This is a genomic window from Rhizobium sp. KNZ2-6A, from assembly GCF_056755475.1.
Genome location: NZ_JBNDIC010000010.1, coordinates 1 through 54637, shown reverse-complemented (window position 1 = coordinate 54637; position 54637 = coordinate 1). Strand labels below are relative to the sequence as shown.

General features: G+C 60.1%; 57 protein-coding genes and 1 tRNA gene (1 of these 58 cut by a window edge). 29 read left to right on the top strand and 29 right to left on the bottom strand.

The features are described 5' to 3' along the window. Positions 1-718: the 3' portion of a molybdopterin molybdotransferase MoeA gene (locus tag ACPYOP_RS09365; protein ID WP_481410116.1), read on the top strand. The gene continues 509 nt to the left of window position 1, outside the view; only the last 718 of its 1227 coding nucleotides appear in the window; its start codon lies off the left edge, out of view; the stop codon is at positions 716-718. A gap of 60 nt (positions 719-778) precedes the next feature. Here ACPYOP_RS09365 and ACPYOP_RS09360 read toward each other — a convergent pair whose 3' ends face one another. Next, entirely contained in the window at positions 779-1315 is a 537-nt protein-coding gene (locus tag ACPYOP_RS09360) for a dihydrofolate reductase family protein (RefSeq protein WP_481410115.1), read from the bottom strand. A 51-nt stretch (positions 1316-1366) separates the two neighbouring features. Between ACPYOP_RS09360 and ACPYOP_RS09355 the strand changes: the two genes are divergently transcribed. Beyond that, positions 1367-1939, top strand: a complete 573-nt coding sequence (locus ACPYOP_RS09355) for a TetR/AcrR family transcriptional regulator (protein ID WP_481410114.1) — start codon at positions 1367-1369, stop codon at positions 1937-1939. Between the two features lie 95 nt (positions 1940-2034). On the opposite strand, the gene gnd is transcribed toward ACPYOP_RS09355, so the two are convergent. Continuing rightward, positions 2035-3060 carry a phosphogluconate dehydrogenase (NAD(+)-dependent, decarboxylating) gene (gene gnd / locus ACPYOP_RS09350; RefSeq protein ID WP_481410113.1) on the bottom strand — a complete coding sequence of 342 codons (1026 nt, stop codon included), beginning with the start codon at positions 3058-3060 and terminating at the stop codon, positions 2035-2037. 305 nt (positions 3061-3365) lie between these two features. Here gnd and tehA point away from each other — a divergent pair, with 305 nt between their 5' ends. After that, complete coding sequence (gene tehA, locus ACPYOP_RS09345; protein ID WP_481410112.1) at positions 3366-4367, top strand: dicarboxylate transporter/tellurite-resistance protein TehA; 1002 nt, start codon at positions 3366-3368, stop codon at positions 4365-4367. 31 nt (positions 4368-4398) lie between these two features. Beyond that, positions 4399-4770 (top strand): VOC family protein, encoded by a 372-nt coding sequence (locus ACPYOP_RS09340; RefSeq protein WP_481410111.1) that lies wholly within the window; start codon positions 4399-4401, stop codon positions 4768-4770. A gap of 25 nt (positions 4771-4795) precedes the next feature. Here ACPYOP_RS09340 and ACPYOP_RS09335 read toward each other — a convergent pair whose 3' ends face one another. Continuing rightward, positions 4796-5929 carry a citrate synthase gene (locus ACPYOP_RS09335; protein ID WP_481410110.1) on the bottom strand — a complete coding sequence of 378 codons (1134 nt, stop codon included), beginning with the start codon at positions 5927-5929 and terminating at the stop codon, positions 4796-4798. An 84-nt stretch (positions 5930-6013) separates the two neighbouring features. Between ACPYOP_RS09335 and ACPYOP_RS09330 the strand changes: the two genes are divergently transcribed. Further along, positions 6014-7102, top strand: coding sequence for a citrate synthase/methylcitrate synthase (locus ACPYOP_RS09330; protein ID WP_481410109.1), 1089 nt, complete (start codon positions 6014-6016; stop codon positions 7100-7102). A gap of 16 nt (positions 7103-7118) precedes the next feature. On the opposite strand, the gene ACPYOP_RS09325 is transcribed toward ACPYOP_RS09330, so the two are convergent. Further along, the gene (locus ACPYOP_RS09325; protein WP_481410108.1) at positions 7119-7994 is read right to left on the bottom strand and encodes a LysR family transcriptional regulator; all 876 of its coding nucleotides are present in this window, start codon (positions 7992-7994) and stop codon (positions 7119-7121) included. Between the two features lie 99 nt (positions 7995-8093). On the opposite strand from ACPYOP_RS09325, the gene ACPYOP_RS09320 reads away from it, so the two are divergent. Continuing rightward, positions 8094-8693, top strand: coding sequence for a LysE family translocator (locus ACPYOP_RS09320; RefSeq protein ID WP_481410107.1), 600 nt, complete (start codon positions 8094-8096; stop codon positions 8691-8693). A 21-nt stretch (positions 8694-8714) separates the two neighbouring features. Here the strand turns inward: ACPYOP_RS09320 and ACPYOP_RS09315 are convergent, their stop codons facing one another. From ACPYOP_RS09315 to ACPYOP_RS09300, 4 genes are all read right to left on the bottom strand, one after another. Further along, entirely contained in the window at positions 8715-10574 is a 1860-nt protein-coding gene (locus ACPYOP_RS09315; protein ID WP_481410106.1) for a CHASE2 domain-containing protein, read from the bottom strand. A 12-nt stretch (positions 10575-10586) separates the two neighbouring features. Beyond that, complete coding sequence (locus ACPYOP_RS09310; RefSeq protein WP_481410105.1) at positions 10587-11120, bottom strand: FecR domain-containing protein; 534 nt, start codon at positions 11118-11120, stop codon at positions 10587-10589. Positions 11121-11206: 86 nt separating this feature from the next. Next, positions 11207-12256 carry a HoxN/HupN/NixA family nickel/cobalt transporter gene (locus ACPYOP_RS09305; RefSeq protein WP_481410104.1) on the bottom strand — a complete coding sequence of 350 codons (1050 nt, stop codon included), beginning with the start codon at positions 12254-12256 and terminating at the stop codon, positions 11207-11209. Between the two features lie 141 nt (positions 12257-12397). Beyond that, positions 12398-12790 carry a rhodanese-like domain-containing protein gene (locus tag ACPYOP_RS09300; RefSeq protein WP_481410103.1) on the bottom strand — a complete coding sequence of 131 codons (393 nt, stop codon included), beginning with the start codon at positions 12788-12790 and terminating at the stop codon, positions 12398-12400. Between the two features lie 63 nt (positions 12791-12853). Between ACPYOP_RS09300 and ftrA the strand changes: the two genes are divergently transcribed. Then, the gene (gene ftrA, locus ACPYOP_RS09295; RefSeq protein ID WP_481410102.1) at positions 12854-13891 is read left to right on the top strand and encodes a transcriptional regulator FtrA; all 1038 of its coding nucleotides are present in this window, start codon (positions 12854-12856) and stop codon (positions 13889-13891) included. Here the strand turns inward: ftrA and ACPYOP_RS09290 are convergent. The 4 genes from ACPYOP_RS09290 to ACPYOP_RS09275 all read right to left on the bottom strand — a co-directional run bounded on the left by ACPYOP_RS09290 (position 13854) and on the right by ACPYOP_RS09275 (position 18073). Next, entirely contained in the window at positions 13854-15482 is a 1629-nt protein-coding gene (locus tag ACPYOP_RS09290) for a CTP synthase (RefSeq protein ID WP_481410101.1), read from the bottom strand. The genes ftrA and ACPYOP_RS09290 overlap by 38 nt on opposite strands. 143 nt (positions 15483-15625) lie before the next feature. Next, on the bottom strand, positions 15626-16153 hold the full coding sequence (gene secG / locus ACPYOP_RS09285) for a preprotein translocase subunit SecG (protein WP_481410100.1): 528 nt from the start codon (positions 16151-16153) through the stop codon (positions 15626-15628). A gap of 114 nt (positions 16154-16267) precedes the next feature. After that, entirely contained in the window at positions 16268-17038 is a 771-nt protein-coding gene (gene tpiA / locus ACPYOP_RS09280) for a triose-phosphate isomerase (RefSeq protein WP_481410099.1), read from the bottom strand. Positions 17039-17176: 138 nt separating this feature from the next. Then, positions 17177-18073: an alpha/beta hydrolase gene (locus ACPYOP_RS09275; protein WP_481410098.1), complete on the bottom strand. Its 897-nt coding sequence runs from the start codon at positions 18071-18073 to the stop codon at positions 17177-17179. A 203-nt stretch (positions 18074-18276) separates the two neighbouring features. Between ACPYOP_RS09275 and parE the strand changes: the two genes are divergently transcribed. From parE to ACPYOP_RS09260, 3 genes are all read left to right on the top strand, one after another. Beyond that, positions 18277-20340 carry a DNA topoisomerase IV subunit B gene (gene parE, locus ACPYOP_RS09270; RefSeq protein WP_481410097.1) on the top strand — a complete coding sequence of 688 codons (2064 nt, stop codon included), beginning with the start codon at positions 18277-18279 and terminating at the stop codon, positions 20338-20340. 152 nt (positions 20341-20492) lie between these two features. Further along, a complete protein-coding gene (locus ACPYOP_RS09265; protein ID WP_481410096.1) occupies positions 20493-21623 on the top strand; it encodes an esterase-like activity of phytase family protein in 1131 nt (376 codons plus the stop codon). A 150-nt stretch (positions 21624-21773) separates the two neighbouring features. Continuing rightward, complete coding sequence (locus ACPYOP_RS09260) at positions 21774-22952, top strand: AI-2E family transporter (protein WP_481410095.1); 1179 nt, start codon at positions 21774-21776, stop codon at positions 22950-22952. 336 nt (positions 22953-23288) lie between these two features. Here ACPYOP_RS09260 and ACPYOP_RS09255 read toward each other — a convergent pair whose 3' ends face one another. The 3 genes from ACPYOP_RS09255 to ACPYOP_RS09245 all read right to left on the bottom strand — a co-directional run bounded on the left by ACPYOP_RS09255 (position 23289) and on the right by ACPYOP_RS09245 (position 25745). Continuing rightward, on the bottom strand, positions 23289-24425 hold the full coding sequence (locus ACPYOP_RS09255) for a DUF2336 domain-containing protein (RefSeq protein ID WP_481410094.1): 1137 nt from the start codon (positions 24423-24425) through the stop codon (positions 23289-23291). A 127-nt stretch (positions 24426-24552) separates the two neighbouring features. Further along, entirely contained in the window at positions 24553-25158 is a 606-nt protein-coding gene (locus tag ACPYOP_RS09250) for a flavin reductase family protein (RefSeq protein ID WP_481410093.1), read from the bottom strand. Next, positions 25158-25745, bottom strand: a complete 588-nt coding sequence (locus ACPYOP_RS09245; protein WP_481410092.1) for a nitroreductase family protein — start codon at positions 25743-25745, stop codon at positions 25158-25160. Before ACPYOP_RS09245 ends, ACPYOP_RS09250 begins: the two co-directional genes overlap by 1 nt. A gap of 110 nt (positions 25746-25855) precedes the next feature. Here ACPYOP_RS09245 and ACPYOP_RS09240 point away from each other — a divergent pair, with 110 nt between their 5' ends. Continuing rightward, complete coding sequence (locus tag ACPYOP_RS09240; RefSeq protein WP_481410091.1) at positions 25856-26968, top strand: hypothetical protein; 1113 nt, start codon at positions 25856-25858, stop codon at positions 26966-26968. Positions 26969-27037: 69 nt separating this feature from the next. Here the strand turns inward: ACPYOP_RS09240 and ACPYOP_RS09235 are convergent, their stop codons facing one another. The 5 genes from ACPYOP_RS09235 to ACPYOP_RS09215 form a co-directional block, all read right to left on the bottom strand. Then, positions 27038-27877 (bottom strand): lysophospholipid acyltransferase family protein, encoded by an 840-nt coding sequence (locus tag ACPYOP_RS09235; protein ID WP_481410090.1) that lies wholly within the window; start codon positions 27875-27877, stop codon positions 27038-27040. A gap of 143 nt (positions 27878-28020) precedes the next feature. Then, positions 28021-30009 carry a threonine--tRNA ligase gene (gene thrS / locus ACPYOP_RS09230; protein ID WP_481410089.1) on the bottom strand — a complete coding sequence of 663 codons (1989 nt, stop codon included), beginning with the start codon at positions 30007-30009 and terminating at the stop codon, positions 28021-28023. Positions 30010-30137: 128 nt separating this feature from the next. Further along, complete coding sequence (locus ACPYOP_RS09225; RefSeq protein ID WP_481410088.1) at positions 30138-30665, bottom strand: DUF1697 domain-containing protein; 528 nt, start codon at positions 30663-30665, stop codon at positions 30138-30140. A 4-nt stretch (positions 30666-30669) separates the two neighbouring features. Next, positions 30670-31119, bottom strand: a complete 450-nt coding sequence (yidD, locus tag ACPYOP_RS09220) for a membrane protein insertion efficiency factor YidD (protein ID WP_481410087.1) — start codon at positions 31117-31119, stop codon at positions 30670-30672. Between the two features lie 134 nt (positions 31120-31253). Then, positions 31254-31706 (bottom strand): iron-sulfur cluster assembly scaffold protein, encoded by a 453-nt coding sequence (locus tag ACPYOP_RS09215; RefSeq protein ID WP_481410086.1) that lies wholly within the window; start codon positions 31704-31706, stop codon positions 31254-31256. A gap of 291 nt (positions 31707-31997) precedes the next feature. Between ACPYOP_RS09215 and folE the strand changes: the two genes are divergently transcribed. The 3 genes from folE (at position 31998) to ACPYOP_RS09200 (ending at position 34150) form a co-directional block, all read left to right on the top strand. Continuing rightward, positions 31998-32609, top strand: a complete 612-nt coding sequence (gene folE, locus ACPYOP_RS09210; protein ID WP_481410085.1) for a GTP cyclohydrolase I FolE — start codon at positions 31998-32000, stop codon at positions 32607-32609. Between the two features lie 25 nt (positions 32610-32634). Further along, entirely contained in the window at positions 32635-33084 is a 450-nt protein-coding gene (hisI, locus tag ACPYOP_RS09205; protein WP_481410084.1) for a phosphoribosyl-AMP cyclohydrolase, read from the top strand. A 106-nt stretch (positions 33085-33190) separates the two neighbouring features. After that, positions 33191-34150 carry a patatin-like phospholipase family protein gene (locus ACPYOP_RS09200; RefSeq protein ID WP_481410083.1) on the top strand — a complete coding sequence of 320 codons (960 nt, stop codon included), beginning with the start codon at positions 33191-33193 and terminating at the stop codon, positions 34148-34150. A gap of 106 nt (positions 34151-34256) precedes the next feature. Here the strand turns inward: ACPYOP_RS09200 and ACPYOP_RS09195 are convergent, their stop codons facing one another. Both ACPYOP_RS09195 and ACPYOP_RS09190 read right to left on the bottom strand, forming a co-directional pair. Then, complete coding sequence (locus ACPYOP_RS09195) at positions 34257-34691, bottom strand: CBS domain-containing protein (protein WP_481410082.1); 435 nt, start codon at positions 34689-34691, stop codon at positions 34257-34259. A gap of 164 nt (positions 34692-34855) precedes the next feature. Beyond that, positions 34856-35626 carry a rhomboid family intramembrane serine protease gene (locus ACPYOP_RS09190; protein WP_481410081.1) on the bottom strand — a complete coding sequence of 257 codons (771 nt, stop codon included), beginning with the start codon at positions 35624-35626 and terminating at the stop codon, positions 34856-34858. A gap of 314 nt (positions 35627-35940) precedes the next feature. Between ACPYOP_RS09190 and ACPYOP_RS09185 the strand changes: the two genes are divergently transcribed. The 7 genes from ACPYOP_RS09185 (at position 35941) to ACPYOP_RS09155 (ending at position 42449) form a co-directional block, all read left to right on the top strand. Beyond that, complete coding sequence (locus ACPYOP_RS09185) at positions 35941-36603, top strand: PAS domain-containing protein (RefSeq protein ID WP_481410080.1); 663 nt, start codon at positions 35941-35943, stop codon at positions 36601-36603. An 84-nt stretch (positions 36604-36687) separates the two neighbouring features. After that, positions 36688-37317, top strand: coding sequence for a PilZ domain-containing protein (locus ACPYOP_RS09180; protein WP_481410079.1), 630 nt, complete (start codon positions 36688-36690; stop codon positions 37315-37317). Between the two features lie 57 nt (positions 37318-37374). Further along, a complete protein-coding gene (gene pip, locus ACPYOP_RS09175; RefSeq protein WP_481410078.1) occupies positions 37375-38352 on the top strand; it encodes a prolyl aminopeptidase in 978 nt (325 codons plus the stop codon). Positions 38353-38740: 388 nt separating this feature from the next. Next, the gene (locus ACPYOP_RS09170; RefSeq protein WP_481410077.1) at positions 38741-39346 is read left to right on the top strand and encodes a transglutaminase-like cysteine peptidase; all 606 of its coding nucleotides are present in this window, start codon (positions 38741-38743) and stop codon (positions 39344-39346) included. Positions 39347-39696: 350 nt separating this feature from the next. Next, positions 39697-40440 (top strand): hypothetical protein, encoded by a 744-nt coding sequence (locus ACPYOP_RS09165; RefSeq protein WP_481410076.1) that lies wholly within the window; start codon positions 39697-39699, stop codon positions 40438-40440. Positions 40441-40557: 117 nt separating this feature from the next. Continuing rightward, positions 40558-42048 carry a serine hydrolase gene (locus ACPYOP_RS09160; protein WP_481410075.1) on the top strand — a complete coding sequence of 497 codons (1491 nt, stop codon included), beginning with the start codon at positions 40558-40560 and terminating at the stop codon, positions 42046-42048. Positions 42049-42173: 125 nt separating this feature from the next. Beyond that, positions 42174-42449, top strand: a complete 276-nt coding sequence (locus ACPYOP_RS09155; RefSeq protein ID WP_075856917.1) for a hypothetical protein — start codon at positions 42174-42176, stop codon at positions 42447-42449. Between the two features lie 13 nt (positions 42450-42462). On the opposite strand, the gene ACPYOP_RS09150 is transcribed toward ACPYOP_RS09155, so the two are convergent. Together ACPYOP_RS09150 and ACPYOP_RS09145 are read right to left on the bottom strand one after the other, a co-directional pair. Further along, positions 42463-42897, bottom strand: a complete 435-nt coding sequence (locus ACPYOP_RS09150) for a DUF1489 family protein (RefSeq protein ID WP_481410074.1) — start codon at positions 42895-42897, stop codon at positions 42463-42465. Positions 42898-42955: 58 nt separating this feature from the next. After that, complete coding sequence (locus ACPYOP_RS09145; RefSeq protein WP_481410073.1) at positions 42956-44365, bottom strand: L-serine ammonia-lyase; 1410 nt, start codon at positions 44363-44365, stop codon at positions 42956-42958. A 198-nt stretch (positions 44366-44563) separates the two neighbouring features. On the opposite strand from ACPYOP_RS09145, the gene ACPYOP_RS09140 reads away from it, so the two are divergent. The 3 genes from ACPYOP_RS09140 to ACPYOP_RS09130 all read left to right on the top strand — a co-directional run bounded on the left by ACPYOP_RS09140 (position 44564) and on the right by ACPYOP_RS09130 (position 46793). Beyond that, entirely contained in the window at positions 44564-45256 is a 693-nt protein-coding gene (locus tag ACPYOP_RS09140; RefSeq protein ID WP_481410072.1) for a DUF599 domain-containing protein, read from the top strand. Positions 45257-45317: 61 nt separating this feature from the next. After that, complete coding sequence (locus ACPYOP_RS09135) at positions 45318-46307, top strand: heparan-alpha-glucosaminide N-acetyltransferase (protein ID WP_481410071.1); 990 nt, start codon at positions 45318-45320, stop codon at positions 46305-46307. Positions 46308-46319: 12 nt separating this feature from the next. After that, the gene (locus ACPYOP_RS09130; RefSeq protein WP_481410070.1) at positions 46320-46793 is read left to right on the top strand and encodes a methyltransferase family protein; all 474 of its coding nucleotides are present in this window, start codon (positions 46320-46322) and stop codon (positions 46791-46793) included. Between the two features lie 22 nt (positions 46794-46815). Here ACPYOP_RS09130 and ACPYOP_RS09125 read toward each other — a convergent pair whose 3' ends face one another. Further along, positions 46816-47205, bottom strand: coding sequence for a MerR family transcriptional regulator (locus tag ACPYOP_RS09125; RefSeq protein WP_199094741.1), 390 nt, complete (start codon positions 47203-47205; stop codon positions 46816-46818). Between the two features lie 450 nt (positions 47206-47655). On the opposite strand from ACPYOP_RS09125, the gene ACPYOP_RS09120 reads away from it, so the two are divergent. Then, positions 47656-48150: a peptide deformylase gene (locus ACPYOP_RS09120; RefSeq protein WP_481410069.1), complete on the top strand. Its 495-nt coding sequence runs from the start codon at positions 47656-47658 to the stop codon at positions 48148-48150. A gap of 164 nt (positions 48151-48314) precedes the next feature. Here ACPYOP_RS09120 and ACPYOP_RS09115 read toward each other — a convergent pair whose 3' ends face one another. Both ACPYOP_RS09115 and lipB read right to left on the bottom strand, forming a co-directional pair. After that, positions 48315-48950 carry a hypothetical protein gene (locus ACPYOP_RS09115; protein WP_481410195.1) on the bottom strand — a complete coding sequence of 212 codons (636 nt, stop codon included), beginning with the start codon at positions 48948-48950 and terminating at the stop codon, positions 48315-48317. Positions 48951-49439: 489 nt separating this feature from the next. After that, positions 49440-50156: a lipoyl(octanoyl) transferase LipB gene (gene lipB, locus ACPYOP_RS09110; protein WP_481410068.1), complete on the bottom strand. Its 717-nt coding sequence runs from the start codon at positions 50154-50156 to the stop codon at positions 49440-49442. Between the two features lie 237 nt (positions 50157-50393). On the opposite strand from lipB, the gene ACPYOP_RS09105 reads away from it, so the two are divergent. Continuing rightward, a tRNA-Leu gene (locus ACPYOP_RS09105) sits at positions 50394-50478 on the top strand. 82 nt (positions 50479-50560) lie between these two features. Here ACPYOP_RS09105 and ACPYOP_RS09100 read toward each other — a convergent pair. Continuing rightward, positions 50561-50983, bottom strand: a complete 423-nt coding sequence (locus ACPYOP_RS09100) for a helix-turn-helix domain-containing protein (RefSeq protein WP_481410067.1) — start codon at positions 50981-50983, stop codon at positions 50561-50563. Continuing rightward, entirely contained in the window at positions 50943-51215 is a 273-nt protein-coding gene (locus ACPYOP_RS09095; protein ID WP_481410066.1) for a hypothetical protein, read from the bottom strand. The genes ACPYOP_RS09100 and ACPYOP_RS09095 overlap by 41 nt, the downstream gene beginning before the upstream one ends. On the opposite strand from ACPYOP_RS09095, the gene ACPYOP_RS09090 reads away from it, so the two are divergent. From ACPYOP_RS09090 to ACPYOP_RS09080, 3 genes are all read left to right on the top strand, one after another. Next, positions 51202-52137 (top strand): DMT family transporter, encoded by a 936-nt coding sequence (locus ACPYOP_RS09090; protein WP_481410065.1) that lies wholly within the window; start codon positions 51202-51204, stop codon positions 52135-52137. The two genes, ACPYOP_RS09095 and ACPYOP_RS09090, sit on opposite strands and share 14 nt — an antisense overlap. A gap of 80 nt (positions 52138-52217) precedes the next feature. Then, the gene (locus tag ACPYOP_RS09085) at positions 52218-54227 is read left to right on the top strand and encodes an acetyl-CoA carboxylase biotin carboxylase subunit (protein ID WP_481410064.1); all 2010 of its coding nucleotides are present in this window, start codon (positions 52218-52220) and stop codon (positions 54225-54227) included. Between the two features lie 159 nt (positions 54228-54386). Continuing rightward, a partial coding sequence (locus ACPYOP_RS09080) for an alcohol dehydrogenase catalytic domain-containing protein (RefSeq protein WP_481410063.1) occupies positions 54387-54637 on the top strand: 251 nt, incomplete at its 3' end.

Here is a 54637-nt window from a genome sequence, read left to right as displayed (position 1 = left end):
GGATGTCTACCGCCGGCCGCTGGTGGCGATTCTTGCGACCGGCGACGAGCTCGTGGCGCCCGGCAATGAACCGGGTCCCTCGCAGATCATCGCGTCGAACACCTTCGGCATCGCCGCGCTGGCGCGCAACGCCGGCGCCCATGTGCTCGATCTCGGCATCGTCGCCGACGACAGCGACGAGATCACCGCTGCCATCGGTCGGGCGCAGGTCGCCAAGGCCGATGTCATCGTTACGCTCGGCGGCGCCTCGGTCGGCGATCACGACCTGGTGCAGGCGACGATGATATCAGCCGGCATGAAACTGGATTTCTGGCGCATCGCCATGCGCCCCGGCAAGCCGCTGATGGTCGGCAGCCTCGGCGACATGCATGTCCTCGGCCTTCCCGGCAATCCCGTTTCCAGCCTCGTCTGCGGCCTGCTTTTTCTCGAGCCACTGATAAGAAAGCTCGCATCCCTTCCGCCGGTCAAGCGTGAGGGCGTAGCGCACACCGCCGTAACCTTCGCGGCAAACGATCAGCGCCAGGATTATATTCGCGCGACGTTGACGAAATCTGACGATGGCGGTTGGGTGGCCGAGCCCTTCTCGAAGCAGGATTCGTCGATGATGAAGGTCTTTTCGCGCGCCGACTGCCTGGTCGTCCGCCCGCCGCATGCATCGCAGCTTGAAGTGGGCTCGCCCACTCCGGTCATATTGCTGCGGCCGGATTTGCTCGGCTAAGGTTATTTTTGGAAACGCGCATGGCGATTTCCGTTCCGGAGTTTTGTGACGGACTTCATGTCAATCGGAACGATTGAGGCGATAATGAAGACGTACGCATCCTCTATCGAGCGCTTGCGCGCTGATCAGCTTTGGACTGGCGCGATGGCCCGTAGCGGGAAACAGCGGACGCCCGCCGCCCAGCAACTCCGGCATGAGATAGATTTCTAGCTCGTCAAGAGCGCCTTTTTGCAGGAATCTCATTTGCAGTTGCCCGCCTCCGAGCATCCATACGTCACCATCTTCCAGCGCACGCAACTCGGCGATGAGGGCATCGACGTCGCTGCGCACCTCAAGTTTCCCTTTCGGACTGTCGATGGGGCTTGAAGTGACAACCAGGACCCGTTGGTCTCCATAGCTCCATGGTGTCGGGTCGTTGGCGATAAAGTCGTATGTGCCGCGCCCCATGACAACCGTGCGGATACGCTTGATAAACAACTCGTAACCGTGTTCTCCCAAATTCATATCGTTGTATTTGAAAAGCCAATCCAGGTTGTCGTTTTCGTCGGCAATGAAGCCGTCGAGACTCGAGGCAATGTAGCCGAGAATCTTCGCCATCGTTTTCATCTCCTGTTGATTCATAAATGAACGTATGTTTATTAATTAGCCATGGCAAGACACAAGAGCATATCTGACGAGGCCATCCTCGACGCCGTGCTGGATCAAATGCTGGCAGTCGGCCCGTCGAACCTGACCCTCGCTCAAGCGGGTAAGGCCGCCGGACTCTCACCAGCGACGCTGGTGCAGCGCTACAGTGATAAGGACACCCTCATCGAGGCGGCTCTGCTGCATGCCTGGGATTTGTTGGATCAGGCGACGGCGCTTGCGGATTTGGAGGAGCCTTTGACGCCGGAAGGTGCGATCCGCTTATTGTTGCGGTTGGTTAGCCGCGAAAACGCTGAAAAGAATGAGACCGATGGGCTGCTCATGCTGCGCGAGGATATTCGCAATCCGATCCTTCGTGCACGAGGCGCTGCTTGGGGCGCGGCCCTTGCTGCCGCCTTGGGCAGGAGACTGACCCGCGACGCCTCCAAGGCAACTTCATTGGGATGGCAGATGGCGGCTGTATGGATCGGCGCGCGCATCTGGTGGGCATTCACCCGCACAGAAACATTCGACATCGCGATACGCCGCTCGCTGGAGGAGTGGTGCAGCGTCGCGACCCGCGTCACTCCGCAATAAAGTGCCGCTATATTGTCGGAAGCACGGAAATATTCGCCGCAGAAGTCACTCGCAAAGGTAGCTTGGCGAATGACTCCTGCAAATCGATAGAACAATTATTTCGCGGGCTTCTCGTGGTGGCCGCCGAAGCCGGCGCGCATGGCTGAGAGAACCTTGTTGGCGTAGTCGTCATTGCCGCGCGAGGCGAAGCGGCCGTAAAGTGCTGCGCTCAGCACCGGCGTCGGGACGCCTTCGTCGATCGCAGCCGAGATCGTCCAGCGGCCCTCGCCGGAGTCGGAAACGCGGCCGGCATACTGCGAGAGCGCTGCGTCGCCATGCAGGGCGTCGGCGGTCAAGTCGAGCAGCCAGGAGGTGATCACGCTGCCACGGCGCCAGACTTCGGAGATTTCAGCGATGTCGAGATCATACTGATAGTATTGCGGATGCGAGAGGGGCGCGGTTTCGGCGTCTTTTTCGGCGGTCACCTTGCCGATATTGGCATGATGCAGCACGTTCAGACCCTCGGCATAGGCAGCCATCAGGCCGTATTCGATGCCGTTGTGAACCATCTTGACGAAGTGGCCGGCGCCGGACGGGCCGCAATGCAGATAGCCCTGCTCAGCCGTGCTATTCTTGGCGGCTTCTTCGGAGCGCATCTTCGACGGGAGTACGTCGCCGACACCCGGAGCAAGCGTTGCGAAGATCGGCGAGAGATGCTCGACCGTTTCCTTCTCGCCACCGATCATCAGGCAGTAGCCGCGCTCGAGGCCGAAGACGCCGCCGCTGGTGCCGACGTCGACATAATGGATGCCCTTGGGCTTCAGCTCTTCGGCGCGGCGAATGTCGTCATGATAATAGGAGTTGCCGCCGTCGATGACGATGTCGCCCTCTTCAAGAAGCGGAACGATCGCTGCCAGTTCCTGATCGACGATCGCGGCCGGCAGCATCAGCCAGACGACACGCGGCTTCGCGAGCTTCGATACGAAATCTTCGAGTGACTTGCTGCCGGTGGCGCCGAGCTGCTCCAGCCCCGCGATGCTTTCCGGACGCGCATCGAAAACAACCGCGCTGTGACCGCCCCTCATCAGGCGCTGCACCATGTTGTTGCCCATGCGGCCGAGGCCAATCATACCGATTTGCATATTTCAGTCTCCTAGGACGGTTTCAATCGTTTTGAGTACTCAATAAAGACATTTCGCAGTCTTTTCCAATGAACAAATGACGGGCGAGCTATGCGCTGGCTCGGGAGCGCAGAAAAAATTGCACGCTCACGCATCTGTGATATCGCCGGGCGAAACCTCCCGCCTTTTGCCATGATCCCGCTTTCCCGGCCTTGAGGAAATCTGTATTTTGCACTTCCGTTCGAGTTGTTAAATTTAGCATCGGTTCCGGCTCCTCGCACATTCTCTCTTGGCCCACGCTCGCCATGGAGCGTCAAAGGAGGCATATGGCTGCGTCTCTGAAACTTCCGCTCATTCCCGCCGCGTTCTTCGGTATGGTTCTGGGGCTCTCCGGCCTCGCCAATGCCTGGCGGGTCGGTGCCCGCATCTGGCAATTGCCAGCTGTCGTTGGAGAAGCGCTGACCTTTGTCAGCCTCGCCGTCTGGCTGGCGTTGATCGTGCTTTATGCACTGAAATGGGTGATCGCGCGCGACGAAGCCCTCACGGAGGTGGCGCATCCCGTCCAGTGCTGCTTCGTCGGCCTGGTTGGTGTGGCGACCATGCTGGTTGCCGGAGGGCTGTTGCCTTATTCGCGAATTGGTGCCGAAACCATATTCCTGCTCGGCGCCGCCTATACGCTCGCATTCTCAGTCTGGCGTACCGGCGGCCTTTGGCAAGGCGAGCGTGACATCGCCACGACGACCGCCGTACTTTATCTGCCGAGCGTGGCGGGAAGCTTCGTCACCGCCATCGTCGGCGCAGCCCTCGGTTTTCCCGATTGGGCTCAGCTTTTCTTCGGCGCCGGCTTCTTCGCCTGGCTTGCCATCGAGTCGGCATTGCTGCACCGCCTGTTGACGGGACCGGCACTGGCTCCGCCATTGAGGCCGACCCTTGGAATTCAATTGGCGCCGCCGGCCGTCGGTGCGCTCGCCTATATCAGCGTCACGAAAGGCCCTCCCGACATGCTGGTGCATGCGATGATCGGCTACGGTTTGCTGCAGGCCTTGATCATGCTTCGCCTCCTGCCCTGGATCACCAAGGAAGGTTTCAGTCCCGCCTATTGGGCTTTCACCTTCGGTGCGACGGCGCTGGCAACTGCTCCGATGCGGCTGGTCGAGCGCGGCGATGTCGGGCCGGTCACGCAGCTCGCGCCAATCCTCTTCGCCATTGCCAATGTCGTCGTCGGTCTGATCGCACTGGCAACGATCTGGCTGATTGCCAACCGCAAGCTGGTGATCGGCTGGGTCGAACTTACCGACCGCGATGCCGGTGCCATCGGACAAGGTTAGGGAAGCGCAACGACGCGATCTGGAGGACAGCATGCTTGACCATGTGACGATCGGCGTTCGCGACTTGCAGCATTCGAAGACATTCTACGATAGGGTATTGCACCCACTCGGCATCGAACGCCTTTACGCGGAGGGCGAAACTTTTGCGGGCTATGGCGCCAGACTGAAGGCTTTCTTCTGGATCGGCCAGCGTGATGCGTCGCAGACAAGCGCGCATATAGCCTTCGCGGCCGGAAGCAGGGAAATCGTCGACGAATTTCACCGGGCAGCACTTGCGGCCGGCGGCATGGACAATGGCGCTCCCGGGCTTCGTCCTCACTATCACCCGAACTACTATGGCGCCTTCATTCTCGATCCGGATGGCCACAACATCGAAGCGGTTTGTCACTTGCCGGAGACTTGAGTGCGATGCTGCATTTCCGGCCAAATCACTGCACCGGCGGGCCGACATAGCGTGCACGCGGCCGGATCAGCCGGCCGCTGGTCGCCTGTTCCATGGCGTGAGCGAGCCAGCCCACCGTTCGCGCCAGCGCGAAGATGATCAACGGCGCATCCTCCGGGAGGTGATAGGCATGGGTCATCGCCGTCAAAGCGAAGTCAACATTGACGCGCTCGCCGACCAGCTGTTCGCCGACGTCGCGAACCCTGGCAAATAGCGGCGGAAGCGTAAAGCAGTGCAGCAGAGCCTCGGCACGGATATCGACATCCGGATAAAGCTGATGACCGAAGGCCGGCAATGCACGGCCCTCCGACAGGTAGCTGCGAACCGCCTCCTCCGCGCCCGTTACTGCGGCCCGGGCGATCAGCGAGCGCACGCTTTGCCATGCGCCGCCGTGCAACGGACCCGTTAGAGTGGAAAGGCCAGACAGGGCCGCGGCGGATAAAGTCGCTCCCGCGGACGCCGTGATCCGTGCGGTGAAGGTCGAAGCATTCAATTCATGATCGGCGAGCAAAACGAGACTGCGGCGTATCAGATCGCTAGCATCGGGACGGTTCCAGGCTGCGGCAAGGCGTTGATGTAGTGGTTCGTTCCATGCGCCAGGCGCCAAGGCTTCGGCCACCGTGTCGAACACGCTTTCCGCTTCGTTCTGCAGGGCTGGGAGCGAGCGCCCAAGTGACGGCAGGTCTCCCGTAATGCGCTCGGCAAGGGCAGAGAATGCGGCGTTCAAGGAGGGAGTCTTTTGCCGCGCCTCGTTTTGCTCGAAACGTAGCGGCCGCTTCATGTCCCACAGCAGCAGCGCGACATCCTCGAGCGCAGCACTTTCGGAAAGCATTGCCGCATCCCGGCCGCGATAGAAGAGCCTACCGTTCGAAACCGTCGACAGCGCCGATGGCAATACCGGATCACCCCATTGGATGGCTTCGGCTGCCACCGCCTCCGTCTTGCGTCGGCCGGCATGGCGGGCGGCCAGCCGCTTGACGTCGTCGGTAAAATAGAGGCTGCGCCGCGTATCGGCGGGATCCGGCTTCGCACGAATGCGCCCGCGGCTGACATTGGCGTAGAGTGTCTGTGATTTCGTTCCCAGCAGGTTCAGCGCCTGCTCCGCCGTCAGCCAGCTCATCTTCCCTCATATTGATCAATTGCATCAAGATTGACGTCAATAAAAATAGGCCCGATCTAATCGGATAGTCAAAGGAGAACGATGATGAAAAGTGGTCTTGAAGACGTCATTGCCGCAGAAACGAAGCTGTCCGACGTCGATGGCGCGGCCGGTCGTCTGATTATCCGCGGCGTATCGCTGGATGATCTTGTGGCGACCAGCCGCTTCGAGGATGTTGCGGCGCTGTTGCTGGATGGCCTGTTCGATGAACATATCGATGCAGCCTCCGTCCGCACGCAGCTCGGCGTGGCCCGCCTTGCGCTCTTCGCGCATGTGCAGGCTGCCGATGCCGCTGTGCTCGCCCTGCCGCCGGTCGATGCCGTACGCGCCTTGCTGGCGCGCCTCGGCGACGGTGAGGACTTTGCGACGGCGATCCGCCTGATGGCGGCGCCGGCCGTCTTCCTGCCGGCCGTGCTGCGATTGCAGCGGGGGGAAACGCCGATCGAGCCGGATGCATCGCTTTCACAATCGGCTGATATCCTGCGCATGCTGACGGGCCGCCTGCCGACGGCGGAGCAAACGGCGGGCCTGGATGCTTATCTGGTGACGATTTCCGACCATGGCCTCAATGCGTCGACCTTCGCCGCGCGCGTCATTGCCTCGACGCATGCGGGCCTGACCTCCTCCGTGCTTGCGGCCATCAGCGCCCTCAAGGGTCCCTTGCATGGCGGCGCCCCCGGCCCGGTTCTCGATATGCTTGACGGTGTCGGTAAGCCCGAAAATGCCCGCGCATGGCTGTCGCAGGCGCTCGATCATGGCGAGCGGCTGATGGGTTTCGGCCATCGCATCTATCGCGTTCGCGATCCGCGCGCCGATGCTCTGAAAACGGCCTTGAAGCCGATCTTTGTGAGCAGACAGGCAGATGCCGGGCGCATCGCATTGGCGGAAGCGATCGAGGCAGCGGCGCTGGCGCTTTTGAAGGAGCGCAAGCCGGATCGTCCGCTGGACGTCAATGTCGAATATTACACCGCTCTGCTGCTCGATGCGCTCGGCTTCCCGCGCAATTCCTTTACCGGCGTCTTCGCAATCGGCCGCACAGTCGGCTGGATCGCCCATGCGCGCGAACAGACACTCGACGGGCGCCTGATCCGCCCGCAGTCGCGCTATGTCGGTCCATTGCCGAAAGCGGCATAGCGGATCCCATAAACGCTCAGGCGGCCGCGGACTGGCGCGGCCGCATCATGCCTTCTCGGATGTGGCGGGCAAGCTCCAGCGTCTGCGGCGTTGCGCCACCCTTGGGCAAATGCAGATTGATCGCAAAGACCGGCAGTTCCGGCAGCCCTTGCTCGACCGTGAGGATATCGAGATCGGCCGGAACGGTGGAGGCGAGCCATGCGGTCACGGCGAGATCCGTGCGCACCGTCGCCGTGGTCGCCTCGATATTGCCGTTCTCGAAGACCGTCCGCCAGCGGCGCTTATCATTGGCAAGGGCCGCAAAGACCGACGGGCGAAAGGCACAGGTGTCGGCGACCATCGAGATCGGCAAAGGCACCTTGCGATGGGCATTTCCCGCCCGCGCGCCCACCCAGACGAGCCGCTCGACGCTGAGGCATTCTCCCTGCGATGAGCCTAATGGTTCCTCCACCACGCAGAGGTCGATGGTTCCCTTTCTCAATTCTTCCAGCAGTTCCGGCGACGAGGCGCAGACGAGCGAAATCTCCACTTGCGGATGACGTTCGGCGTAAGACCTCAGTACGGGCGCCAGCGTTGCTCCCACGAGATCGTAGGGAACGCCGAGCCGGACGCTGCCGCGAACGCTCCTCTCCGTCATGTCGTCCCAAATCTCGTCATTCAACGCCAGCAGGCGGCGGGCATTGCCGAGCAATCGTTCGCCCGCTTCCGTCAGGCGCAATCCGCGCCTGTCCCGCTCGAACAGGGTGCAACCAAGCATCTCCTCCAGCCGCTTGATCTGCTGGCTGACTGCACCCTGAGTCATATGCAGCATATTGGCGGCAATCGTCATGCTGCCCTTGTCGGCAACGGCAGCAAAGGTTCGGATAAGAGCTATGTCGAAGTTCCGGATCATGTTCACATCATAAATGCTAATGCCATGATCCTTCAATATTCGTTTTCCTGATGAAGGCAATCTCTCTATCCCTCCGTTCAAAATCGAGAAAGGCTGGAGATGACTGTCGAAACCCTGTTGCCGCTGATCCTCTTCGCATTGGTTTCGACCATAACGCCGGGCGGCGCCACGACGCTTGCGACCGCATCCGGCGCGCATTTCGGTTTTCGCCGGTCGATACCGGTCATGGCCGGTTTCGCTGTCGGTCTCGGCTCCATGGCGGGAGCGACGGCCGCCGGGCTTGGCGGCGTATTGCTGGCGCTGCCGGCGCTGCAGATCGGCATGAAGACACTGGGTTCGCTCTACCTGATCTGGCTTGCCATCCGGATCGGCAGGAGTGGCCCGCCGAGTATGTCAGGCCAGATGGTGAGGCCTACCGGCTTTATCGCCGGTCTCTGGATGCTCTGGCACAATCCCAAGGGCTGGGCGATGACCATGGGTGCTGCCGCGTCTTTCGCGGCGTTGGCGGAAAGTCCCGTCAAACTCGCAGCCCTGCTCGGGGTGACCTTCTGTCTGGTCGCGGCCTTCTCGCTCGCCGTCTGGTGCATTCTCGGACAAATGGTCGGGCGCCTATTGAAAACCGCGTGGCAGTGGCGCGCAGTTAATGTCTCCCTTGCCTGCCTCCTGGTGATTTCGATCATTCCGATGTGGAACGGATGAAACCTTTCAGGCAGAGGCCGATCACGGTCGGCTGCGCCAAAGCCATATGGTCAATGTTCCGGCGCGGCCACGCAAGCTTGTTTGGATCGGGCCGTCGAGGCTCCCTTCCCTGAAAGGCGTGCTGTCCCGACCGGCGGAGAGCAACAGCTCGTCGCTGATGGCGATCTCGGCGCGCTTGCTGGCGGCGACCTCCATCAGACGGCTGGCAATGTTGACCGTGTCGCCGGTTGCGGTGATTTGCTGGCGCCCACCACCGCCGAGCCTCGAGGCGACGATGGTGCCGAAATGCGCGCCGATCTTGAAGCCGATGCGGGAGGCGACCGTTTCCGGCAGCGCCGAGAGCCAGCCTCTCATCCGCTCGGACAGGCGAATGCAACAGCGCGCCGCATCGGCGGGGTCGCTCGGCGTCGGCTGCGGCAAGCCGAAAAGGATCATCGCTCCATCGCCCATGAAGCTGGTGATGGCACCGCCGCACGCAGTCACCTCCTCATCGACGAGATTATAGAAGCCGTTCAGCAGTTCCCGCACCGCAGCCGGGCCGATCGTTTCGCTGAGACCTGTGAAGCCGTTGATATCGATGAAGACGACGGCAGCCTGCTGATGCACCGGGTTTGCGAGGAAGTCGGGATCACGGGCAAGATGTTCGGCCAGACCGGGCGCCTCGATGCGCTGCAGGAGCTCGCTTTGCTCGGCGAAGCGCGTGGCCCGCCTGCGGTCGAACCAAAGCTGCGCCGCGCCGAACAACAGCGCCGGCGGCACGGTCGCGGCAATCGGCAAGGCGGCGCTCAGCCAGATCCCATGCTTGAAGGCGCTGACATTGACTGCGAACCAGATGAGCACGGCACCGAGAGCCGTTATCAGGCCGATGGTGCTGCGCTGCCAGGAGAGAAGGCCGACGACGAGCAGCGGCAAACCGATGGCGAAATAAAGGTCGATGAAGCGAATGTTGCGGTCGCGCACCAGTCCGTCTCCGGCAATCAGATGCGTGATCGAGGTGGAGATGACTTCGACACCCGGCAGGACGGGATCGAAGGGCGTTGGAAAGACATCGCCGCCGCCGGTAACGGTTGCGCCGATGACGACGATATGATCCCTGATCGCAGCTTCCGGCAATTGCCCGTTAAGCGCCGCGCTGCCGCTGATGGTGCGGATCGTGCCGCGCGGACCGTAGAAAGAGAGCGGCAAGAGATAGCCGGTATCGGTCTGGATGGACCGGTCACCGATCTTGATGCGATCGGAGATGACGGTTGTCTGCTCATCGGTTGCAGCGGAAACGACGCGCAGCGAAAAGGATGGCTCGATCCGCTCGCCGCTGCGAAACAGCATCGGAACGAAACGCGGCGTTCCCGCCTTGTCGGTCTGCACATTGACGACACCATAGCTTGCGGCGTCGGCGAACCGCCGCTGCGGCTCGAGGAATTGCAGCGCGCTTGGCACGCGGGCGAGAGGTTCCCTGCTGTCATCGACGACACGCTGTCGGCTTTCGGGGAAAATACCGGCCGCAGCAAGCACGACTTTCGTTCGCTTCAGTGATTGCTCCAGCGCGGAATCACCCGCCTCGTCGCCGGAATCGACCAGAAGCAGGTCGAGAGCGATGGCTTTCGGCCCCAACGCGCCGATGGCATCGATGATCTTGGCGAGCGTGGTCCGTGGCAAGGGATAGTGCCCCGCCACGCGCGACGTGTCATCGTCTATGGCGACGATCGTGACGAGATCGGGTGGTTGGTGGCTGCCGCCGAGTGTATTGCGAAGGTTCGTCAGCGTCGCTTCGGCGTTGTCGACGAAGGGAATGTCACCGCGCAGATGCGCGATACCAAGGCCCAATCCCCAGACGGCAGTCAAGAGAAGCGCAATCAACGTCTGCAGCGGCGGTCTGCGCATGGTGTCGCGATCTCACTGGCCGAGGCGAGCCATCAAAGCGTTTATGCGCGGTTGTCCCCATTGGGTGACACGCAATGCGGAGCGGCTGCGATCGACATCGACGCCTTGCCCTCGGCCGAGCGTGCCCCCCTGGCCGGTTGATACCTTGTTGACCGCCACCCGGCCGCGCAAGACAAGCACGGATGTATTGGCTCGCTTCACGTCGACCGCCCATCGCGTGCCGCGCACGGCGGCGATTGCCTGCGGCGTCACCACTTCGAAACCACCCTGAATATGACCGGCATCCACATCGATCAGCGCTGCCTTGCTGTCGAGCACAAGAGCATCTACTCGGCCATCACGGTTCCGGTCCGCAAGCCGGTAGTGCGCGCCGCGCTCGACGGTGACGCTAAGCCCAGCTCCGCAATTCAACGTCCGGCGCTCGGCGCTGACAGTGGGCCGCAACGGACAATTCGCGACGGTTTGCGCAAAAGCCGTGCCGGCGCTGATGATGCACAGGGTGCCTGCCGCCAGCGCCAGGTTACGAATATTGCTTGCGTGGATCATGATTGTGGCCCCTCATCGCATATAACTGGAGCGGCGGACGGCGATTTCCAGTCACGACATGCTCGATCCCTTGGGACGATGATGCGTCATGAGCGATTGATCTGCAAGTTGTCGTAGCCTCTGGCTTTGTAGAGGATGGTCGAAATCAGCCAGCTCAGCAGGAAAATGCCGACGACGGCGAAGCCGAAATTGGCAAGATTGTCATTGAGTTCGCCGATGAAGCTCCAGAAGCCGCCTTCGAGGCCGAGCTTGTCCGAGATCAGTCCGAGCGCCTCGATGCCACCGATAAAGATGGCGACGACGACGGAGGCCGCGGTGATGGTCAAATTGTACCAGAGCTTGCGCACCGGCTTGACGAAGGCCCAGCCGTAGGCACCGGTCATCAGCGTGCTGTCGAGCGTATCCATCAGCGACATGCCGGCGGTGAAGAGCGCCGGGAAGACGAGGATGGTCCAGAAGGACATGCCCTGCGCGGCCTGAGCGGCGGAAATGCCGAGAAGCCCGATTTCCGTCGCGGTATCGAAGCCGAGGCCGAAGAGAAAACCGATCGGATACATGTGCCACGAGCGGGTAACGACCTTGAACATCGGCCGGAAGATGCGGGCCAGAAAACCGCCGCCGGCAAGCAGCGTATCGAGATCCTCGTCCGCGATCCTCTCGCCCCTCTGCGCCCGCCTGAAGGCGGACCATACGCCTTTGAGGACAAAGAGATTGGCAATGCCGATCAACAGCAGGAACATCGCCGAAACCGTCGTGCCGATGACGCCGCCTATATCGTGGAAGGAATCGAGCTGGCTCTGCATGGCGGCGGCGGTTGCCGCAATCAGGATCGAGGCGATCACGACGATCGAGGAATGGCCGAGCGAAAAGAAGAAGCCGACCGCATAGGGCTGCTTCTTTTCCTGAATGAGCTTGCGCACGACATTGTCGATCGCGGCGATATGATCAGCGTCGAAAGCGTGACGAAGCCCGAACATATAGGCAAGAAGCGCAATGCCCAGCAGAGACGGCCGGTCGGCGAAGGCGAACCAGGCCCAGATCCATGCGGCAATGTTGAATGCGATCAGCAGCGCGAAGGTGACGGCGATCTTGGCCTTCGGCCTTTCCACGCAATCGTCGAATGGATTGAGGATCATACTTTTGTTCCCGTTGTGCTTACTCGCACAGTGGCACGGAACCGGGAGCGGCGCGACAGTCAAATGACGTAGGTGCCGAAGTTTTTCGCAATGTCATGAAAATGAGCAGACCCGGAATCGTCGGGTCTGCTCCATGCATGATTAGCCTCTTTCGAAGGGGTGGCCCTCATCGGCCCAGCCGGTCATGCCGCCGATCATGACCTTCACGCGCTTGCCGAGCGAACCCAGGCGCCAAGCCGCCTTGTCGGTGCCGTTGCAATGCGGCCCAGCGCAATAGACGACGAACAGCGTATCATCAGGCCATTCCGCCATCTTCCGCGCGGTCATCTTGCCATGCGGCAAATTAATTGCGCCGGGAATATGCTGCTCCTGGAACATAGCCGGACCGCGGACATCGAGCAGGACGAAATCCACATTGCCTGATGTCATCGCCTGGCGCACGTCGGAGCAATCGGTCTCGAAGGCAAGCCTGCAGGCATAGTGTTCGGCGACAAGGTTTGGGGCGGCTGCGGGGATTTCACTGACTAGGGACATGGAACGCTCCTTCTGTTTCGGTGTATTCATGCCTGAGTGATCCCTCAGTTGAAATTGGCCGAAATGCCATATAACGTCAATATTATGCCAAACTCAGGTAGCCCAAATCTTCTCGGTCCGCACGTCGTCACTCTTGTCTATGACGGGCTGTGCACATTCGAATTCGGCGTCGCCTATGAAATCTTCGGCCTGCCCCGGCCGGAGATGGGCGATAATTGGTATCGCTTTTCCGCCTGCGCGATCGAGGACGGCCCTCTTCGCGCCGCTGGCGGGCTGACAGTGCAGGTCGATCATGGGCTCAAGATCATTGCCGATGCCGATCTGATCGTCGTCCCCGGGTGGCGCGGGATCGGGACGCCTGTCCCCGCCCCTTTGGTTGCCGAGCTGCAAGCGGCCAGCCGCCGTGGCGTGCGCATCATGTCGCTCTGCTCGGGCGTGGCGGTTCTTGCCGCCGCCGGGTTGCTCGCGGGCCGAAAGGCGACGACGCATTGGCGCTACGTCGATTCTATTGCCGCGCGCTACCCGGATATCACTGTCGATGCCGATGTTCTCTATGTCGACGAAGACAGCGTGCTGACAGCCGCCGGCAGTGCCGCCGCGATCGATCTCTGCCTGCATGTGGTGCGCCGGGATTTTGGACCGGACATTGCCAACAACGTCGCGCGCCGCCTCGTGGTGCCGCCACACCGCGAGGGCGGCCAGGCGCAGTATATCGAGACACCGGTATTGAGACAGCGCGAGGGAGCGCGCTTGGGCCCCTTGCTGGAATGGATGAGAGAGCGTCTGCAGGAAGAGCAGCCGATCTCGGCACTTGCAGCGCGGGCAGGCATGAGCGTGCGGACTTTCCAGCGCCGTTTCGAGGCGACCACCGGCATGTCGCCGGGCGAATGGCTACTCAGCGAGCGGCTGCGGCGCGCCCGCGATCTGCTTGAAAGGCAAACAGCCATCTCATTGGACGATGTGGCTGTGGCGAGCGGATTTGGATCGCTCGCCACCATGCGCCATCATTTTCGGGAGAGGCTTGCGGTCAGTCCGAGCGACTACCGCAAGCGATTCGCCGCCCTTAGACCAGACGGCTCTGTTCCGTCGCAGCTTCGATGAAGCTGGAGAACAGCGGATGCGGTTCCAGCGGCCGGGACTTCAGTTCCGGATGATATTGGACACCGATAAACCACGGATGATCCGCATATTCGACCGTCTCCGGGAGGATGCCATCCGGTGACATGCCCGAGAAGGTCAAGCCGCAATCTTCCAGCCGGTCCTTGTAATCGACATTGACCTCGTAGCGGTGGCGATGGCGCTCCGAAATATCGGTGGAACCGTAGATTTCGGAAATCTTCGTGCCCTTCTTCAGCGCCGCCTTGTAGGCGCCGAGACGCATGGTGCCGCCGAGATCGCCGGATGCCGTGCGCTTCTGCAGCTCGTTGCCCTTCAGCCATTCGGTCATCAGGCCGACCACTGGTTCCGTGGTCGGTCCGAACTCGGTCGATGAGGCATGTTCGACGCCGGCCAGATTGCGGGCCGCTTCGATGACAGCCATCTGCATGCCGAAGCAGATGCCGAAATACGGCACCTTGCGCTCGCGTGCAAAGCGGGCAGCCAGGATCTTGCCTTCCGAACCGCGCTCGCCGAAGCCGCCGGGCACGAGAATGCCGTGAACCTTCTCGAGATAGGGCGCCGGATCTTCCTTTTCGAAGACTTCCGACTCGATCCATTCGAGCTTGACCTTGACCCGGTTGGCGATGCCGCCGTGATGAAGAGCTTCGATCAGCGACTTATAGGCATCCTTGAGGCCGGTATACTTGCCGACGATCGCGATGGTCACTTCGCCTTCCGGCGTGCGGATGCGGTTGCAGACTTCTTCCCACTGGTCGAGACGCGGCTTCGGCGCCGGCTCGATGCCGAACGCGGCCAGCACCTCGTTGTCGAGGCCCTCCTTGTGATAGGCCATCGGCACGTCGTAGATGTTGGCGACGTCGAGAGCCTGGATGACGGCCGAAGGACGGACGTTGCAGAATAGCGAAAGCTTGCGGCGCTCGGCTTCCGGGATCTCACGATCCGCGCGCACGAGCAGGATGTCCGGGTGAATGCCGAGAGCCTGCAGCTCCTTGACGGAATGCTGCGTCGGCTTGGTCTTCAGCTCGCCGGCCGCCGGGATGTAGGGCATCAGCGTCAGGTGAACGTAGATCGCCGTGCCGCGCGGCAGGTCGTTGCCGAGCTGGCGGATCGCCTCCATGAAGGGCATGGCTTCGATGTCACCGACAGTGCCGCCGATCTCGCAGATGACGAAATCATAATCGTCATTGCCCTCGATAACGAAATCCTTGATCTCGTTGGTGACGTGCGGGATGACCTGGACAGTGGCACCCAGATAGTCGCCACGGCGTTCCTTGTCGATGATGTTCTTGTAGATGCGACCGGTGGTAATGTTGTCGGTCTTGGTGGCCGAGCGGCCGGTGAAGCGCTCGTAATGGCCGAGATCGAGGTCGGTTTCCGCACCGTCGTCGGTGACGAAGACCTCGCCGTGCTGGGTCGGGCTCATGGTGCCCGGGTCCACGTTCAGATAGGGGTCGAGTTTGCGCAGGCGGACTCGATAACCACGAGCCTGCAACAACGCTCCGAGAGCCGCAGCCGCAATTCCTTTTCCGAGGGAAGAAACCACGCCGCCAGTGATGAATACATATCGCGCCATGGGAGTCACCGGATACCTTTTCACAAATGATTCCGCTAGCCCTAAAATTCGTTTCCGGAATTTTGGCTACAGAATGCGGAATATGGACAAAACAAAACCGGCAGATCCAAGGACCTGCCGGGGATGATCTTCGGCGACCGGAATTACTTGCCGGTCGGAACGCCGCCGTTGTCGGCTGGCGCAGGAGTAGTCGTCGCCGGCGTGGTCTGCTGACCGGTCGCGGACGGAGCCTGCTGAGCAGGTGCCGTAGCAGCAGGCTGGTTCGTCGTTGCAGGCGGCGTCGCCTGCGACTGCGGAGCGACGGCACCGCCGTTCGGAACGCCGCTATTGTCGGCCGGCTTCGGCTGGGTGGTCGCCGGCGCCGGGCTCTTCTGCCCGCCGAGCGAATCAAGAATGCCGTTGCCCTGGCCCGCCGTGCTCGGAATACGGTTGAGAATGTCGGTCGGGCGAGCTTCGAAACGCGACAGCACGTTCATGCCGAGCGCGAGCGCGAAGAACAGCGCTGCCAGAATGGCCGTGGTGCGCGTCAGCGCATTGGCCGTACCGCGCGCAGACATGAAGCCCGATCCGCCGCCGATGCCGAGGCCGCCACCTTCGGAGCGCTGAATCAGCACAACGCCGATAAGGGCGACGACGATCATGAGATAGATAACAAGCAGTACGGTTTGCATAGATCCAGTCCTGCCCGCTGGCGGGCATCAAAAAGAAAAGCTCGCGGCTCTTTACATGAGGCTCTCGCCTATTCCAAGCCCCTTTAAGGCTGGAATACCGGGCAAGTTGTTGCTTCAGGCGAACTGCCGTTCGAATGCGGCATAAATGGCGAGGAAATCGACCGCTTTCAAGCTCTGCCCGCCGACAAGAACGCCGTTGACGTGGGGAACGTCAAGAAGGTCGCGCGCGTTGGCGCCGCTGACCGATCCGCCATAGAGGACCCGCATGTTCGCGCCTTCCTTGCCGAAGCGTTCGATGAGCTCGGCACGGATGAAGGCATGTGCCTCCTCGACGTTTTCCTGTGTCGGGACGACACCGGTGCCGATTGCCCAGACCGGCTCATAGGCAATGACCGTCGTCTCCGCCGTCGAGCCATCCGGAATGGAGCCGATCAGCTCCCGCTTCAGTACCTCGAGCGTCTGGCCGCTGTTGCGTTCATAGGCGGTCTCGCCGATGCAGATGATGGCGATAAGCCCTGCATCATGTGCCGCCTGCGCTTTCGCGCGCACCAGCATGTCGCTTTCCGCATGGTTCCTGCGGCGCTCGGAATGGCCGACGATGACATGGGTGCCGAAGCAGTCCGCAATCATCTCGGCGGAAATATCGCCGGTATGGGCACCACTGACCTGCTGATGGCAATCCTGGGCGCCGATCGCAAGCGGGCTGTCGTCGCAAAGTGCGGTCGCGACATAGAGCAATGTGGCCGGGGGGCAGAGCAGCGTCTCGATTTTCTCTGACAGCGGCGCCTTGACGCCATCCGCGATCGCCTTGATCTGATCGAGGCTCGCACGCGTGCCGTTCATCTTCCAGTTTCCGGCCAGAAGCGGCCGTATGGTCTTCGTCATTCCGGTTGTCTCCCCCTTATCCATCAGTCGGACTAACAAAAAGGAGGAGGAAAGGAAAGTTATCGAATGCGGTCGAAACCGGTTCAAATCGTTTGAAAAAATGCTTACCCGGAAAATAATTCGAATTGCCGGAGCGTTTTACGACGCCTGCGGATCGGCGATCCAGTTAAGCACCTTGCGCCAATCGGTCATGCGCACGGGTGTTCCGTGATTCCCGGTTTCGAAAAGCGTGAAGCGCGTCGGGTAATGAGCCTTGTAGAGTTTCTCGAACAGTGCCTGCTGGTCCGCCGCGGCATAGACCGGGTCCTTGCTGCCATGCGTGAACCAGAGCGGCAGCTTTGCCGTATAGAAGGCGCTCTTGGTGAAATCGGGATCGGTAACGCCGCTCAGGATGGCCATGCCCTTCAGGCGCTTGACGCTTTCGGCATCGCGGGTAATGCCCCAGCAGACGAAGCTTCCCATCGAAGCGCAGGTGAGGATCACGGGCTTGCCGCCCGACTGCTCGTAGGAATAGCGGATCAGCGCGGCGATATCCGCAACGCCGTTGGCGTCAAAGCCTTTGACGCTCGGTGAGTAATAGGTGCCGCCATTGCGGAAGGCGAGGTTCTTCAGCCGGTTGAAATTACCGCCGAACGTATAATCGTTGGAGCCAAGCCGGCGGTCGCCGCCGCGGCCGTGAATGAAAATGACCGTAAAGGCTTGTTTCGAGGCCGGGCCGATACGCGTGACGTCGACCTTGCGGTTCCCGAGCTGCAAGGTCTCGTCTTCCTGGGCCTTCCAGCGCACGCCGGTGTCGATATAGGCCGGCTTGACCCGTCTTTCCGGAACTTGGTCGCGGCCGTTAATGTCACGCAATTCCTGGTAATCGATCGTCTGGAAGGCGCCATTGTCGTGGTTTTCGATGACGGTCTGGTTGGAAAACAGCTCGTCCTTGAAGGGCTTAAGCATGTCGGCCGAAGCGCCCTGGGCGGCCGCCAGAAGCAGAATGCCCGATATTGCGGACAGGATAGGCAAATGAGCTGTGGACATTGGCATGCGGACACTTCCTCCGATCGGACATCGGGCTTGCCATTCGTCACCCGGCAACGCAAATCTCTTTTGAATCTGCCCCGCTTTGGGGCGCCATCGCTCTTGTGCGTTGTTTCTGGCAGAATCACGGTGATTCGCGAATACCGGCCATAAATGCGACAATAAAGGGATCTGGCCCCTCCAGGACAAATCTAGCAGCTTGAAGTTCTATGGATAACAGCAACGATCTCTTCTCCGGACTACCCCGCTCCCCGAAAACGGAAGCGGTGGAAAAGCCTGCCGCAAAGGCTGAGAAGCCGGCAGCCGCTCCGGCGCCGCGCGCAGCACCTGCGACATCTTCTGCGGAAGAATATGGCGCGAGCTCCATCCGGGTTCTCGAAGGACTCGAACCCGTTCGCATGCGCCCCGGCATGTATATCGGCGGCACGGATGAAAAGGCGCTGCACCACCTCTTCGCCGAAGTCATCGACAACGCCATGGACGAGGCGGTGGCCGGCCATGCCAATTTCATCGAGGTCTATCTCGATCGGGAAGGCTACCTGACGGTCACGGACAATGGCCGCGGTATTCCTGTGGAAAACCATCCACAGGTGCCCGGCAAGTCGACGCTCGAAGTCATCATGACCAAGCTGCATGCCGGCGGTAAGTTCGACGGCAAGGCCTATGAGACATCGGGCGGCCTGCATGGCGTCGGCGTGTCCGTCGTCAACGCGCTGTCGGATGATCTGGAAGTCGAGGTCGCTCGCAACCGCAAGCTCTATCGCCAGCGATTCTCGCGCGGCCTGCCTGTCGGCGGTCTGGAAGAGCTGGGCGATGTGCATAACCGGCGCGGCACGCGCGTCCGCTTTCATCCGGATCCGCAGATTTTCGGCGATCACGCTCGCTTCGATCCGGCCCGTGTCTTCCGCATGGCACGCTCCAAGGCCTATCTGTTCGGCGGCGTCGAGATCCGCTGGGCTTGCGATCCTGAGCTGGCGCCCGAAGGCGCCGACGTTCCGGAAAAGGCGGTCTTCCACTTCCCTGGCGGCCTGAAGGATTATCTCAAGGCCACGATGGGCAACGAGTTCACCGTCACCCGCGAGATCTTTGCCGGCAAGTCGGAGAAGGAAAGCGGCCACGGCTCGCTCGAATGGGCGATCACCTGGTATGGCGGCGACCCGCAGATCCACTCCTACTGCAATACGATTCCGACCCCGGAAGGCGGCACGCACGAGGCCGGGTTTCGCATCGCCCTCACCAAGGGCTTGAAGAACTACGCTGACCTCACCCAGAACAAGCGTGCGGCCAATATCACCACCGACGACGTGATGATTTCAGGTGTCGGCATGCTGTCGATCTTCATCCGCGAACCGGAATTCGTCGGTCAGACGAAGGACAGGCTTGCAACGGTCGAAGCCCAGCGCATCGTCGAAAACGCCCTGCGCGATCCCTTCGATCATTACCTCACCGATAATCCGGCCGAGGCCGAAAAGCTGCTGGAATGGGTGATCGAGCGTTCCGACGAGCGCATGCGCCGCCGCAAGGAAAAGGAAGTCAACCGCAAGACCGCCGTGCGCAAGCTGCGCCTGCCCGGCAAGCTGGCGGATTGCTCGCAGAATTCCGCGGCAGGCGCCGAACTCTTCCTCGTCGAGGGTGATTCGGCAGGTGGCTCGGCCAAGCAGGCGCGGAACCGCACCAACCAGGCGATCCTGCCGCTGCGCGGCAAGATCCTCAACGTCGCCAGCGCCGGCCGCGAAAAGCTGTCCGCCAACCAGCAGATTACCGATCTCGTCCAGGCGCTCGGCTGCGGCACGCGCACGAAATATCGCGAGGAAGACCTTCGCTATCAGCGCATCGTCGTCATGACCGATGCCGACGTCGACGGCGCCCACATTGCCTCGCTGCTGATCACCTTCTTCTATCAGGAGATGCCTGAGCTTATCCGCCAGGGCCATCTCTTCCTGGCCGTTCCGCCGCTCTACAAGATCACGCAGGGTTCGAAATCCATCTACGCCCGCGACGATGCCCATCGTCTTGAGCTGATGGAGACGGAATTCAAGGGCAGAGGCAAGGTCGAGATCAGCCGCTTCAAAGGTCTGGGTGAAATGCTGCCGGCCCAGCTCAAGGAAACGACGATGGATCCATCCAAGCGCACCCTGCTGCGCGTCGAGATCGACGAGGTGGATTTCGAAGGCACGCGCGATGCCGTCGATAATCTGATGGGCACCAAGGCCGAGGCGCGCTTCCGCTTCATTCAGGAACGGGCGGCTTTTGCCGAGGATCTGGATATCTGACGCGAACCAATCGTTGGTTGCCCCGGCGAACGTGCTTCGCGATATTTTACCGGATTGTCCGATATCCGTTACGAAAGCGTCATGGATGGATGCGTAGATGGCGGCATTGTCTTGAATGCCGCCATTTTATCATTCGGATTGACGATTTCGCCATGTTGAAGCCATTTCTGACGACCGCCGCCGTTCTCCTCTTCGGCCATGCCGCCCATGCACTCGATATCGGGACGACGATCGATGTGCCCTGCCCCTTTGGCGACTGCAAGGCCGGCATCGGCCTTTCCTATCTCGGCAATTACGATATTCCGACGGGATTCATGGAAAACGGTGTGGAAGTCGGCGGCCTTTCGGGCATCGACTTCGATCCCTCTACCGGCCGCTATATTGCAATCAGCGACGACCGCTCCGAAAAGGCGCCTGCCCGCTTCTACGACCTCGATATCGATGTCGACGCCAGCGGCCTGAAGGGTGTCACGGTGGTCGATCATGTCACGCTGAAAGACAAGGATGGGCAACCTTTTGCGCTCAAGAAGGTTGATGGCGAATCCATCCGCCTGGGCAAGGATGGCATTTATTGGAGCAGCGAAGGCGATGGCAAGGCGCTGCTGCCGCCTTTCGCGCGCGTCGCCAATCGTGACGGCAGCTTCGTCCGCGAATTCTCATTACCGGAAGGTTTTGCCCCGACGGCCGACAAGCATACGGGGATTCGCGACAATCTCGCCTTTGAAGGCCTGACCTTCCTTTCAGGCGGCGACCTTCTCGTTAACACCGAATCTGCGCTTTATCAGGATGGGCCGGTCGCGACGCTGACCAACGGCGCGCTCGCGCGCCTCATTCGGTATGACGCTGCGACCGGCTTGCAGAAGGCGCAATATGTCTATCCGGTCTCGCCGATTCCGCAGGCACCCTCCACCGCGAGTGGCTGGAACGATTTCGGCTTGTCCGAGATCCTGGCGCTCGATGACCGTCATCTGCTTTCTGTCGAGCGCGGCTATGCGCAGGGCGTCGGCAATTCGGTCGTCATCAACATGTTCGATCTCGACGGCGCCACCGATGTCGCGAATATCCCGTCGCTCATGGTGACCGATCAGCGGATCGTGCCGGTGCGCAAGATGGAGATCATGGATTTGCGCGCGCTCGGTCTTGCTCCCGACAATATCGAAGGCATGACTTTCGGCAAATCCAGGGACGGCGGCGATGTGCTGATCTTCGTCGCCGACAACAATTTCAATTCGACGCAAAAGACGCAGTTTTTCGCGTTCAAAGTGATCCGTCGCCCCTCGTGACACCCTGCCTCCGGCCGCGCGCCAATCGCTTTCCAGTCGTGTTAATGTCATGGCCGCATAATAAAGAGGCTTTCCGGCTGTTGCTCTTGAAACAGCCAAGATCATACCCCATAACCGGGTGATCTAGTAAAAAGGGGCGCAGTAAGTCCGGTGGGTGTATTTGAACGTCATAAGCCGAAGGAGCATCGGTGGCTGGGGCCGAGTGCGCATGCGCGCATGCCTTTGATACCATCCATTTCCGCTGCGCGCTGGCTGCTGATTCTGATCGCCGTCGCCGGGATTTATTTCTTCTATGGATTCCTCGTTCCAGTCCTGGCCGCGGCTGTTATCGGCTTCGCCACCTGGCCGCTTTACAGCGATGTCGTGCGCCGTACGGGCGGAAACACGACGCTTGCGGCCACCATCGCCCTCGTGTTCATCGTGACTTTTCTCGTCCTGCCGATCGTTCTTTCCGCTATTTATATGGCCGGCGAAGTCCGTGAATGGTTCGGCTGGGCCGTGCACGTCAACCGCGACGGCGCGCCGCCGCCGCAATGGATTCTGGCCTTACCTGTCATAGGCTCGTGGCTCGGCGAACAATGGACGCAATATGTCGGCAGCCCCGGCTCGCTCGGCGAACTGGCGCAGCTCGTGAGCGGCGCGCATATCGGCAATATCTACCGCGCGGTGCTCGCGGCTGGCGGCGGCGCCTTCCATGTCATCCTGACCCTGCTGTTCATGCTGATCGCGCTGTTCTTCATCTATCGCGACGGCGCGACATTCGTTCGGCAGGTCGATCTGCTCGGCGAGCGCATCCTGCCCAACCGCTGGGAGCGTATTTCCCGCGTTGTTCCCGCGACCATCAGCTCGACCGTCATGGGCATGACGCTGATTGCCATTGGCGAAGGTATCGTTCTGGGCGTCGCCTATTGGATCGCCGGCGCTCCCTCCGCCATCACGCTCGGCGTCCTCACCGGCGTCATGGCCCTGGTGCCGGGCGGCGCTCCGCTGTCGATGTCGCTCGTTTCCATCTATCTCGTCGCGAGCGGCTCGCTTTGGGCAGGCATTGCCCTCTTCCTCTGGGGCACGATCGAGCTCTTCATCGTTGACAAGACGCTTCGCCCGAAGCTCGTCGGCGGCCCTATCAAGCTGCCCTTCCTGCCGACTTTTTTTGGTTTAGTCGGCGGCGTGAAAACCATGGGCTTTCTCGGCCTCTTCATCGGACCTGTTCTGATGGCGATCATGGTCGCCATCTGGCGCGAATGGATCCGCGAAGCCGAATTGACCGAGGAGCAGCAAGCGCAGGAACCGGAATTGCAGCTGCATGTCCGGGATGCCGCCGAACGCTGACCCCTTGCCTATTTCAACGTCAGCCGCTTTTCCATGAACAGGCTGAGCGGGTCCGGCTGGTAGTCGCCGAAGGCAGCGATTTCGACGCCGTACCGTCACCGGCCTCCACCAGGGCGCAACATCCGACGTGGCTTCCTCCAACCTTGCGACCCATAAGGTCACGTCCGGTTTCTCCAGCGAAGCCATATCAAGCATGTGTTTGCTCTCAGGCGGATAAAGCGATTCCGCTTAGACGCTCGACATATCGAGAAGGCGGATGACACCTTCCGGCGCGGGGATTCGATGGCGATCGTCAGCGGCAAGTTGAATCTCGGCAAATGAACCGCGTGCTGGACATCACGCGGCGGCGAGCGTCGCCAGAGCCGCGAAGCTGCGCGCGGCCTGTCGCCGTTCGGCATTCGCCAGCTTCTCTACCATGTCGAGCAGCTGCGTGGCGGCCTGAGGCTGTTCGGCAAGGCGGAATTTACGCATCAGCTGCGAAGAGACGTTCTCCAGCATGGCAGTACCGTTCTTGCGCGACGCATCGCGCCAGATCACCGTCGCCTCGACGAAGATCGTACTGATGTCCCGCGTCAATCCGGTGCTTTCATAAAGCGCCCGGATGGCGTGGACGCGGCCCCGGGAGATGATGGAGCGCACGCGCCGTTCTTCGCAGCCGGAGAGATTGGTGATCGCGCAGCAGAAGAAATCGACCTTGCCGGAGCACAGCGCATGCATCAGGAAGGCCGGCGTCAACCAGCCGCATTGCCGCAGATGCTCGACGAGATCAGGCAATTGCTCGTGCTGTGCCGTTCCCGCAATGGCGACGGTCGCAGATTCGGTCGCTTCCCGCGTCACCTGCTGCAGCCTGCCGCTGCCGATAAAGCTCTGAACGAGCGTCGATTCGGATAGCGCCTCGCTGACTCGTCGCATCAGCAGGTGCCTGACATCCGAAGACAGGGCATCACGCGAAAGAAGCAGGCCGCGTATATCGGCGCATTCACCCAGACGCTCGGCAATGCGCTTAAGCGACGCCTGCGAAAGCAATGCGCCGTCATTTTCGAGCAGACACAGGATTTCCGCCTCCCCGCCGATCTCGGCAAGCGCTGCACAGACAGCACGCGGCACCTGGCCGCGGGAGGCGATCAGGACTCGCGTTACGTCGCTGCCATGCAGCGCCAGATCGACAAGATCGGCATCGGTGAATACCGGCGAAAGCAGGATGATCTGTCCCGCTATTTCCGGCTGGTCCCCAGCCAGGGACAAAATGACATTGCGGGGAGCACCGGCCGAGCGGGCGACCGCTTCGGCAAGCGCAAGTCTTACGCGCGGAGACGGATCATCGAGCAGATAGGTCATCGCCATTTCCGCGGCGGCACGCTCTTCCCTGGGCATCTCCGACTGCAGATAGGCTCTGCCGAGCGCATTGGCCGCCCGAGCCCTGCTTTCAGCCTTGGCGGTCTCAGCCCAGCGAAGGAATGCTTCTATGATCACTTAATGCCCCGATATCGGCGAGGCGATTCCCGCCCCGCAAACTCATATCCCTCACGCTATCGAGGAAAGGTTTACGGGACGTTTACCGTATCTATTAACCTTTTGCATATCAGTGCGATGGCTCAGTTCAGGGAGCCTTTGGCCGAAACATCTCGAAGACGTCGCTGCCCTCGCTATAATCCATATAGCCCATGCGCGCGACGGGCCGCGCAAGCGCCATGTCCAGCCTGCCGTCACGAATGATCGCCTCGTCGATGTGGATCCCCACGACTTGGCCGATGACCATGATGTTTTCCGACATCTCGCCATCAAGGCCCTTGGGCTGCAGCACTTCGGTCACGCGGCATTCAAGGACCGCGAAGGCTTCGCCCACATAGGGAGCATCCACCAATTGGCCAGGCTTGGCCGTCAACCCGGCCAGTTCGAACTCATTGGTGCCGTAGGGAACGGAAATCGACGAATGGTTCATCTTTTCCACGATATGGCGGCTGACGAGATTGGCGGTGAAAACGCCGGTTTCTTCGACATTGCGCACGCTGTCCTTTCGACCGGCGGAGGAAAACATCACCAGCTTCGGCCGGTCGCTCACCGCGTTGAAAAAGGAATAGGGAGAGAGGTTCAGCGAGCCGTCCCTGCCCTTGCTGCCGATCCAGCCGATCGGTCTCGGCGCGACGATGGCCTTGAAAGGGTCGTGCGCCAGCCCGTGGCGATTGCTGTCCGTCGTATAAAACATCATGCGTCCTCCCCGCCGACCCAACTTACCGTTTCTGCCAGCTCCGGGCGCGGGCGCTCGACGGGAGGGAAGCTGGAGGAGCCGATATGGATGAATCCGGCCACCTTCTCGCCCGGTTCGACGCCGAGTAACGGATAGGCGCGCTCATCATAGGCGAACCATTCGGTCAGCCAATTGGAGACCCAGCCATGAGCATTTGCTGAAATCAGCAGGTTCAGGCAAAGCGCGCCCGCCGACATCAGTTGCTCCCATTCCGGAATCTTGAAATGCGGCGCCGCCTTGCTGACGACGGCGATGACGACCGGAGCACGGGTGAAGCGCGTGCGCTCGACCTGGATCATTTCCTCGGAAAGATCCGGCTTTGCCTCCAGCGCGAGCTTCAGCAGCTCCTCGCCGATACGCGCCCGCTCTTCGCCGCGGTAGACAACGAAGCGCCAGGGGGCAAGCTTGCCGTGATCCGGCACGCGCGAGGCCAGCCGAATGATCTCTTCGATCTCAGCCTTGCCCGGCCCCGGTTCCGACATTTGAAACGCGGGGATGGATCGGCGCACAGCGAGATAATCGACCAGCTTGATATCGGTTTTCATTGAGGAACTGCCTTCATTTTGGCTTGTGCTAGGAGGTAGGTCTTGAATTTGCCACTGCATTGGTTTTGAAGTGGCTTGTGTTTTATCGGAAGTCAATCGGTTGGGTATCCATGTCAGGCATTTCATCCGCTCGCCGATTGGGTGCTGTCATCGCGATCTTCGCGAGCGTGAGCACGGCCGCCTCGGCGCAGGAAGCCTTCAAGGAATTCAAGCAGCTGGACGGCAGCGTAAAGATGCCGAAGCTCAACGCCTTCGTGGCGCCCGATGGAGAGAATTCGGCCGCCCGTACCCTGCGTGACGTTTCGCTCGAAGCCAAGATGACGCCACAAAGCAGCCCGCAGCAGCAAGGCCTCTCCTGGTATGTTTTCAGCCCCGTTGCCGGTGCGGACGGCAAGCTGCCGCTTGTCGCCAGCTCCCGAGGAGGCTCGGCTTCCTTCCACCTGCTGCCCGGTGATTACTTCGTCAATGTCTCCTTCGGCCGCGCCGGCGTCACCAAGAGATTGAGCGTGGCGGAAACGGGCGAAACGCAGAAGCAGACGATGGTGCTCGACGCCGGCGGCATGGTCCTAAATGCAGTATCCGGATCGGATGTCCGAATCCCGCCGAATGAGCTCAGCTTCTCGATCTATTCCAGCGAGGCCAAGGAAGACGGGGAACGCGGCCTTGTCATGGACGACGTGAAACCGAATACGCTGGTCGGCCTCAGCGCAGGCACCTATCACGTCGTTTCCGAATATGGCGAGGTCAACGCCGTCATCCGCGCCGACATTCAGGTGGAAGCCGGCAAGGTGACACAGGCGACCATCCAGCACAGGGCGGCAAAGATCACGCTCAAGTTGGTGTCGGATGGCGGCGGCGAGGCAATCGCCGATACCGCCTGGTCGATCCTGACATCGGCGGGCGACATCGTCGGCGAAAGCGTCAGCGCTTTCCCGACCATGGTGCTTGCCGAAGGCCGCTATACCGCCGTCGCCCGCAACAAGGACAAGATCTATCAGCGCGACTTCACCGTCGCCGCAGGCATGAATACGGATGTGGAAGTGCTGATGAAACAGCAGCAGCCGCAGGACGCCGATACCGAACAGCCGGCCCGCCAGCTTCCGATCCAAATGCCGCCTATGCGTCAGAGCCAGACACCGTCGGCGACGACCAATCAGCAGCCGCTACCAACCTACGAACAGTTGGCGCCGGCTGGCGGCGATGACGGCGACAGCATGGATTGACGGCCGTGGCAGGCCGAAGCTATCGCGGCTATCACTGCTCGGTGATTGTGAATCCGACGTTCTTGCCGCTTACCCTGCCCGGCGTCGCAGCATCTTTCTTGGCGGTGCCATGGAGAAGACCGCGCCATAGAGCTTCGACAGCAGATCTTTGCGATCGCTGCCTTCGCTGAGCGCCTCCCAGCTTCTGGGGGCGCCGATATGGGCGGTGATGGTGCTGCCGGAAAGGCGCCGGAACTCGCGGATCAGCAGCGAGATGCGCAAGGTCATCGAGATGCGGCTCGCCAGATGGAAGAGCCGGCCATTCTGGCCTTCGAAATAGATGGGAATGACGCTCGCACGCGCGGCCTGAATGAGCTTGGCGGGAAAGATCTTCCACGGCAGATCCTCGGCGCGGCCGAAACCCTTCTTGGCTGTGGCAACGCCGCCTGCGGGAAAGACGATGATGGTCGTACCTTCCTTCAGCAGGCGCACGGCCTCATGCCGGGTCTTCATGTTGATCGCCATCGCTTCCTTGGTTTCCTCGAAGGAGACCGGCAGCGAATAATCAAGCATTTCAGGCACTTTCAACAACTCGTTGTTGATGAGAACCTTGAAGGGGCGCCCCAATTGCTCGGCAAGCGCCAGCACCGCAATCCCGTCGCCGATGCCATAGGGATGGTTGGCGACGATGACGATCGGCGCCTCGGGGATCTGGCTCGGCGGCCATTCGCCCTTGATGAGCAGGCGCACGTCGATGAGATCGAGCATCTTGCCGAAAACGCGCTCACTCTTGCCGACGATATCGGTGCGCCAGATATCGTAAAGCCGGGTGTAACGATCCCGGCCGGACAGGCCCTCGATGGAGCGGATGAACCAGCGCTTGAGACGCGGGTCCCGTTCATTGGCGTAGGATAGTTCTTTGAATTCCAAGTGCGCGACGGGGCTGCCCCGCTCCTATCGTTCCGTTGCGTCACATGCTGCAGCCACAGCAACGCCTTGATTCATCAACTATATGAATGCTGTATGACAATTGTCTGACGGCGCCCTGAAGCGCCCTCAGATGTCCAGGTCCGTCAGGCGGCCTTGGCGCGGCGTGCCGCCTGCTTGCGCAGGATATCAGGCGCAGTCGCCTCCAGAGCAAGCGAAGCAATGGCTTCGTCTAGCGACATGGCCGTCTGAGCCTGGCTGCCGAGGCGGCGGATGTTGACCGAACGCTCTTCGGCTTCCTTCTTGCCACAGACGATGATCACCGGAACCTTCGTGACCGAATGCTCGCGGATCTTGTAGTTGATCTTCTCGTTGCGAAAGTCGGTCTCGACCGTGAGGCCGGCATCGCGCAACGCTTCCGCGACTTCTTCGCCATAGGCATCGGCTTCGGAGGTGATGGTCGCGACGACCACTTGCAGCGGCGAGACCCAGAGCGGCATATGGCCGGCAAAGTTCTCGATCAGGATTCCGAGGAAGCGCTCCATCGAGCCGCAGATGGCGCGATGGATCATCACCGGCTGCGTCTTTTCTGAGTGCTGGTCGATGTAGAAGGCGCCGAAGCGTTCCGGCAGGTTAAAGTCGACCTGCGTCGTGCCGCACTGCCATTCACGACCGATGGCATCCTTCAGCGTATATTCGAACTTCGGACCGTAGAACGCACCCTCGCCCGGCAGGATGCCGGTCTTGATGCGTCCTTCGGACTGCGCCTCGATGGTCTTCAGCACATCCATCATCACGCTTTCGGCGCGATCCCAGAGTTCGTCGGAGCCGACGCGCTTGTCCGGGCGGGTCGAGAGCTTGACGACGATCTCCTGGAAGCCGAAGTCCTCATAGACCGACAGGATCAGGTCGTTGATCTTCAGGCATTCAGCCGCCATCTGCTCGTCGGTGCAGAAGATGTGCGCATCATCCTGCGTAAAGCCGCGCACGCGCATCAGCCCATGCAGCGCGCCCGATGGCTCGTAGCGATGCACGGCACCGAATTCCGCTAGCCGGATCGGCAGTTCGCGGTAGGACTTCAAGCCATGCTTGAAGATCTGGATATGGCCGGGGCAGTTCATGGGCTTCAGCGCGAAGACGCGATCGTCGTCGGTGTCGTCACCGGCGACGGTGACCTTGAACATGTTGTCACGGTACCAGCCCCAGTGACCCGAAGTCTCCCAAAGCGACTTGTCGAGCACCTGCGGCGCATTGACTTCCTGATAATCGCCCTGCAGCCGCCGGCGCATATAGGACACCAGTGTCTGGAACATGCGCCAGCCCTTACCATGCCAGAAAACGACACCGGGGCCTTCTTCCTGGAAATGGAAGAGATCCATCTCGCGGCCGAGACGGCGATGGTCGCGCTTCTCAGCCTCGGCGAGGATGTGCAGGTAGTTGTCGAGATCGGCCTGCTCGGCAAAGGCCGTGCCGTAGATGCGGGTCAGCATCGGATTGTTACTATCGCCGCGCCAATAGGCGCCGGCAACCTTCATCAGCTTGAAGGCCGTGCCGATCTGGCCGGTCGAGGCCATGTGCGGACCGCGGCAAAGATCGAACCAATCCCCCTGGTAGTAGATCTTCAGATCCTGACCTTCGGGGATGGCATCGACCAGTTCCACCTTGTAGCGCTCGCCCTTGGCGGCAAAAACTTCCTTTGCCTTGTCGCGGGACCAGATCTGCTTGGTAAACGGCGCATTGCGCTGAATGATTTCGCGCATCTTCTTCTCGATGACAGGCAGATCATCGGGCGTGAAGGGCTCGTTCTTGGCAAAATCGTAATAGAAGCCGTTCTCGATCACCGGGCCGATGGTGACCTGCGTGCCGGGCCACAATTCCTGTACCGCTTCCGCCATGACGTGTGCCGCGTCATGCCGGATAAGTTCCAGCGCGCGGTCGTCGTTGCGGGTGATGATCTCGATCCTGCCGTCGGTCACCGGATCGGAAAGGTCGCGCACGGTGCCGTCGATAGCAATAGCGACGGACTTTTTGGCCAGCGACTTGGAAATGGATTCTGCAACATCGCGACCGGTCGTGCCGGCAGCGAAGCTGCGCACGGAACCATCGGGAAATGTCAGGGAAACGGATTGGGACATCGATATTCTCCTTGTCCAGTCCCGCCAACGAATGCGGGTGGTTTTGAAAGATGCGAACCAAGTAAATGCTTACTTATGTCCGCGCGCCTGATAGCGGCATTTCGCGATCTAGTAAAGAAAAAGCGGCGTTAGCGGCGGATCATCTCGGCCAAACCGCGCACTGTGTTCCAATTCCGCATCGTTCCGATGCCGAGCCGCTTTGTCGTCAGCGCCGGCAACATTTTGGTTTCGCTGGCCTTGAGTCCAAAATCGATCCACAGATCGCCGTCGACAACAGCCATGCGCTCGCCCTGACGGTATTTCGCAAGCGTATCGAGGATTTCAGGTTCGAGCGGCCGCCGCATGACGCGAATGATAACCTCGCTGCCGATGCCATCGACGAAAGGATTGCCGTCGGCAAGCTTCAGCCACGTCTCGGCGTCGCGGGCGATGATATCGACATGCTTGCCGAAAACCGCGACAAACCCGGATTCGAGCTTCTCTTCGATCGAGGCTATAGACTGACTCTCAGCTTCGAAAATCAGATTGCCGGTCGCAACCAGCGTGCGAGCGTTGCGAAAGCCAACCCCCTCCGCCATTCTCTTGAGATCGCTCATGACCACTCGTCGGCCTGGCCCAAGAACGATGCTGTGCAGCAGTGCGACGTAGACCGCCATGCGGTCAGGCAGCCTTTTGCCCGAGGCGGAAATAACGCCAGGGTGTCCACCAATGATAGCGGCGCTCCAGCTCGCCGGGCACCGGATCAAGCCCGCTGGTGCCGCCAGGCCCGCAGCGCGCGACGCGAAACAGCGTCATCCAGCCTCCGGCCCAAAGCCCGTGGCGGGCGACAGCCTCATAGCCATATTCCGAGCAGGTCGGGATATGGCGGCAGGAATTGCCAATGAAGCCGGAAAGCGTCAGCTGATATAGGCGAATGAGGCCCATTCCGAAAAGCCGGTCGGGTGTCTTGCGGAAAGGCCCGGAATAGTTGCGGCCTACTTGCGGTGCGACGTACCCCCCTCGTCCTTCGGACCTTCGTGACATCTCCCCCACAAGGGGGGAGATCGGTTTGGAGCCTGCTGCGGCTCCACCTTCATCCTCATCATCCTGTATGGAGCAGAGATAGCACATGAGCGGCTACCCCTCGAGACCTAGTGGCAATATCGGAAGGGTACGGCTTTCTCCCAACAATCTCCCCCCTTGTGGGGGAGATGTCACGAAGGTCCGAAGGACGAGGGGGGTATGCACTCTCGGCACAAAGATACTCACGATACGGCCTCAACAACCTCGGCCCGCGCCGCCTCGATCTGCCCGATCGCATCCACGACGGCATCGAAGGTCAGCATCGTCGAAGCATGCCGGGCCTTGTAATCCCGAACGGGCTTCAGATAGCGCATATCCTCGAAGCGCCCGCTCGGTCCCTCGCCGTCGGCCTTAAGCATGGCGAGCATGTCTTCACGAGCCTTGCGCACTTCGTCAGCCGAAGCGCCGACGACATGGCGGGCCATGACCGAGGACGATGCCTGGCCAAGCGCGCAGGCCTTGACGTCATGGGCAAAATCGGTCACGACATCGCCGTCCATTTTCAGCCAGATTTTTACGCGAGAACCGCACAGTCTGGAATGGGCCTGGGCACTGGCATCGGCGTCGGGAAGGCTGCCGATGCGGCCGATATTGCCGGCAAACTCCAGGATTTTGCTGTTGTAGATGTCGTCCATCACAGATTTCGCTCCGATGCACCTGTTTTGCGTTTCGTAACAAAAAACACAGCGTGTCCGTTTAGGACACTTTCACAGGGACAATGCCATACTATATGTATGTCGTTCGAAGACCATCGAAATGCAATGGTCTTCTGTAAGTTTGATGGGAAACCGTGCAGGACGGCAGGTGTGTCAGCCAGCCAGAACGCCCCGGAGCCCGCCAAAGGTACGTAAGCCCCTTGACGGGGGAATGCCAGTGGCGAGTCCGACAGATGATATCCGCGTAGCGGGTCAGGAGATCCACAGGTAATGGACGCCATTGTAAAGAACTTTCCGCAGGCCGTTGATTCCGAACGTCCGACGCAGAAGGAAGCCGAGGACGCTGTTCGCGTTCTGCTTCGCTGGGCCGGCGACGATCCGCAGCGCGAAGGCCTGCTTGATACGCCCGCGCGCGTCGCCAAGGCCTACCGCGAGCTGTTCGGCGGCTACGAACTGAACCCCGAGGACGTACTCGGCCGCACCTTTGAGGAGGTGTCTGGTTATGACGACGTTGTCCTCGTGCGCGACATTCCGTTTTTCTCGCATTGCGAACACCATATGGTGCCGATCATTGGCAAGGCGCATGTCGCTTATCTCCCGAGCGGCCGCGTGCTTGGCCTGTCCAAGATCGCCCGCGTCGTCGATATCTTCGCCCGCCGCCTGCAGACGCAGGAAGCAATGACCGCCCAGATCGCCAATGCGATCGACGACACGCTTCGCCCGCGCGGCGTTGCCGTCATGATCGACGCCGAGCATATGTGCATGGCCATGCGCGGCGTTCAGAAGCAGGGCTCCTCGACGCTGACGATGACCTTCACCGGCGCCTTCAAGGCCGATCCGGCCGAACAGGCCCGTTTCATGTCTTTGGTCCGGGGTCGCTGACCGGACTTCAACGAAAGAGCCGGAGATGAATCTGATTTTCAACGCGCCTTCCGAAGACAAGTCCGAGCTGGAGGATGCAGGCGATTTCACGCCTCGCTTCGACGATCGCGGCCTGATCACCGCGATTGTCACCGATGCGCATGACGGCGAGCTGTTGATGGTTGCGCATATGAACGCCGAGGCGCTCGCCCTGACGATCAAGACCGGTACGGCGCATTATTTCAGCCGCTCGCGCGGAAAAATCTGGAAAAAAGGCGAAACCTCCGGAAACCTTCAGACGGTGAAGGAAATCCGAACGGATTGCGATCAGGACGCCATCTGGCTGAAAGTGGAGGTCGCCGGACATGACGCAACGTGCCATACTGGGCGGCGTTCCTGCTTCTATCGAACGGTTGAGCTCGAAGATGGCAAGCCCGTGCTGAACGTGGTCGACGATCACCTGCATTTCGATCCGGAAGAAGTCTACAAGCAGTAGACCTGAAGGCGAAACGACCGGGTAAGCCACAACCGATATACGATTTGGAAACGAAAAAGGGACAGTATTTTAGCAGAGGCACCTGGGGCCTCGGAGGAGGCTTCAAATGCTGAATTGGGGGTTGAATCGTCATAACGGCGGACAGAACTTGACCGGTTCAAGCATCTCGCAGGATACCTCCACCCCGCTTCTCCCTCCCACTCCACCCAAGAGAGTCAAGATTGCGCTAGCGCTCGGCGGCGGCGCAGCGCGCGGGTGGGCACATATCGGCGTTCTGCGCGCGCTCGACGAAGCAGGTATCGAAGTCGGCATGATCGCCGGCACCTCGATCGGAGCCCTGGTCGGCGGCTGCTATCTTGCCGGCAAGCTCGACGAACTCGAAACCTTTGCCCGCTCTTTGACGATGCGCCGCATCGCCAGCCTTCTCGATTTGACCATCGGCGGCAGTGGCCTGTTCGGCGGCATGCGGTTGACCAAGCGCATGCAGGAGCACCTGGAAGGCTTTTCCATCGAAGATTTGGATCGTCCCTTTGTAGCCGTCGCCTCGGAATTGAATACCGGGCATGAAGTCTGGATTGCCAATGGCTCCCTGATCACGGCACTCAGGGCTTCCTATGCCCTGCCCGGCATTTTCGAGCCGGTGCGAACCAACGGCCGCACGCTGGTCGACGGCGCCCTCGTCAATCCCGTGCCGGTTTCGGTATGCCGCTCGTATGAGCAGCCGCTCGTGGCGGCGGTGAATCTAAACTATGATCTCTTCGGTCGCTCGGCCGTGGTCAAACACAATGTCGGCCCGTTGAGCGGCGAGTTGGTGCGGCGTGAGGACACGCCCCCCATGAAACTCGGCATGACCGGCGTCATGGTCCAGGCTTTCAATATCATCCAGGATAGAATTGCCCGCGCCCGTCTGGCCGGCGATCCGCCGGATCTGGCGCTGCATCCGCGCCTCAGTGACATCGGCCTGTCGGAATTCCATCGTGCCGGCGAGGCTATCGAACGCGGCTATGAGGAAGCTCTGACAAGATTGCCGGAAATCCGCCGCATGCAGGAAGCATACGCGCGCTAAAGCATGCCACGCAAAAGTGTGCAGCGGTTTTCCGCCGGGAATTGCGAGACAACAAAGAGATAGCGCGGTTCAGAGTTTCTGCGAAAAGCCGAACCGCTTCTCACCTTCACCCGGCGATATAGGCCTTGATCTGCTCGGCCTCGAGTTCGATCTCGCGGATACGCCATTTGACGACGTCGCCGATCGAGATGATGCCGGAAAGCTTGCCTTTTTCCTCGACGGGAACGTGACGGAAGCGGCGCATGGTCATCAGCTCCATCAACTCGTCGGTCGTGGTGTCTTCCTTGCAGCGATGCACCTTCGCCGTCATCATCGAAGCGATCGGCTTTTCAAGGCATTCATGCCCATGCTTGGCAACGGCATTGACGACATCCCGCTCGGTGAAGATGCCGGAAATCTTGCCACCCGGCCCGACGACCACGATGGCACCGATGCGATTCTCGTTGAGAATCTTCGCGGCCTCGGCAACGGTCGTGTTGCCGCCGGTCGTAACGACGGCGCGACCCTTGGCTTCCAGTATGGCCTTTACGGAAACTGACATTCGATCCTCCCATCTCGAAAGCATGATGAACACTTGAAGGTCCGATATGTTCCGAAATTACCCCCGGAGCTCAAACCGGCGCCCTACCCGTCGGTCGGTCGATCTCCTCATTTCGCGACCGACGGATAGCAATGGTGCGCCTGTGTCAGCGAGAAAGCAACAGCTCATTCATCGAGTGGTAAAGCTTCCCGGGCCTCGTCGCGCGGCTGCCGGTCGAACAGCGCAAAAAGCAGAAATCCGAACAGGAAACCGCCGATATGGGCATCCCATGCCACTGGCTGCGAGCTGTCGCCGGCAAGCGTGATTCCGAAGGCGACGAGCGCGTTACCGGCAATCCACATGACGATGTAGGCGACGACGGTCCGGCTTCGAAGCGAGCCGAGAATGGTGAGACGCGGATTGAGATGCGCCTCCCGCACGGAGATCCGCCGACCGTCCATGGCTGGGAAAGCGAAGCGGCAGGCAGCACCCATGAGCGCAGAGACGACCCCGGACGCGCCTATCAGAAGCGTCTGGTCTCCCCAGTAGAGTGCGGCATGCATGAAGGCGGAAGCCGCGGATGAGAAGATCCAGAAAATGACATAGCGCAGTGTTCCGATGCGCCGCGCCACGGGCGCTGCGAAAACCATCAGCCACAGACTATTGAAGACGATGTGCTCGATCCCGCCATGTAGCAGCGAATAGGTGACCGGCGTCCAGAGCCATTCCAGGCCCTGCTGCGACAGGGGAAAGGCGTAGCGGGCCGGGATGAAGCTGAAGGTGAAATAAATCCAGTTCAGCGTATCGTCCGACCACCACGGCAGGTTCATGATCGCGAAAACGATGATCAGGACGGCCAGGCTTGCCAGAATGACGGGAGGCAGGTTGAAAGCCGGAGTGCGTTGCCGCGGCCGCGGATCTTCCGGCTCTTGGCGCGGCAGCTGTTCATCATCCATGTCTTGCTCGGCTTTCTATGAAGGTCATCGACACATAGCGCAGCGAAAATCAAAAAAAAAGCCGCCTAGCAAAGCCGGGCGGCGTATCGGGCGCTCCTTCCGGAATTGACCTTGAGGCCAGTCCGGGACCCGTGAAGTTCGTGCTGAAGGTCACTTCGTGAAGTGATGAACAATTCCTTTCATTTGCTACCGCCAAAGGCAATTGAAACTATTCATTAACCCTAACAGCGCGGCTTTGGCATGGAATTCGCAACGCTGGAACTGGAGGCAATGAATGCCTTGGCAATTGAGTTGAAATGGGACACGGACGCGGCATGCGCCAGAAGACGAGCATCGACATATTTACCTATTGGGAACAGATACGCGGCAGCGCGGATGCCCCCTTGCGCAATTTGATACAGCCGTCGGCGGTCAGTCATATTCTTCCGGAACTGTTCATCCTGGAAAATACCGTAGACGACAATCCGCGTTTCCGGCTGGCCGGTACGGCGATCTGCAATCTCATGGGGCGCGAGATTCGCGGCGAAAACTTCGCGGCGCTATGGGCCAGCAGCCAGCGGGACGATCCGGTGCGCATCGCCGCCGGCGTGATGAGACATGTCATTCCAGCGTCCGTCCATGCCACGGGCTATTGCATCAGCGGCCGCAGCATGACCTTCGAAATGATATTGATGCCGGTGCGTTCATCAGGCGACATTTGCGACAGGTTGCTGGGATGCCTGACGCCAACCATTCACTCGACCTGGCTCGGCAATGAACGTCTGGAATTTCTGGCGCTCGACCGCAGCCGTCTGCTCTATGAGCGTCCGGCCCGGCTCTTGGAGACTCCTCCCCACCCCGATCCGACGGATCTTCTGCCGCTTCAGGGAGGCGCCAGCCTTGGTGAATGGATGCGTCGAAAGCTCGATCAAGCAAAGAATAGCCGCGATCGTGCCAGAATTGATCCGGCACGGGACAGAATCGGCCGTCGTCCTTGAGTTATGCTTCGGGAAAGACAACCTTACTTTAAGAAGTTGCGGCTAAATAGTTGGAAGAGACGCAATAGGGTTCAAGACGCTTCCATGCACTCGTTCCAACCGGCCCAAGCGACGCGGCCCAACCAGTTGGCAGGCAACGCCGTCCGCGGTGATCAACGGACCTTTCAGCGGGTTCCGATCAACATGCAGGGCCGCCTGATGCTGGCCAATTACGAGGAATTCGAGTGCCTGGTGACGGAGATGTCGCCGGGCGATCTCTATGTCACCTGCGTGGGACGTCCGCGCGCCGACGAGCGAGTCATCGCCTATATCGACCATCTTGGCCGCGTCGAGGGCAATGTCGTTGCCGTTGACGGCCGTGGTTTCAGCATGTCGATCAACGCGACCGAGCGGAAGCGTGAAAAGCTCGCCGCTCAGCTGACCTGGCTTGCCAACAAGCATGAGCTTGGCCTGCCGGAAGATCGACGTCACGACCGCCTGACGCCGCGCGATGCGCGCAGCGCACTCACTCTCGATGACGGCACGCAATATGTATGCCGCATCATGGACCTCTCGCTTTCGGGCGCCGCCGTCGACGTCGAGGTACGCCCGACAATTGGGACACCGGTACGGCTTGGCAACATGCGTGGCCGCGTCGTGCGACATTTCATGGAGGGCGTGGCGATCGAGTTCCTCTCCCTGCAGTCGCGCGAAACCCTGCGCGAATTTCTCTGATACTGTCATCCTCCTGTCACGCCGCGTGGCGAAACAGCGACGCGAGTCCTTCCCTCGATGCGTGGCGGAAAAATGCTCTATCCGGACATAACTCCCTTCGATGAAGGCCTGCTTGACGTCGGCGACGGCCAGCGGATTTACTGGATGCTATCAGGCAATCCTGACGGGATCCCTGTCCTCGTCCTGCACGGCGGCCCGGGATCCGGCAGCTCCGCCGGAACGCGATGCTATTTCGACCCGCAACACTACCGGCTCATTCAGTTCGACCAACGCGGCTGCGGTGGCAGTCTCCCGCATGCATCGGAACCGGCGATCGATCTCTCGGCCAACACCACATGGCATTCCATTGCCGATATCGAGCAGTTGCGGTTGAAGCTCGGTGTCGAACGCTGGATCGTATTCGGCAATTCCTGGGGCTGCACGCTTGCGCTGATCTATGCCGAAACCCATCCGCATCGCGTCGAAGCCTTGCTGCTCGTTGGAATAACGATGACGAGACAATCCGAAATAGATTGGCTTTATCGCGGACTTAGCCGTTTCTTTCCCCAGGAATGGGCGCGCTTTCGGGCTGCAGTGCCACAAGAGGATCGCGATGGCGATCTGGTGGCCGCTTACTCTCGCCTTCTATGCGATCCGGACCCCGCGATCCATGTGAAAGCCGCCAGGGACTGGCACGAATGGGAAGCCGCCTCGATCCTGGTCGATCCGCGCGCGACCCTGTCGCCGCGCTGGTCCGATCAACGCTATCTGACGGCGCGGGCACGGATCATCACTCACTATTTTCATCATCTGGCCTGGCTGGAGGATCGGCAAATCCTGCGTGATATCCATCGGCTTGCCGGCATCCCCTGCACGATGATCCAGGGACGGCTGGATTTGGAGGCACCGCTCGTCACCGCCTGGGAATTGTCCCAGGCTTGGCCGGCGGCGAAGCTGGTGATCGTCGCGAATGCTGCCCACTCGCCCGCAGTCGCCGAAATGGCCACCGCGATCGTTCGTGCGACCGACGGCCTTCGCAGCGATTTCAAGCGATAAATATCAAAAATATTTTTGAGCCGGCTTTCTCAAAATGCGACACGTCCGGCCATGCAAGGCCGCTTTCAGCACCGCGACAGGGTGTCCGCACGATTACCATGTTTCGTTGTGGCACGCTTTCCGTCGAAAGCAGCCCCGCGATGTTAAGAAATCCGTTTCGGGAAATCCTTTCAGCGCGGCACGATACGGGATTTGGCCTTCCCGCATCCAATACCGAAATCACTCAAATTTTAATCGAATTTTCCGCGAACTTGAATCAAGTTTTCTGCGTGTTTTATGAAAGTTTGATCTGGATTTGAATAAACTAAGCCCTTAATTTGACTACGTAATTTTGCGCCGGATAAAAACATGCGTGTCATTCTGATCCCAATAAAAAAGGGACAGGGACATGAACTTTCAACTCGCAATTCGCGGCTGCGCCGCATTGATATTCGCCACTCTTGGCTTCTTCGGTCTCGCTCAGGCAGCACCCGCCAATATGACGATCACCGGCGATGCGGCTCCTCCGATCGGGCACTATGAGTTCTGCAAGGAAAATCCGCAGGAATGCGTCTTTGCAGGCGGTGATGCCGGTCCGATCATCCTCACGCAGGACAGCTGGAAGACGATCCTGAAGGTCAACTATACCGTCAACACGACGATCAAGCCGGTGACCGACATGGAACTTTATGGCGTCGAAGAGAAATGGGCGATCCCCACGACCGCCGGCGATTGCGAGGATTTCGCTCTGCTGAAGCGCAAGCAACTGATCGATGCCGGCTTCTCGCCCTCCGATCTGCTGATGACCGTCGTGCTGCAGCCGAACGGCGAAGGCCATGCCGTTCTGACGGTTCGCACCGATCGCGGCGATTTCGTGCTCGACAACATGCGCAACAAGGTAAAGCTCTGGTCCGAGACCGAATACACCTTCCTCAAGCGTCAATCCGCTGACGATCCGGCCCGCTGGGTCAAGATACAGGATGGCCGCGCCGTCGCAGTCGGCAGCTTGAAGTAAGCCTTCCAGATACGATCGTCGGCGTCGATGGTCGAAGTCTAAGGCCCGGTCTCGTCCCCTGAATTCTGTCCAGACCGGTGCCTTTGAGCCGTTCCCACTGTCCCGGGGAACGGCTCTTTCTTATTGAGCAGCGCCCTCAAGGCGGGTGCGGATAATTTCCTGCAAATTTAACCGCGCCGTTGGCATGGCTGGCGACGTATAATTAACCGCCGATTAACCATCATGGCGCCAATCATCGTTTCCAACGAGACTCATGAAGTCAGGCGCTGTGCGGCTTGCCATCGACGATGGCGGCCGGAGCGGAAGGAAATGAAGGCAACAGCATGGCTCCTCCTCTGTCATCCGCCTCAATGATTGAAGAAAGGCCGCTGATTTCAAGCGGTTTGGTTTATCGGCTGACGGCAGGCGTTGCCGTCCTGGCGGCCTTTACCGTTGCCATATCGATCGGCGGTCACTGGCTCGGCGAGAAAATATCGCTGGCCGGTCACACGACCGATGCCAAGCCCATCTCCGTCACGATCGGCGACGATGCCTTGCATTTGGCTGCGAACACGATCCGCTTCCCGAGCGAGCGCGTGGACGGCACCGCCGAGCGCATCGACCTCTACCTGACTTGGCCGCAGATGCAGGGTTATAGCGAGGCGGATCGGCTGCGCTTCGATGATATCTCGCAGTCGTCGTCACTGATCTTCCTGCAGATCAGCCAGAGCACGATGTCCCGCGATATGTCGGGCAGGCTGGAGCCTATCTATTCGCAATTGATGGAGGGTACCGCCTATGCCGGTCCCTTTGGTCTGACGACACATCGTCTGCGGGCGGATGCCGGCTATAACGGCGAAGCGCTTCTGACCGCGCCGCGTCCCGGCGAATCCGATTATGTCGTTCGCTGCCTCCTTCCCGCCTCGCCGGCTCTGGCAACGAGCGGAGACTGCCAGCGAGATGTCAAGCTCGGCAAGGATTTGAGCGTCCTTTACCGCTTTTCCAGCAATCAACTCGGGGATTGGCGCGCCATGGACGCCGCTGTCCAGAATTTCATCAGGGCGCGCCTTGTGGATAAGGCTGACGTCACTGCAACAGCCGCGGCCGGCCGCTAAAATGGCGCAAAAACTTGAAACCAACTGTTCATCATAAACCGATTGGTAACGCTAAGCTCCTACTGTCGAACGCAACGGGCGTTCACGGAGGCAGCGGCCGGATCATCGAGAATGTAAATGCAAGCAGAGAGTGATTTAGTGCCCAGATCAATTCTTTCCGTTTCGTCGTCTCAAACCGGTAAGATTCTGGCGAGAGCGCTTCTTGGCTTTTCCATCGCGACGGCAACGATCGCCGTGACAGTCGATGCGAATGCCGCCGGTACGAAATATGCAGGCATCGTCATTGATGCGAATACCGGGAATGTCCTCTACAGCGAAAACGCCGACACGCTCCACTATCCCGCCTCCTTGACCAAGATGATGACGGTCTATCTGACCTTCGAGGCGCTGGAGGCCGGACGCATCACTCTCGATACTCCCGTCGTCTTCTCCAGGAATGCCGCAGCCCAGGCGCCGACGAAGCTTGGGATTGGCGCCGGCCATTCTGTGACCGTGCGCGAGGCGATTCTCGGCATCGTCACCAAATCCGCCAATGACGCCGCCATGGGACTTGGCGAAATGCTCGGCGGCTCGGAGGAAGGCTTTGCCCGGTTGATGAACGACAAGGCGCGCGCGCTCGGCATGACGCGCACGACCTACCGCAATCCGAACGGCCTGCCTAATACCGCGCAGATGACGACCGCGCGTGATCAAGCCCGCCTTGGTGTGGCTCTGCGCGAACATTTCCCGCAATATTACGGCTTCTTCTCCGAAACGAGCTTCCGTCTCGGCAACCGCACCATTCCCGGCCACAACCGTTTGATCGGCTCCGTGCGGGGCGTCGACGGCATCAAGACCGGGTATACCCGCGCGGCTGGCTATAATCTTGCGACCTCGGTGAAGATCGATGGGCGCTCCATCGTCGGTGTCGTCCTCGGCGGCGCCTCGACGCCTGCCCGTGACAATCAGATGCGCAAGCTGATCGCGGAATATCTGCCTGTCGCATCGACGAAACATATCCCTTCGAACGTTATCGCGCAGGCGCCGGCCGCAGCGCCCAATCTCCAGGCTGCCAGCGCGCGCATGGCCGATATAAGCCGTGCGAAAATCAAGAACGACGAGACGGCTGAAGCCACCGATACGCATCCATCCAGCGCGGCCGCCTTTGCGGCGGTGACGCCTCAATCCAGCAATCCATTGCTGTCGGCGAAACCCGTTCAGCGTCCCGCTTCCGAAGAGGTTGCGTCCGCGGCATCTTCGGACGACGGCGATGAGGACGAAATCGATACAGTAACGACGGCATCGACGACCAAGGCCGATACCAAGCTGGCCAAGCTGCAGCCGGCCGAGAAATCTGAAAAGGTGGCAAAGGCCGCCAAAGCCGAGCGTGAGCCTGCCGGCTGGGTCGTTCAGATCGGCGTTTCATCGAGCAAGAACGGCGCGAGCGACCTGCTCGATACGGCGAAGAGCAAGGGTGGCAAGGCGCTTCGCGCGGCCAAGCCTTACGCGGTCGCCTTCGATGGCGGCTATCGCGCCCGCTTCGGCGGCTTTGAAGATCAGAGCGCGGCACTCAATGCCTGCAAGGCGCTCAAGCGCGCCGGCGTGAAGTGCTGGGCAAGCATGGAATAGAATGCGTCCGCGATTTTCGCGCCGCATGGTTCGCAGATTGGCCGGGCTTAGTGTCTCGCCCGGCTTTCCGGTCCCGAATGTCAAACGGGCCGGCCCTGAGTTTGTAACGTGTACGGGGTTTTGAAATGGCAATGAACGAGAACTTTCCCGGTTTCTCGCTCGATAGCGGGGGCAAGATGAAACAGAAGAGCTTTGCTCTTCATCCGCTGCATGAAGCGGCGATGCGACTGGCGGACCTCGGTCTCAGCCGTTCGCGCTCGCGCAACAAGACGAAAGATCTGATCGGCATCCTGCTCTGCCATGGCGCACGCGCCTGGCGCTACTCGCAGCCGGAAGCGCATATTCATCTGCACATCACCGCGCCGACCGGCCGCGCGCCGATCATGATGCGGCTGCGCTGAGCAGCCGCCTGGCCTAAAGCAATCCGAGTTCAGAGAGTTCCCGCCTGAGATCGGCGGGCAACTCGGCGGCGGCGCCTAAGCTGTCTAGGTCGCGGGGCACATCGTCCTGCGGCAGATAACGCCAGCCCTGAAACGGACGCCGAGGCTGGCCGGTGGTTTCGATGACGCTCGGATCGAGAATAAGCCGGCAGCGGTGAATACCGTCCGCGTCGGTGAAGGTCTCAATCCCGAGAAGCTTCTGCCTTGCCTGCACCTGTCCCTTGATCACCCAATAGAGCGAGCCGCCATCCAGCAGCTCCTCGATCCGTTTCGGCACCATGCGTGTCGTATGGGTCGTGTGCGGCTCCAGTCCGGCGGCAATGGCGTTCATCGCCCGCTCGGACACCCATTCGCGCAGATCCTCGATCGAATCCGCGCCGACGCATAGTTTGATGAGATGCAAAGCCATGGTGCCGTTGAAGTCCTTTTGGCCGGCAGCGTCAAGCTTTTAGATCAGGCGTCCACACTCAGCATTCCACGACATTCACAGCAAGGCCGCCGGTCGAGGTTTCCTTGTATTTTTCGCTCATGTCGTAGCCGGTCTGACGCATCGTCTCGATGCAGGCGTCGAGCGGTACGAAATGCTGGCCGTCGCCCTTGATGGCGAGCGAGGCGGCGGTGACCGCCTTGACCGCGCCGAGGGCGTTTCGCTCGATGCACGGCACCTGCACCAGGCCGGCGATCGGGTCGCAGGTCATGCCGAGGTGATGTTCCAGCGCGATTTCCGCGGCGTTTTCGATCTGCTCCGGCGTTGCGCCCATCACTGCCGCAAGTCCTGCAGCCGCCATGGCCGCCGCCGAACCCACCTCGCCCTGACAGCCGACTTCGGCACCGGAAATCGAGGCATTGTGCTTGATGATGCCGCCGACAGCGGCTGCCGTCAGCAGGTAATTGCGAATGCCGTCCTGGTCCCAGTCCTCGTGGAAATGCTGATAGTAGCGGATGGTTGCCGGGATGACGCCCGCAGCACCGTTGGTCGGCGCTGTCACTACGCGCCCACCGGCCGCATTCTCTTCGTTGACCGCCATGGCGTAAACGCTCAGCCAATCGTTGGCGAGGAGCGGATTGATGCGGTTGCTGCGCCATTCTTCCTGCAGCTTGTCATGGATGGCGCGTGCGCGCCGGCGCACTTTCAGGCCGCCGGGCATGATGCCGTCGACCTTGAGGCCGCGATCGATACAGCTGCTCATGGCCGCCCAGATCCGGTCGAGACCGGCATCCAGCTCCTCGGCGCTCATGCGCGTCTCTTCATTGGCGCGCTTCATCTGCGCGATCGAGAGGCCGGAGCGCTCGGACATTTCGAGCATCTGCTTGGCACTGGCAAAGGGGAAAGGAATGCGCTCGCCTGCGGCCGCCGGCTTTTTCCTATCGGCCTTCATCTGCTCCAGTTCCGTATCGGTGACGACGAAGCCGCCGCCGACGGAGTAGTAAATGCGCTTCAAGAGAAGGCGGTCGTCCTTGTCGAAGGCGGAGAAGCTCATGCCGTTGGCATGGCCGGGTAGCGGCACCTTTTTGTCAAAGATCAGATCGGTCTTGGGCTGGAATTCATAAGCAGGATGGCCCGGCGGCGTAATGCGCCCGCTGCGCTCGACCTCGTCGATGATGCCATCCATATGATCTGGATCGACGCTGTCAGGCTTTTCGCCCATCAGGCCGAGAATGACCGCCCTGCCGGTGCCATGCCCGATGCCCGTATGGGCCAGCGAACCATGCAGGCTGACCTTGATGGAAGTGACGTGCACATTTGATGATGGGCGCGGCCATTCATTCGACAGCAGCAGGTCCAGGAAGCGATTGGCGGCTGACATCGGCCCCATCGTATGCGAGCTGGACGGTCCCACACCGATCTTGAACACATCGAAAACTGAAAGAAACATGGACCTTTGGTGCCTCCAGGCAAATCGATTTCCGGCAAGGCTACGCTATCGGAGCAAGCTTGCACGGCGATTGGCCGACATCGGATTTCATGGCAGCGACATTACATATAGGCATTCGGGGAAGCAAACAGAAGGCCATTGCGCACCGCCGGGGCTGCGCTACAGTCCACATCGGATTGATCTGGAGAATCTGCCTTTATGACGACTGCCGACCATGTCGCCCTCGCCCTGTTCATCTTTCTCTGGATCGCGCTGAACTGGATTACCACCAGTGCCCGCTTTTTCAATCGCACCAGCCTGACGCTAGCGATGAACGAGCGCCGGCGAGAGTGGATCTACAATTCATTGCGCCGCGATCTGAAGATGATCGATACTCAGATCCTCTCCGGCCTGCAGAATGGTACCGGGTTCTTCGCATCCACCTCGATCTTCGCCATCGGCAGCTGTTTCGCCCTCCTCGGCGCCACTGACAAGGTCAACGCCTTCTTTTCCGACCTGCCGTTCATACTCAATGGCGGCCGCACCGCTTTCGAGATCAAGGTGGCGGGACTGGCTTGCTTGTTCGGCTATGCCTTCTTCAAATTTGGCTGGGCCTATCGTCTGTTCAACTATTGCACCATCCTTTTCGGCTCGTTGCCGATGCGCGAGGAAGCCATGCTCGATCCGCTCGGCGCCGAACGGGCGGCGGAGCGCGTGGTGCGCATGAACATCATCGCGGCACGTAATTTCAATGCCGGCCTGCGGGCAATCTTTCTATCCATCGGTTACCTCGGCTGGTTCCTCAGCCCCTATGTCTTCATGGGCACGACCATCTTCATCATCATCGTGCTGATCCGCCGACAGTTTTTTTCCGATGCCCGTCTGGCCATCATGGATGCCGATATGCCATGACAAGGCCGCGCCGGCTCAACCGGCGCGCAAGATCTAAGTTCATGCCTGGAAGGACTTCCTAATGGCCGCCATTGCCGAGAGCGCGGACACACCTCGAAAGACGCCTCGCATCGGCATTCTGGATACGGCGCGCGGCCTCGCCCTTCTGGCGATGGCAAGCTACCATTGCACCTGGGATTTCGAGTTCTTCGGCTATCTCGATTCCGGCACGGCTGAAACGGGCTGGCTGAAGCTCTATGCCCGCGTCATCGCCAGCACCTTCCTGTTCCTGGCCGGCTTCAGCCTCGTACTCGCCAATACGCCGGAGATTCGCTGGCGCCCCTATTGGCGACGGATGACCATGATCGTCGCTGCGGCTGTGGCGATTTCGCTCGTCACCTTCATCGGCATGCGCGACGAATGGATATTCTTCGGCATCCTGCACAGTATCGCGGCGGCAAGCCTCGTCGGCCTGCTGTTCCTGCGGCTGCCGGCCTTCGTTACCCTTCTCATTGCAACCTTGCTGACGGTCGGCATCGTCATCGACAATGTCATTGCACCCTTATCGCTGCATTCGAGCTTTTTCGATGCGCCATGGCTCTGGTGGGTCGGGCTCTCGGAAAACATTCAGCGCTCGAACGACTATGTGCCGCTTTTTCCATGGCTGACGCCATTCCTGTTCGGTCTCGGCATGGCGCAATTGGCCATATCGTTCGGCTGGCTCGATCATCTGGCGAAATTCGGCCCCGGCCGCAATCTAATCGCACGCGCCGGCCGCCACAGCCTGATCGTCTATCTGGTCCACCAGCCTGTCCTGTTCAGCCTCGTCTATCTCCTGTCGTTGGTCGCGCCGGCGCCGCCGCAGGATCCGACGGTCGGCTACATCAGGCAATGCGTTGCCTCCTGCACGCACTCGGGCACGGAAACCATGTGCCGCAGCTTCTGCCAATGCACGCTCGACAAGTTGCAGGCCCAGGATCTCTTCAAACCCTTGCAATCCGGAGCGATCAAAGCAGATAGCGATGAACGCGTAAGCCGAATCGCGATACAATGCACGGATGAAGCGCAATGACAGGGTTATTCCATGAATGCCTATCGTTCGAAGTCGCTGAGTTTTCCGTGGCCGCCGCTGCTCTATAGCCTTGCCGTCATTGCCGCGCTTTGTCTCCAACGCTGGTACCCATTGCCCTTGCCCTTCATCTGGGCACTCGCCTCATGGGCCGTCGGCGCGCTTCTCACCGCCTTCGCGGTGACGCTGAATGTCTGGGCCGTCAAGACGCTGGTGGAAAGACAAACTACGGTCCTCACTCAACGCTGCAGCGCGCATCTCGTCACCACAGGCCCTTTTCGCTTCACCCGCAACCCGACCTATCTCGGCTATACCTTGCTGACGGCGGGGCTGGGCATGATGATCGGCAATTTATGGTTTGTGGCGATGGCGGCAGCAGCGGCCGCTTTGACGACACTGCTCGTCATCCGCTGCGAGGAGATGCATCTCCTGTCGCGCTTCGGCTGCGAATTCGAGTTTTACTGCAAGCATACGCGCCGCTGGCTATAGGGCGCTGGCGGCTAGCCCACGATCAGGTCCCGACGCCGATTTCGGCGAGACGTCCGAGACAAGCCTCTTCGACATTGTCGAGTTCGCTCAGCGTATCGTCGATATCCTTGCGCTTCTGGCGCAGTTCGTCGCGTTTTTCATCGACACGCTTCATCAGCAGCTTCAGCTGGCCGATCTCGCCCGGTGGCTCCTTGTAGACCTGAATGATCTCGCGGATTTCAGCGATGGTGAAGCCGATGCGGCGGCCACGGAGGATTTCGGCGATGAGGCGCCGGTCGGCGGGCCGGAACAGGCGCGTGCGCCCCTTGCGCTCAGGTTGAATGAGACCCTCGTCCTCATAAAACCTCAACGTCCGGGTCGAAACCCCGAATTCCCGAGTAAGCTCCGTTATGCTATAATATCCGTCGACCAAGAATCCGCCCCTATCTGCTGACCAACATAATATTGACTTTTACGTAATAGTCAATTTTCATGGGTTTACAGCCCGTCCCAGCCCAAAAATGCACCACAATTCTCAGCTCGCAAGACCAGGGAGAACGAAATACCAGCCAAATTCGATGGCAGCGGTCGCAAAATTAAGTGTCCCCTAGACTTCCTCCCGAATCGATATAGCGGCAATGTGAAACGCCTCAATACAACGATACAATGATCGCGTCCCCGCGCGCCAGCAAGCGTCATCCTGCTCCGAGGAGCTATGCTTGATACACCCCGCTTACAACTGCTTAAAACCGATGTAAAACAATTGGATAATCGAGAAAGTTCCTAAAGGGTGTGGAGCTGGCGAGACTGTGGCGTTGCCGCCGCGTTGGCGTTGGCCTTATCCTGGCTGTCTGCAAAGTCCTTCCATCCGATAGAGAGCGCCGTGCCCGCCCGCCCCATCATCCGTTTTCCCGATCCGCTGCTGCGCACCGCCTGCACCCGGGTGACCGTTTTCGACAACGATCTGCGAATTCTCATCAATGACCTGCTGGATACCATGCGCGCCGCTCCCGGTGTCGGCATCACCGGCCCGCATATCGGTGTGCTCAAGCGGGTGGTCGTGATCGAACTCAGCCGCGAGGATGGCGTGCGCATCTATATCAATCCGGAGATTCTTTGGTTCTCGGAAGAGACCATGCGGCAGACGGAAGGCAGCGTTTCCATGCCCGGAGCGACCGAAGAAATCGTCAGGCCCAAATCGATCCGCTTTCGCTATCAGGATATCTCTGGCGAGGTGCATGAAGCGGAGGCGAATGATTTTCTCGCCATCTGCATTCAGCACGAAATCGACCAGTTGGACGGCATTTTCTGGCTTCAGCGGCTTTCGAAGCTCAAGCGCGATCGCCTTGTAAAGAAATGGGAAAAGACGCGCGACTGATATCGCCAGAGCATTTCCGCTTTTCTTCGAATCGCGAAAACGCTCTATGTTCTTGTTTCTTTACGCATTCCGGACGGAAAACCGCTGCGCACTTTTCCTGGAAATGCTCTAAAACGAAACGGGCGCCAAGAAGGCGCCCGTTCTGCAAGAGGTTGGATCCGCAATCAGCCCTTGAGCTTGGAATTGCAGAGGCTGTAATAGCCGCCGCCCTTCTGGATCCACTTCAGGCCGCCGAGCGAATTGCTGGTCTTGGCGGCATTATACGCATCGACGCAGGTGTGGAAACGGCCCTTGCCTGGCGTCTCACTGGCATATTTCGCGTCGATCTTTGCCGGGAAGGTTACGCCGGCTGGAGCAGCCGTCGTCGGCTTTGCCGGCTCGCTTGCCGGCGGCTTCGTGGCATCGGGCTCGTTGGCGTCTACCTTGGCGGCAGCGGTCGTCTTCGCTGGCTTGGCAGGCGTCGTCGTAGCCGGTGCGGTAGCTGCCGGTGCCGTCGTGGTGGCGCTGGCATCGGCGCTGCACTGCGTCGTGCGGAAGTCATTCCACTTCTGGCCGTTCAAGGTACCAGCGGTCTTGGCCGCCTGGTATTTGGCGCTGCACTCTTTCATGGTTAGCGCAGAAGCCGAAGAAGCGAGGCCCATCGAGCCTACAACTGCAAGAGACGCAAAAGACATCAACAGAATGGCACGACTAGTCATTGGCATTTCCTCCGCTCTATGACGAATGTCGAAACTATTAATCGTATCGTCCCTATCGATTGTCAATCGACGCGCGATTTCTGGGGCGACGGGAAACACCATATGCGGACGAACATGAACGCAAACTGTACAAAAATAGCCATCAAAAAGAGAGACTTGGCAGGATCGACAATCGCCGATGGCAGTTCTGGAGCCTGCCGGATTCACCCGGAGGTAGATAAGGCGGAGGTGCCGATATGGCATAATGGCACCCGGTTATCTCACTCGCTGGCCAGCGATGCGTTTGGGCTGCAATGGCATTGAACGTGAAACTACTAGCCCGCAATGGCCGATATCACGCTGTAGATGGAAACGATTGTGGGCGCGATACAACCTATCATAAGATCCGGGCCTTGAAGTGCGGCCATGTCGCCCTACTCTTTTCCTGGCAGTTCCCCTCTCTATGCCCTGGATGCTCTCCCTTCCAGGGCATTTTTCTTGGCTGGTATGCCGTGCGGTGAGATCCCCAGCAGACTGTTCGATTCCGCCACGCTTCGACGCTGAAATCGGAATAGCTGCCTCGAATCGAGTGAATGCGCCTGGGAATCGGTCTTACGCGTCGTTGACCGTCTGCCCGAAGACCTGCTCGAAGGCGTCGCGAAGGCGGATGTCGACATCGGTCATCATGACCGGCAGGCCGAGATCGACGAGGCTGGTGACGCCGTAAGCAGAAATCCCACAGGGGATGATGCCGGTGAAATGGCCGAGGTCGGGATCGACATTCAGCGAAAGACCGTGAAACGTCACCCATTTACGCACCCGGATGCCGAGGGCCGCGATCTTGTCTTCCGCCACGGTGCCGTCAGGCAGCACCGGCTTTTCCGGCCGCCTGACCCACACTCCGACTCGATCCTCGCGCCGCTCGCCGCGCACATTCATCGATTCGAGCGTACGAATGATGACTTCTTCAAGCGCGCCGACGAAGGCGCGGATATCCTGCCGCCGACACTTCAGGTCCAGCATGACATAGGCCACGCGCTGGCCCGGCCCGTGATAGGTATATTCGCCGCCGCGTCCAGTCGCGAATACCGGAAAACGATCCGGCTCGATGAGATCGGCGGCATCGGCGCTCGTGCCCGCGGTATAGAGCGGCGGATGTTCCACCAGCCAGACGAGCTCCGGCGCCCGCCCCTCGGCGATATCAGCGACTTCCGCCTCCATCGTGGCAACGGCCTCTTCATAAGGCACGAGGCCATCGCTGATGCGCCAGCGAACAGGCGGCGTGCCGTGAACGGGAAACATCTGGTGAGAAAGTTCGGTGCGAAGCATATGGCAGTCCTTTGCGTGCCGCAGGCCGCTCATGTGGAAATCCAGCGCGCCGACGAGTTGTCCACATATGGCGCTATTCGGGCGGGAATTCAAACATCTACGGCGTTTCCACCGCATCCGGACCGATACGATCGGAGGAGCTGTGAAGGAATTTAAAAAAACTGACACATCGCTCTTGTGCCCCCCGAATGCTTTTGCTACATGCAGCCGCGCCGGAGCAATCCGGGCTACCACGATGCGGTCGTGGCGGAATTGGTAGACGCGCAGCGTTGAGGTCGCTGTGGGGCAACCCGTGGAAGTTCGAGTCTTCTCGACCGCACCAAAAGAACCCGGCTTAGGCCGGGTTTTTTGTTTTCAATCTCTGCGTTTATGAATCCGACGCGACCAGGGCGAACTGCCATGGTTCAGTGCGCGACGTCCTTGCTGAGGTTGCGCAGCCGGATCTGGTGATCGAGCCGCTCGAGCTGGTGGGTGGTCGCCTCGATCAGCTTGCCGATTTCCTGGTGGGCTGTCCGCAGTCGCGAAAGCTCGTTCCTGACGGCCTCCAAGGCACGCTCGTCGCTGTCCTCTCCCGGACCATCGCCCGCCCCGGTCATCAACCAGGCCGGGGAAACATCGAAAAGAGCCGACATCTTTACCAGCGCGGAGGGGTTTGGTTCGGCTCGATCGGATTCCCAGGCAAGCATCGTCTCTTCGCTGACGCCAAGCTGGCTTGCCAATGTTTCGAGGCTGATGCCGGCGGCATCGCGAGCCATGGACAGGCGACCACCCAGAGTGTCGTCGCCTTCATCCGAAAAAACGGTCGTCTCTTGTTCGGGTTTGAACATCGGTGCGATCCTTTTCTTGGCTGCGCCGATAAATTTTTGTGCGGCGCATGTATGTTTTAGCCGTTTCCGAAGGCACAGATAGGTCTAAGGGCGTCATTCCGCCATTGCGATCTGTCCCAAATGGAAAAGTGCGACGTTTTGCGATGGCTATTTCGCGTATTGCAACGGCGTCCGATCGCGCCTTGATTGCATGTCCTTCCTGTGTTTGATGATCACGCATGATCGTTGCCACCGCCGTTTCCGCACAGCAAAATCCGCTCCGAGGCATGACGATCATGGCAAGCGCCATGATCCTGCTGCCGACGATGGATGCAATCGCCAAATACATGGCGAGCTTCGAAGGCATGTCGCCGGGCCAGGTGACCTTCTATCGCTTCTTCTTTCAGATCGTCTGCATGCTGCCGCTGCTGGTGACGACAACCGGGCAGTCGGCCTTCTCGGCAAAGCGCCCCTGGATGAACCTCCTGCGTGGCGCACTGCATGGTGCCGCCAGTCTGCTCTTCTTCGCAGCGGTCAAATACATGCCGCTCGCCGATGTCTTCGCGATCTATTTCGTCGAACCCTTCATGTTGACGGCTCTTTCAGCTCTGTTTCTAGGCGATAAAGTCGGCTGGAGACGCTGGCTGGCGATCGTCATCGGCTTCGTCGGGGCGATGATCGTCATCCAGCCGAGTTTCGAGATCTTTGGGCTAAAGGCGCTGCTGCCTGTGGCCTGCGCCTTCCTCTTTGCGCTCTATCTGTTCATGAACCGCGCCGTCGGCGAGGCGGATTCGCCGTTGACGATGCAGGTCATGGCCGGCGTTGGGGGCACGCTGTTCATGTCGGCGACCTTGCTTGCGGGAGCATCCGCCGGCATCACGGATTTCGAGCCTTCCCTGCCCGCCTCTATGCTCGCGCTCATCCTTCTGCTGATTCTGGGCTCGATATCGGGCTACGCGCACATGCTTGTCGTGAGAGCCTTCCGGCTGGCACCGCTCTCGCTGCTCGCCCCGTTCCAATATTTCGAGATCATTTCCGCCACGGTCCTCGGCTATGCGATCTTCGGGGATTTTCCAAATCTTTCCAAATGGATAGGCATATCAATCATTGTCAGCTCCGGCCTTTTCATCATCTGGCGGGAACGCATTCAGTCGCGATCGGAAAAAACCGCGTGAGCGCCGATATCTTCGCATGGACCGATGGTGCAATTTATGGCTAAAACACTGACTGAATAGAGTATTTGGGCGGAGATTGCATGTTCAAGAAAATCCTGATCGCCAATCGCGGCGAGATCGCCTGCCGCGTGATCAAGACCGCGCGCCGGATGGGTATCCTGACGGTCGCCGTCTATTCCGATGCGGATCGGGACGCATTGCATGTCGAAATGGCCGACGAATCAGTCCATATCGGTCCGGCACCCGCCGCTGAAAGCTATCTCGTCGCCGAGAAGATCGTCGCCGCTTGTAAAGAGACCGGCGCCGAGGCGCTTCACCCAGGTTACGGCTTTCTCTCCGAGCGCGCTTCCTTCTGCGCGGCGCTGGAGAAGGAAGGCATCGTCTTCATCGGCCCGAAACCGAAGGCGATCGAGGCCATGGGCGATAAGATCGAATCGAAGAAATTCGCCAATGCCGCCAAGGTCTCCACCGTTCCGGGCCATCTCGGCATCATCGATGACGCCGATCATGCCGAGCGGATCGCTGGCGAGATCGGCTATCCCGTCATGATCAAGGCGTCTGCCGGCGGCGGCGGTAAGGGCATGCGCATCGCCTGGAGCAAGGATGACGTGCGCGACGGCTTCGAGCGCGCCCGTTCGGAGGCAAAAAGCTCCTTCGGCGACGACCGAGTCTTCATCGAGAAATTCGTCGTCGATCCCAGGCACATCGAAATCCAGGTGCTGGCTGATGCCCATGGCAACGTCATCCATCTCGGTGAGCGCGAATGCTCCATCCAGCGCCGCAACCAGAAGGTTGTGGAAGAGGCGCCCTCGCCGTTCCTCGATGAAGCGACGCGCAGGGCCATGGGCGAACAGTCCGTGGCGCTTGCCAAGGCCGTCGATTATCAAAGCGCCGGCACCGTCGAATTTATCGTCGACCGCGACAGGAACTTCTATTTCCTCGAAATGAATACGCGCCTGCAGGTCGAGCATCCCGTGACGGAGCTTGTGACCGGCATCGACCTCGTCGAGCAGATGATCCGCGTCGCCGCCGGCGAAAAGCTGCCATTCAAACAGGCGGATATCAAACTCAACGGCTGGGCGGTCGAAAGCCGCCTTTACGCCGAAGATCCCTATCGCAACTTCCTGCCCTCGATCGGCCGCCTGACGCGCTATCGTCCGCCGCGCGAGACGAGGACGGAAACATCGGTCGTGCGCAACGACACCGGCGTCTTCGAGGGTGCCGAGATCTCCATGTATTACGATCCGATGATCGCAAAGCTCTGCACCTGGGCGTCAACCAGGCTGGAGGCGATCGAAGCGATGGGCGAAGCCTTGGACGGCTTCGTCGTCGACGGCATCGAGCATAACATGCCGTTCCTCTCCGCGCTGATGAAGCATACGCGCTGGCGCGAGGGCCGCCTCTCCACCGGCTTCATTGCCGAGGAGTATCCCGACGGCTTCGCGTCGGTAACGCTGGATGGGGACCAGACCGCGCTTCTTGCCGCAGTCGCTCTCTCCTGCAGCCTGATCGAATCCAACCGCCGCGAACGTTATGCTGATCGCTTGCGTCCCGTGGCCGGGCCGTTACCGGAAAACTGGATCGTCAAGCTCGGCACGGACTATCTGCCGGTGGCGCTGCTCGAGGGCGTGGTGACCATTCCTTTCGAGATGGATATGCAAGTGGGCGGCAAGACTGTGACTGTCGCAACCGAGTGGCGCCCCGGCGATGCCGTCTGGGTCGGCACCGTAGGCGGCCGCAGGCTGACCGCCCAGATTCGCACCGTGCTGAACGGTTTGCGCATCGATTGGCAGGGCATTTCCGTCAGGACCAAGATATTCACCCCGCGACAGGCCGAACTCGATAAGCTCATGCCGGTCAAATTGCCGCCGGATACCTCAAAGCTGCTGCTCTGCCCCATGCCCGGCTTGGTCGTTGCCATTGCCGTTGCCGAGGGCCAGGAGGTCAAGGCCGGCGAGACGCTGGCCATTGTCGAGGCGATGAAGATGGAAAATGTCCTGCGCGCCGAGCGCGACCTGGTCGTCGGCAAGATCAACGCCAAGCCGGGCGAAAGCCTCGCCGTCGATGCGGTGATCATGGAATTTGCCTGATCAAATCAGAGCATCCGGGTGAATTCCGGAAAACTGCGCGGTGGCTGTTCGGCTAAAACCTGGCGATTGCGACGCTAAGTGTCTGATTTTGGCTTGAGCCGCGAGGCGCGGCCATGCCAATGTCGCGCGGACCAAATCACAGCAGGAAGGGACGAAATCATGGACGTAAGAGCAGCCGTAGCGGTCGCTGCCGGCAAGCCGCTTGAGGTGATGACGGTTCAGCTTGAGGGGCCGAAGGCCGGCGAAGTGCTGATCGAGATCAAGGCGACCGGCATCTGCCACACCGATGATTTCACCCTGTCTGGCGCCGATCCGGAGGGCCTGTTCCCGGCGATCCTCGGCCATGAGGGCGCCGGCATCGTCGTCGATGTCGGACCGGGGGTGACTTCGGTGAAGAAGGGCGATCACGT

Excerpts from the sequence above, each read along its gene's own strand:
- ACPYOP_RS09215 (WP_481410086.1), bottom strand. The coding sequence starts at position 31,706 with ATGGACGACATCTACAACAGCAAAATCCTGGAGTTTGCCGGCAATATC.
- ACPYOP_RS09225 (WP_481410088.1), bottom strand. The coding sequence starts at position 30,665 with ATGGCGGTCTACGTCGCACTGCTGCACAGCATCGTTCTTGGGCCAGGC.
- ACPYOP_RS09085 (WP_481410064.1), top strand. The coding sequence starts at position 52,218 with ATGTTCAAGAAAATCCTGATCGCCAATCGCGGCGAGATCGCCTGCCGC.
- gnd (WP_481410113.1), bottom strand. The coding sequence starts at position 3,060 with ATGCAAATCGGTATGATTGGCCTCGGCCGCATGGGCAACAACATGGTG.
- pip (WP_481410078.1), top strand. The coding sequence starts at position 37,375 with ATGCGTGGCGGAAAAATGCTCTATCCGGACATAACTCCCTTCGATGAA.
- ACPYOP_RS09275 (WP_481410098.1), bottom strand. The coding sequence starts at position 18,073 with ATGCCAATGTCCACAGCTCATTTGCCTATCCTGTCCGCAATATCGGGC.
- ACPYOP_RS09190 (WP_481410081.1), bottom strand. The coding sequence starts at position 35,626 with ATGGATGATGAACAGCTGCCGCGCCAAGAGCCGGAAGATCCGCGGCCG.
- ACPYOP_RS09330 (WP_481410109.1), top strand. The coding sequence starts at position 6,014 with ATGAAAAGTGGTCTTGAAGACGTCATTGCCGCAGAAACGAAGCTGTCC.
- ACPYOP_RS09090 (WP_481410065.1), top strand. The coding sequence starts at position 51,202 with ATGATCGTTGCCACCGCCGTTTCCGCACAGCAAAATCCGCTCCGAGGC.
- ACPYOP_RS09240 (WP_481410091.1), top strand. The coding sequence starts at position 25,856 with ATGTCAGGCATTTCATCCGCTCGCCGATTGGGTGCTGTCATCGCGATC.
- ACPYOP_RS09360 (WP_481410115.1), bottom strand. The coding sequence starts at position 1,315 with ATGGCGAAGATTCTCGGCTACATTGCCTCGAGTCTCGACGGCTTCATT.
- ACPYOP_RS09300 (WP_481410103.1), bottom strand. The coding sequence starts at position 12,790 with ATGTCCCTAGTCAGTGAAATCCCCGCAGCCGCCCCAAACCTTGTCGCC.
- ACPYOP_RS09165 (WP_481410076.1), top strand. The coding sequence starts at position 39,697 with ATGATTGAAGAAAGGCCGCTGATTTCAAGCGGTTTGGTTTATCGGCTG.
- ACPYOP_RS09160 (WP_481410075.1), top strand. The coding sequence starts at position 40,558 with ATGCAAGCAGAGAGTGATTTAGTGCCCAGATCAATTCTTTCCGTTTCG.
- ACPYOP_RS09180 (WP_481410079.1), top strand. The coding sequence starts at position 36,688 with ATGCACTCGTTCCAACCGGCCCAAGCGACGCGGCCCAACCAGTTGGCA.
- lipB (WP_481410068.1), bottom strand. The coding sequence starts at position 50,156 with ATGCTTCGCACCGAACTTTCTCACCAGATGTTTCCCGTTCACGGCACG.
- ACPYOP_RS09335 (WP_481410110.1), bottom strand. The coding sequence starts at position 5,929 with ATGAGCTGGCTGACGGCGGAGCAGGCGCTGAACCTGCTGGGAACGAAA.
- thrS (WP_481410089.1), bottom strand. The coding sequence starts at position 30,009 with ATGTCCCAATCCGTTTCCCTGACATTTCCCGATGGTTCCGTGCGCAGC.
- ACPYOP_RS09320 (WP_481410107.1), top strand. The coding sequence starts at position 8,094 with ATGACTGTCGAAACCCTGTTGCCGCTGATCCTCTTCGCATTGGTTTCG.
- ftrA (WP_481410102.1), top strand. The coding sequence starts at position 12,854 with ATGCCATATAACGTCAATATTATGCCAAACTCAGGTAGCCCAAATCTT.
- ACPYOP_RS09135 (WP_481410071.1), top strand. The coding sequence starts at position 45,318 with ATGGCCGCCATTGCCGAGAGCGCGGACACACCTCGAAAGACGCCTCGC.
- parE (WP_481410097.1), top strand. The coding sequence starts at position 18,277 with ATGGATAACAGCAACGATCTCTTCTCCGGACTACCCCGCTCCCCGAAA.
- ACPYOP_RS09290 (WP_481410101.1), bottom strand. The coding sequence starts at position 15,482 with ATGGCGCGATATGTATTCATCACTGGCGGCGTGGTTTCTTCCCTCGGA.
- folE (WP_481410085.1), top strand. The coding sequence starts at position 31,998 with ATGGACGCCATTGTAAAGAACTTTCCGCAGGCCGTTGATTCCGAACGT.
- ACPYOP_RS09200 (WP_481410083.1), top strand. The coding sequence starts at position 33,191 with ATGCTGAATTGGGGGTTGAATCGTCATAACGGCGGACAGAACTTGACC.
- ACPYOP_RS09100 (WP_481410067.1), bottom strand. The coding sequence starts at position 50,983 with ATGTTCAAACCCGAACAAGAGACGACCGTTTTTTCGGATGAAGGCGAC.
- ACPYOP_RS09115 (WP_481410195.1), bottom strand. The coding sequence starts at position 48,950 with ATGGTGTTTCCCGTCGCCCCAGAAATCGCGCGTCGATTGACAATCGAT.
- ACPYOP_RS09250 (WP_481410093.1), bottom strand. The coding sequence starts at position 25,158 with ATGTTTTATACGACGGACAGCAATCGCCACGGGCTGGCGCACGACCCT.
- tpiA (WP_481410099.1), bottom strand. The coding sequence starts at position 17,038 with ATGACGAAGACCATACGGCCGCTTCTGGCCGGAAACTGGAAGATGAAC.
- ACPYOP_RS09195 (WP_481410082.1), bottom strand. The coding sequence starts at position 34,691 with ATGTCAGTTTCCGTAAAGGCCATACTGGAAGCCAAGGGTCGCGCCGTC.
- yidD (WP_481410087.1), bottom strand. The coding sequence starts at position 31,119 with ATGTGCTATCTCTGCTCCATACAGGATGATGAGGATGAAGGTGGAGCC.
- ACPYOP_RS09305 (WP_481410104.1), bottom strand. The coding sequence starts at position 12,256 with ATGATCCTCAATCCATTCGACGATTGCGTGGAAAGGCCGAAGGCCAAG.
- ACPYOP_RS09140 (WP_481410072.1), top strand. The coding sequence starts at position 44,564 with ATGACGACTGCCGACCATGTCGCCCTCGCCCTGTTCATCTTTCTCTGG.
- tehA (WP_481410112.1), top strand. The coding sequence starts at position 3,366 with ATGGCTGCGTCTCTGAAACTTCCGCTCATTCCCGCCGCGTTCTTCGGT.
- ACPYOP_RS09315 (WP_481410106.1), bottom strand. The coding sequence starts at position 10,574 with ATGCGCAGACCGCCGCTGCAGACGTTGATTGCGCTTCTCTTGACTGCC.
- ACPYOP_RS09145 (WP_481410073.1), bottom strand. The coding sequence starts at position 44,365 with ATGTTTCTTTCAGTTTTCGATGTGTTCAAGATCGGTGTGGGACCGTCC.
- hisI (WP_481410084.1), top strand. The coding sequence starts at position 32,635 with ATGAATCTGATTTTCAACGCGCCTTCCGAAGACAAGTCCGAGCTGGAG.
- ACPYOP_RS09170 (WP_481410077.1), top strand. The coding sequence starts at position 38,741 with ATGAACTTTCAACTCGCAATTCGCGGCTGCGCCGCATTGATATTCGCC.
- secG (WP_481410100.1), bottom strand. The coding sequence starts at position 16,153 with ATGCAAACCGTACTGCTTGTTATCTATCTCATGATCGTCGTCGCCCTT.
- ACPYOP_RS09155 (WP_075856917.1), top strand. The coding sequence starts at position 42,174 with ATGGCAATGAACGAGAACTTTCCCGGTTTCTCGCTCGATAGCGGGGGC.
- ACPYOP_RS09310 (WP_481410105.1), bottom strand. The coding sequence starts at position 11,120 with ATGATCCACGCAAGCAATATTCGTAACCTGGCGCTGGCGGCAGGCACC.
- ACPYOP_RS09325 (WP_481410108.1), bottom strand. The coding sequence starts at position 7,994 with ATGATCCGGAACTTCGACATAGCTCTTATCCGAACCTTTGCTGCCGTT.
- ACPYOP_RS09245 (WP_481410092.1), bottom strand. The coding sequence starts at position 25,745 with ATGAAAACCGATATCAAGCTGGTCGATTATCTCGCTGTGCGCCGATCC.
- ACPYOP_RS09185 (WP_481410080.1), top strand. The coding sequence starts at position 35,941 with ATGCGCCAGAAGACGAGCATCGACATATTTACCTATTGGGAACAGATA.
- ACPYOP_RS09355 (WP_481410114.1), top strand. The coding sequence starts at position 1,367 with ATGGCAAGACACAAGAGCATATCTGACGAGGCCATCCTCGACGCCGTG.
- ACPYOP_RS09265 (WP_481410096.1), top strand. The coding sequence starts at position 20,493 with ATGTTGAAGCCATTTCTGACGACCGCCGCCGTTCTCCTCTTCGGCCAT.
- ACPYOP_RS09150 (WP_481410074.1), bottom strand. The coding sequence starts at position 42,897 with ATGGCTTTGCATCTCATCAAACTATGCGTCGGCGCGGATTCGATCGAG.
- ACPYOP_RS09130 (WP_481410070.1), top strand. The coding sequence starts at position 46,320 with ATGAATGCCTATCGTTCGAAGTCGCTGAGTTTTCCGTGGCCGCCGCTG.
- ACPYOP_RS09340 (WP_481410111.1), top strand. The coding sequence starts at position 4,399 with ATGCTTGACCATGTGACGATCGGCGTTCGCGACTTGCAGCATTCGAAG.